At 72.9% G+C, this 54,225-nt stretch carries 52 protein-coding genes and 1 pseudogene; 22 read left to right on the top strand and 31 right to left on the bottom strand.

Annotated elements, in window-relative coordinates:
• Window positions 1-529, bottom strand: a 529-nt coding sequence (locus VR45_RS05200) for a sensor domain-containing protein (protein WP_199925903.1), incomplete at its 3' end; no start/stop codon positions are given.
• A 134-nt stretch (window positions 530-663) separates the two neighbouring features.
• Here VR45_RS05200 and VR45_RS05195 point away from each other — a divergent pair.
• Window positions 664-1,254: a hypothetical protein gene (locus VR45_RS05195; RefSeq protein WP_045938481.1), complete on the top strand. Its 591-nt coding sequence runs from the start codon at window positions 664-666 to the stop codon at window positions 1,252-1,254.
• A gap of 419 nt (window positions 1,255-1,673) precedes the next feature.
• Here the strand turns inward: VR45_RS05195 and VR45_RS05190 are convergent, their stop codons facing one another.
• Window positions 1,674-2,573: a helix-turn-helix transcriptional regulator gene (locus VR45_RS05190; protein WP_045938480.1), complete on the bottom strand. Its 900-nt coding sequence runs from the start codon at window positions 2,571-2,573 to the stop codon at window positions 1,674-1,676.
• A gap of 100 nt (window positions 2,574-2,673) precedes the next feature.
• Between VR45_RS05190 and VR45_RS05185 the strand changes: the two genes are divergently transcribed.
• Window positions 2,674-4,173 carry an MFS transporter gene (locus VR45_RS05185; protein ID WP_234325841.1) on the top strand — a complete coding sequence of 500 codons (1,500 nt, stop codon included), beginning with the start codon at window positions 2,674-2,676 and terminating at the stop codon, window positions 4,171-4,173.
• Window positions 4,174-4,233: 60 nt separating this feature from the next.
• On the opposite strand, the gene VR45_RS05180 is transcribed toward VR45_RS05185, so the two are convergent.
• The 3 genes and pseudogenes from VR45_RS05180 to VR45_RS05170 all read right to left on the bottom strand — a co-directional run.
• A complete protein-coding gene (locus tag VR45_RS05180) occupies window positions 4,234-4,467 on the bottom strand; it encodes a hypothetical protein (RefSeq protein ID WP_234325840.1) in 234 nt (77 codons plus the stop codon).
• Window positions 4,468-4,499: 32 nt separating this feature from the next.
• Window positions 4,500-5,039, bottom strand: a complete 540-nt coding sequence (locus VR45_RS05175) for a sigma-70 family RNA polymerase sigma factor (RefSeq protein WP_045938478.1) — start codon at window positions 5,037-5,039, stop codon at window positions 4,500-4,502.
• A gap of 289 nt (window positions 5,040-5,328) precedes the next feature.
• A pseudogene (locus tag VR45_RS05170) lies at window positions 5,329-5,742 on the bottom strand (VOC family protein); the annotation flags it as partial.
• 180 nt (window positions 5,743-5,922) lie between these two features.
• On the opposite strand from VR45_RS05170, the gene VR45_RS05165 reads away from it, so the two are divergent.
• Together VR45_RS05165 and VR45_RS05160 are read left to right on the top strand one after the other, a co-directional pair.
• Complete coding sequence (locus VR45_RS05165; protein WP_045938476.1) at window positions 5,923-6,513, top strand: NADAR family protein; 591 nt, start codon at window positions 5,923-5,925, stop codon at window positions 6,511-6,513.
• A gap of 190 nt (window positions 6,514-6,703) precedes the next feature.
• Entirely contained in the window at window positions 6,704-7,918 is a 1,215-nt protein-coding gene (locus tag VR45_RS05160) for a hypothetical protein (protein WP_159394115.1), read from the top strand.
• Window positions 7,919-7,988: 70 nt separating this feature from the next.
• Here VR45_RS05160 and VR45_RS05155 read toward each other — a convergent pair whose 3' ends face one another.
• Window positions 7,989-8,534: a hypothetical protein gene (locus VR45_RS05155; RefSeq protein WP_045938474.1), complete on the bottom strand. Its 546-nt coding sequence runs from the start codon at window positions 8,532-8,534 to the stop codon at window positions 7,989-7,991.
• A gap of 225 nt (window positions 8,535-8,759) precedes the next feature.
• The gene (locus VR45_RS05150; protein ID WP_030395794.1) at window positions 8,760-10,142 is read right to left on the bottom strand and encodes a glycine--tRNA ligase; all 1,383 of its coding nucleotides are present in this window, start codon (window positions 10,140-10,142) and stop codon (window positions 8,760-8,762) included.
• Window positions 10,143-10,333: 191 nt separating this feature from the next.
• Here VR45_RS05150 and VR45_RS05145 point away from each other — a divergent pair, with 191 nt between their 5' ends.
• Genes VR45_RS05145 through VR45_RS05130 form a run of 4 tightly spaced genes read left to right on the top strand, consistent with a single transcriptional unit; the run spans window position 10,334 to window position 13,572 of the window.
• A complete protein-coding gene (locus VR45_RS05145; RefSeq protein ID WP_045938473.1) occupies window positions 10,334-11,362 on the top strand; it encodes a metal ABC transporter substrate-binding protein in 1,029 nt (342 codons plus the stop codon).
• 13 nt (window positions 11,363-11,375) lie between these two features.
• Window positions 11,376-12,209, top strand: coding sequence for an ATP-binding cassette domain-containing protein (locus VR45_RS05140; RefSeq protein WP_045938472.1), 834 nt, complete (start codon window positions 11,376-11,378; stop codon window positions 12,207-12,209).
• Complete coding sequence (locus tag VR45_RS05135) at window positions 12,206-13,126, top strand: metal ABC transporter permease (protein WP_045938471.1); 921 nt, start codon at window positions 12,206-12,208, stop codon at window positions 13,124-13,126. Before VR45_RS05140 ends, VR45_RS05135 begins: the two co-directional genes overlap by 4 nt.
• A 35-nt stretch (window positions 13,127-13,161) precedes the next feature.
• Window positions 13,162-13,572, top strand: coding sequence for a Fur family transcriptional regulator (locus VR45_RS05130; protein WP_045938470.1), 411 nt, complete (start codon window positions 13,162-13,164; stop codon window positions 13,570-13,572).
• A gap of 135 nt (window positions 13,573-13,707) precedes the next feature.
• Here the strand turns inward: VR45_RS05130 and VR45_RS05125 are convergent, their stop codons facing one another.
• From VR45_RS05125 to leuA, 4 genes are all read right to left on the bottom strand, one after another.
• A complete protein-coding gene (locus VR45_RS05125) occupies window positions 13,708-14,553 on the bottom strand; it encodes an isoprenyl transferase (protein WP_045938469.1) in 846 nt (281 codons plus the stop codon).
• 4 nt (window positions 14,554-14,557) lie between these two features.
• Window positions 14,558-15,304, bottom strand: coding sequence for a DNA repair protein RecO (recO, locus tag VR45_RS05120; protein WP_045938468.1), 747 nt, complete (start codon window positions 15,302-15,304; stop codon window positions 14,558-14,560).
• 299 nt (window positions 15,305-15,603) lie between these two features.
• Window positions 15,604-16,113, bottom strand: a complete 510-nt coding sequence (locus tag VR45_RS05115) for a TerB family tellurite resistance protein (RefSeq protein WP_234325839.1) — start codon at window positions 16,111-16,113, stop codon at window positions 15,604-15,606.
• Between the two features lie 424 nt (window positions 16,114-16,537).
• Window positions 16,538-18,334: a 2-isopropylmalate synthase gene (gene leuA / locus VR45_RS05110; RefSeq protein ID WP_045938466.1), complete on the bottom strand. Its 1,797-nt coding sequence runs from the start codon at window positions 18,332-18,334 to the stop codon at window positions 16,538-16,540.
• Window positions 18,335-18,705: 371 nt separating this feature from the next.
• Between leuA and VR45_RS05105 the strand changes: the two genes are divergently transcribed.
• Together VR45_RS05105 and VR45_RS05100 are read left to right on the top strand one after the other, a co-directional pair.
• Window positions 18,706-19,731, top strand: coding sequence for a M4 family metallopeptidase (locus VR45_RS05105; protein ID WP_045938465.1), 1,026 nt, complete (start codon window positions 18,706-18,708; stop codon window positions 19,729-19,731).
• Between the two features lie 67 nt (window positions 19,732-19,798).
• Window positions 19,799-20,065, top strand: a complete 267-nt coding sequence (locus tag VR45_RS05100; protein WP_030395784.1) for a protealysin inhibitor emfourin — start codon at window positions 19,799-19,801, stop codon at window positions 20,063-20,065.
• Between the two features lie 43 nt (window positions 20,066-20,108).
• On the opposite strand, the gene VR45_RS05095 is transcribed toward VR45_RS05100, so the two are convergent.
• The 15 genes from VR45_RS05095 to hrcA all read right to left on the bottom strand — a co-directional run bounded on the left by VR45_RS05095 (window position 20,109) and on the right by hrcA (window position 34,476).
• Complete coding sequence (locus VR45_RS05095) at window positions 20,109-20,822, bottom strand: alpha/beta fold hydrolase (protein WP_045938464.1); 714 nt, start codon at window positions 20,820-20,822, stop codon at window positions 20,109-20,111.
• 85 nt (window positions 20,823-20,907) lie between these two features.
• Entirely contained in the window at window positions 20,908-21,837 is a 930-nt protein-coding gene (gene era, locus VR45_RS05090; protein ID WP_045938463.1) for a GTPase Era, read from the bottom strand.
• Between the two features lie 55 nt (window positions 21,838-21,892).
• Complete coding sequence (locus VR45_RS46685) at window positions 21,893-22,051, bottom strand: hypothetical protein (RefSeq protein ID WP_157855342.1); 159 nt, start codon at window positions 22,049-22,051, stop codon at window positions 21,893-21,895.
• Between the two features lie 126 nt (window positions 22,052-22,177).
• On the bottom strand, window positions 22,178-22,531 hold the full coding sequence (locus tag VR45_RS05085) for a cytidine deaminase (RefSeq protein WP_030395781.1): 354 nt from the start codon (window positions 22,529-22,531) through the stop codon (window positions 22,178-22,180).
• A 33-nt stretch (window positions 22,532-22,564) separates the two neighbouring features.
• The gene (locus VR45_RS05080; protein WP_045938462.1) at window positions 22,565-23,104 is read right to left on the bottom strand and encodes a DUF4383 domain-containing protein; all 540 of its coding nucleotides are present in this window, start codon (window positions 23,102-23,104) and stop codon (window positions 22,565-22,567) included.
• A 56-nt stretch (window positions 23,105-23,160) separates the two neighbouring features.
• Window positions 23,161-23,397, bottom strand: coding sequence for a hypothetical protein (locus VR45_RS05075; RefSeq protein WP_045938461.1), 237 nt, complete (start codon window positions 23,395-23,397; stop codon window positions 23,161-23,163).
• Between the two features lie 32 nt (window positions 23,398-23,429).
• Complete coding sequence (locus VR45_RS05070; RefSeq protein WP_045938460.1) at window positions 23,430-24,755, bottom strand: hemolysin family protein; 1,326 nt, start codon at window positions 24,753-24,755, stop codon at window positions 23,430-23,432.
• Window positions 24,756-24,774: 19 nt separating this feature from the next.
• Window positions 24,775-25,269 carry an rRNA maturation RNase YbeY gene (gene ybeY, locus VR45_RS05065; protein WP_030395777.1) on the bottom strand — a complete coding sequence of 165 codons (495 nt, stop codon included), beginning with the start codon at window positions 25,267-25,269 and terminating at the stop codon, window positions 24,775-24,777.
• Window positions 25,270-25,283: 14 nt separating this feature from the next.
• On the bottom strand, window positions 25,284-26,306 hold the full coding sequence (locus tag VR45_RS05060; protein WP_045938486.1) for a PhoH family protein: 1,023 nt from the start codon (window positions 26,304-26,306) through the stop codon (window positions 25,284-25,286).
• 295 nt (window positions 26,307-26,601) lie between these two features.
• On the bottom strand, window positions 26,602-27,522 hold the full coding sequence (locus VR45_RS05055; RefSeq protein ID WP_045938459.1) for a ribonuclease Z: 921 nt from the start codon (window positions 27,520-27,522) through the stop codon (window positions 26,602-26,604).
• Window positions 27,523-27,525: 3 nt separating this feature from the next.
• Window positions 27,526-27,879 carry a histidine triad nucleotide-binding protein gene (locus VR45_RS05050; protein ID WP_045938458.1) on the bottom strand — a complete coding sequence of 118 codons (354 nt, stop codon included), beginning with the start codon at window positions 27,877-27,879 and terminating at the stop codon, window positions 27,526-27,528.
• 196 nt (window positions 27,880-28,075) lie between these two features.
• Entirely contained in the window at window positions 28,076-31,318 is a 3,243-nt protein-coding gene (locus VR45_RS05045) for a S41 family peptidase (RefSeq protein WP_045938485.1), read from the bottom strand.
• Window positions 31,319-31,395: 77 nt separating this feature from the next.
• Complete coding sequence (locus VR45_RS05040) at window positions 31,396-32,145, bottom strand: 16S rRNA (uracil(1498)-N(3))-methyltransferase (protein WP_045938457.1); 750 nt, start codon at window positions 32,143-32,145, stop codon at window positions 31,396-31,398.
• Window positions 32,146-32,226: 81 nt separating this feature from the next.
• Window positions 32,227-33,366, bottom strand: a complete 1,140-nt coding sequence (dnaJ, locus tag VR45_RS05035) for a molecular chaperone DnaJ (RefSeq protein WP_045938456.1) — start codon at window positions 33,364-33,366, stop codon at window positions 32,227-32,229.
• Window positions 33,367-33,441: 75 nt separating this feature from the next.
• On the bottom strand, window positions 33,442-34,476 hold the full coding sequence (hrcA, locus tag VR45_RS05030; RefSeq protein WP_045938455.1) for a heat-inducible transcriptional repressor HrcA: 1,035 nt from the start codon (window positions 34,474-34,476) through the stop codon (window positions 33,442-33,444).
• Between the two features lie 273 nt (window positions 34,477-34,749).
• On the opposite strand from hrcA, the gene htpX reads away from it, so the two are divergent.
• From htpX to VR45_RS05010, 4 genes are all read left to right on the top strand, one after another.
• The gene (gene htpX, locus VR45_RS05025) at window positions 34,750-35,670 is read left to right on the top strand and encodes a zinc metalloprotease HtpX (protein WP_045938454.1); all 921 of its coding nucleotides are present in this window, start codon (window positions 34,750-34,752) and stop codon (window positions 35,668-35,670) included.
• 58 nt (window positions 35,671-35,728) lie between these two features.
• Window positions 35,729-36,316 carry a hypothetical protein gene (locus tag VR45_RS05020; RefSeq protein WP_045938453.1) on the top strand — a complete coding sequence of 196 codons (588 nt, stop codon included), beginning with the start codon at window positions 35,729-35,731 and terminating at the stop codon, window positions 36,314-36,316.
• A gap of 63 nt (window positions 36,317-36,379) precedes the next feature.
• Complete coding sequence (locus VR45_RS05015) at window positions 36,380-37,159, top strand: DUF2785 domain-containing protein (RefSeq protein WP_045938452.1); 780 nt, start codon at window positions 36,380-36,382, stop codon at window positions 37,157-37,159.
• A 20-nt stretch (window positions 37,160-37,179) separates the two neighbouring features.
• A complete protein-coding gene (locus tag VR45_RS05010) occupies window positions 37,180-38,013 on the top strand; it encodes a DUF3097 domain-containing protein (RefSeq protein WP_045938451.1) in 834 nt (277 codons plus the stop codon).
• Here VR45_RS05010 and VR45_RS05005 read toward each other — a convergent pair.
• The 3 genes from VR45_RS05005 to VR45_RS04995 form a co-directional block, all read right to left on the bottom strand.
• Window positions 38,004-38,537 carry a Uma2 family endonuclease gene (locus VR45_RS05005; RefSeq protein WP_045938450.1) on the bottom strand — a complete coding sequence of 178 codons (534 nt, stop codon included), beginning with the start codon at window positions 38,535-38,537 and terminating at the stop codon, window positions 38,004-38,006. The two genes, VR45_RS05010 and VR45_RS05005, sit on opposite strands and share 10 nt — an antisense overlap.
• Before the next feature lie 44 nt (window positions 38,538-38,581).
• Window positions 38,582-39,811 (bottom strand): radical SAM family heme chaperone HemW, encoded by a 1,230-nt coding sequence (gene hemW, locus VR45_RS05000; RefSeq protein WP_045938449.1) that lies wholly within the window; start codon window positions 39,809-39,811, stop codon window positions 38,582-38,584.
• 90 nt (window positions 39,812-39,901) lie between these two features.
• Entirely contained in the window at window positions 39,902-41,824 is a 1,923-nt protein-coding gene (locus VR45_RS04995) for a long-chain fatty acid--CoA ligase (protein WP_045938448.1), read from the bottom strand.
• 388 nt (window positions 41,825-42,212) lie between these two features.
• Here VR45_RS04995 and VR45_RS04990 point away from each other — a divergent pair, with 388 nt between their 5' ends.
• The 4 genes from VR45_RS04990 to VR45_RS04975 all read left to right on the top strand — a co-directional run bounded on the left by VR45_RS04990 (window position 42,213) and on the right by VR45_RS04975 (window position 48,348).
• Entirely contained in the window at window positions 42,213-43,946 is a 1,734-nt protein-coding gene (locus VR45_RS04990) for an ABC transporter ATP-binding protein (protein ID WP_045938447.1), read from the top strand.
• 197 nt (window positions 43,947-44,143) lie between these two features.
• Window positions 44,144-46,042, top strand: coding sequence for an ABC transporter ATP-binding protein (locus VR45_RS04985; RefSeq protein WP_045938484.1), 1,899 nt, complete (start codon window positions 44,144-44,146; stop codon window positions 46,040-46,042).
• Between the two features lie 135 nt (window positions 46,043-46,177).
• Window positions 46,178-47,152 carry an RNA polymerase sigma factor SigJ gene (gene sigJ / locus VR45_RS04980; RefSeq protein ID WP_078896243.1) on the top strand — a complete coding sequence of 325 codons (975 nt, stop codon included), beginning with the start codon at window positions 46,178-46,180 and terminating at the stop codon, window positions 47,150-47,152.
• Between the two features lie 128 nt (window positions 47,153-47,280).
• Window positions 47,281-48,348, top strand: a complete 1,068-nt coding sequence (locus VR45_RS04975; RefSeq protein ID WP_045938446.1) for an FAD-dependent oxidoreductase — start codon at window positions 47,281-47,283, stop codon at window positions 48,346-48,348.
• Window positions 48,349-48,442: 94 nt separating this feature from the next.
• Here the strand turns inward: VR45_RS04975 and lepA are convergent, their stop codons facing one another.
• Window positions 48,443-50,314, bottom strand: a complete 1,872-nt coding sequence (lepA, locus tag VR45_RS04970) for a translation elongation factor 4 (protein ID WP_045938445.1) — start codon at window positions 50,312-50,314, stop codon at window positions 48,443-48,445.
• Between the two features lie 268 nt (window positions 50,315-50,582).
• On the opposite strand from lepA, the gene VR45_RS04965 reads away from it, so the two are divergent.
• The 3 genes from VR45_RS04965 to VR45_RS04955 all read left to right on the top strand — a co-directional run bounded on the left by VR45_RS04965 (window position 50,583) and on the right by VR45_RS04955 (window position 52,637).
• Window positions 50,583-50,888 carry an antibiotic biosynthesis monooxygenase gene (locus tag VR45_RS04965; protein ID WP_045938444.1) on the top strand — a complete coding sequence of 102 codons (306 nt, stop codon included), beginning with the start codon at window positions 50,583-50,585 and terminating at the stop codon, window positions 50,886-50,888.
• Window positions 50,889-51,117: 229 nt separating this feature from the next.
• Window positions 51,118-51,387: a 30S ribosomal protein S20 gene (gene rpsT / locus VR45_RS04960; protein ID WP_045938443.1), complete on the top strand. Its 270-nt coding sequence runs from the start codon at window positions 51,118-51,120 to the stop codon at window positions 51,385-51,387.
• A 569-nt stretch (window positions 51,388-51,956) separates the two neighbouring features.
• On the top strand, window positions 51,957-52,637 hold the full coding sequence (locus VR45_RS04955; RefSeq protein WP_045938442.1) for a hypothetical protein: 681 nt from the start codon (window positions 51,957-51,959) through the stop codon (window positions 52,635-52,637).
• Window positions 52,638-52,649: 12 nt separating this feature from the next.
• Here the strand turns inward: VR45_RS04955 and holA are convergent, their stop codons facing one another.
• Window positions 52,650-53,651, bottom strand: coding sequence for a DNA polymerase III subunit delta (gene holA / locus VR45_RS04950; protein WP_045938441.1), 1,002 nt, complete (start codon window positions 53,649-53,651; stop codon window positions 52,650-52,652).
• A gap of 153 nt (window positions 53,652-53,804) precedes the next feature.
• Between holA and VR45_RS04945 the strand changes: the two genes are divergently transcribed.
• Window positions 53,805-54,074, top strand: coding sequence for a hypothetical protein (locus tag VR45_RS04945; RefSeq protein ID WP_045938482.1), 270 nt, complete (start codon window positions 53,805-53,807; stop codon window positions 54,072-54,074).
• Window positions 54,075-54,225 lie beyond the last annotated feature (151 nt).

The following is a 54,225-nucleotide window of genomic DNA, read 5'->3' as shown; positions in this document are numbered from 1 at the left end:
GCCGGACCGCCCACGGCAGGACCGCCAGCAGCGCCACGCCGCCGACGGTGAGCGGGACGTCCAGCTTGGCCCAGTGGTCCGCGACCGGCGAGGAGGACGGCATCATCCAGGCCCAGCCGAAGACCGTCGAGGCCACCACGGCCGCGCCCCACCCCCACAGCACGGCCAGCGCGCCGAGCGCGACCAGTGGACCGACCACCAGGTGGTAGCCGACCTGGCGCCAGCTCACGGCGGTGCGCAGCGTGGTCACCGCGCCGGCCGAGGTGCCGGCGGGCCGCAGCAGCGGCGGGACGTCCACCCCGCGCAGCGCCCGCAGTCGGGCGCGCTGCGCGGCGGAGAGCAGGCGGATCCCGAGCAGGATCACGCCCACGAGGAACAGCGACACCTTGGGGACGGTGACGGTCAGCCAGACGGGAAGGGAGAGCGGGATTCCGGCGGCGAGGAACCGGGCGTCCCGCCAGGACGCCGCAGGCCACGGGGGCCGGACGGCGCCCCCGATGAGCGCACGGCGCGGCTTCGTGGAGAGCATGGCGGACAGCCTAGAGTGCCGTGATCCACCGTCACCATGAAGGTCGGTGCCGAGAAATGGTGAAGCTGGGTACACCCCCGATTCGGATCGGTGCACTACCGACAACGCTGCTCGGGACGGCCAGTCTTGAGGGCATGACGAGCTACGCATCGCACTCCGCCGATCTGCCGCACGGGCGTCCGACCCTCGGCGCCACCGCCGCGGCCGCCACGGCCGACCCGGCAGAGGGGCGGCTTCCGGTCGGACCCGCCGGCCTGCGGGGCCCGGCCCACCCGGCCGCCGGTCCGTGGTCGGTGCGCAGCGTCCGGGCCGGCCGGTCCCGCGGCCGGGCGGCCCTGGAGGTCTACGAGCACGACGAGTTGGTGGACGTTCTGGTCGCGACCCGCCTCACCGGCGGTCTGCTGCGCGGGGCCCGCTCCTGGGCCGGGGCCGGGGCCGGAGCGGGCGGGCGCCGCCGTTCCCGGCACGGTCTCGCCTGGGGGCGGCTGCCGCGAGGCGGTGCGGTCCCGGTCGTCGGGTTCACCGGCGGACGGCTGCTCCGGCTGCCCGGCCGGCCCGCCCCGGTCGTCCGCGCGGCCGAGGTGGTCACCGTCGGCGGGGAGTTCTGGCTCGCCTGGGGCAAGGGCGTGTTCGACGGTGTGCTGGTCGAGGCGGGCGGTGCCGCCCCCGAGCGGTCACCGCTGGGCCGGGCCCGCGTCGGCGGCGCCGCCGGGGGTGGCCGATGAGCACCGCCGTCCTCGGCTTCACCCCCGCCTTCGCGCCGCGCGGCGCACGGGCCGGCCGTCCCGTGCTCGGCCCGCTCGCCGAGCGGGTGCCCGCGCTCGCCGCTTTCCTGCTGCTGCCCTGGACGGCCCTGCTCGTGGCCGCGGGCGACACCGCGTGGGCCGCCTTCGACCTGTGCGAACTGGCCGCCCTGCTCCGGCTCGACGCCGGGCTGCGCCGCCGCGGCGCGGCCGCCGCCGGACCGGCCGCCGCCGGACCGGCCGCGGTGGTGGCCCTGCTGCTCGCGGGCGACGCCCTGATCGACATCGCCACCGCGCTGCCGGGCCAGGAGACGCTCGCCGCGCTGATCATGGCGGGCTGTGTCGAGCTCCCGCTGGCCGCGCTCTGCCTGGCCCTCGGCCTGGCCCGCACCGGGCGACCGTCAGCCGAGCGGCACCCCCGCCCCCGCCACGGCCGACGGCAGCCGGGTGGGAAGCCTCGTCAGCAGCGCGGCGGTCTCCTCGTCCTTCGGGGTGTAGACGATCATCCGCGGCCCCTGGACCGGACCGAGCCAGAGGCTGGTGTAGTCGAGCCGCAGCAGCCCCACCTCCGGTACCAGGAAGCGCTTCAGGCCGTTGCCCGGCCGCAGGACGTCGTGCCGCTGCCAGGCCGCGTCGAACACCGGAGAGGCCTTGCGCAACCGGCAGAGCAGCGCCCGCCAGGCGGGCTCGGCCCCGTGGTCGCCCATCCCGGACCGGAACCGGGCGACCATGACGTCCCGCTCCTCCTCGTGGTCCACCAGCACCTCACGGAAGCGCGAGGGGGTGAAGGCCAGCCACATCAGATTGCGGTCCTCGGGCGGCAGCGCGGCCAGATCGCCGACGATCCCCGTGTACTGGGCGTTGTGGGCCAGCACGTCGTAGCGGGAGTTGATCACCGCGGCCGGGTAGGGGGCCATCCGGTCCAGCGTCATCCGGACCGCGGGCGTGACGGTCGGGCACTCCCGCACCGGCGCCGGATCCTCCGCGCCGGCCAGGGTGAACAGATGGGCCCGCTCACTGGGGTCGAGCAGCAGGGCGCGCGCCACCGCGTCCAGCACCTGCACGGACACCTGGATCTCTCGCCCCTGCTCCAGCCACGTGTACCAGGTGACCCCGACGGCGGCGATCTGCGCCACCTCCTCACGGCGCAGCCCCGGCGTCCGCCGCCGACCGGTCGGCGGCAACCCCACCTGCTCGGGGGTGATCCGCTCCCGGCGACTGCGCAGGAACGCCGCCAGCTGTTGCCGCCGAGGATCGGCGGGCACTTTCCCGGTGGTTGCCGTGACGGCGGTCAGACTCATTCCACCAGCATGCGGCACAGCTCATCCTGTTGCCAGGTACTTCTTATACCTGGATAAGCACACTCTGGTACCAGGGTGCGGCACAGCGGATCGTATGACCGTGACCCAGCAACTGACCGCCACCAGGCCCCTCGTCCCCACCGCCACCTCAGCCGCTTCACCCGGCAGCACCACCGCCCCGGCCTCCCCCCTCTCCCCTACTCCTTCCTCCCCCTCCTCTCCTTCCCTCGGTACAGCCGGACTGGTCACCGTCCTGCTCGGGGCGTTCCTCCCGATGCTTGACTTCTTCATAGTGAATGTCGCCCTGCCGACCATCGACCACGACCTCGCCGCCGGACCCGCCGTCCTGGAGCTGGTCGCCGCCGGGTACGGCATCGCCTTCGCCGTCCTCCTCGTCCTCGGCGGACGACTCGGCGACCTCTTCGGCCGGCGCCGCCTCTTCGTGGTCGGAGCGGCCGCCTTCGCCGTGACCTCGCTCGCCTGCGGACTCGCCCCCGGAGCATGGAGCCTGGTCGCCGCCCGGGCCGCCCAGGGCGCGTCGGCCGCCCTGCTGATCCCCCAGGTCCTCGGCACCATCACCGCCGCCACCCACGGCGCCCGGCGCGGGCGCGCCCTCTCGGTCTACGGCGCGGTCGGCGGCATCTCGGTGGTCATCGGGCAGGTCCTCGGCGGGATGCTGGTCGCCGCCGACCTCTTCGGCACCGGCTGGCGCTCGGTCTTCCTGCTGAACGTCCCCTTCGCCCTGCTCACCCTTGTCCTCGCCCTGCGCTTCGTCCCGGAGAGCCGCGCCCCGCAGGGCGCCAAGGTCGACGTCGCCGGGACGGTGCTGCTCACCGCCGCCCTGCTCGCCCTGCTGGTGCCGCTGATGGAGGGCCGCGCCGCCGGCTGGCCGCTGTGGTCCTGGCTGCTGCTCGCCCTGTTCCCCGTGTTCGCCACCGCCTTCGCCCTGGTCGAGCGCCGGGCCGAGCGCCTCGGCGGCGCCCCGCTGGTGCCGCCCACCCTGCTGCGCATCCCCGAGATGCGGCGCGGCCTCGGCATCGCCCTCCCCTACTTCGGCGGCTTCGGCGGCTTCATGTTCGTCATCGCGGTCGCGCTCCAGCAGGGCCTGCACCTCGGCCCGGTCGCGGCGGGCTGGGCACTGGTCCCGATGGCCGTCGGCTACTTCACCGCCTCGCTCTCCGGCCCGCGCCTCATGGGCCGCTTCGGCAGCCGGGTCCTGACCGCCGGCGCCGCCGTCCAGGCCCTCGGCCTCGTCACCCTCGCCGTCACCGTGCTCGCCGACTGGAACGGGTTCTCCCCGCTGCGGATGGCCCCCGGCGTCGCGCTCGCCGGCATCGGCCAGGGCCTGATCGGCACCCCGCTGTTCCGCGTCGTCCTCTCCAAGGTCCCCGCCGCACGGGCGGGTGTGGGCAGCGGTGTCCTCGCCACCAGTCAGCAGTCCAGCCTCGCCCTGGGCGTCGCCACCCTCGGCACCCTCTACCTGAGCCTCTCCCCCACGCTGGGCATGGACCGCGCGCTCGCCCTCTGCCTCGGCATCCAGCTCCTGGGGTCCTTCACTGTCCTCTACCTGACGACCCGCCTCCCCCGCTCCATCGGCTGACGGCCGGCCCTGGGTCCTCCTTCCGTCGTGGCCACCCGCTCCGGGTGGCCACGACGGGGCCTAATCCGCCCCGGCAGGACGCAGCTCGCACCGCCCGTCGACACACTCACGCCGCAGCCGCCCCCGCGACACCGTCTCCAGCAGCCCGACCACCCAGCAGGTCGGACACCCACGCAGGGCGACCATCCCGAGCGGCAACAGGAGCAGCGCCACCGGCCCGGCGAACGGCAGCAGCACGAACGCCCCCACCAGCGCGCCGAACCCGACCCCGCCCCGCACCAGATGCCCCGCCACCGTCCGGCTGGCATACCCCGAAGTTCCGCCCTTCACCACTCCCCTCCGACGGTGACCGCCCGGACCGCCGCCCGCGCCCGGTGCAACCGCGACTTCATGGCCGCGGTGCTCAGCCCCAGCGCATCGGCGACCATCCGCCCGCTGAGCCCCTGGACGTCCCGCATGACCAGCACCCGTCGCTGATCCTCCGGCAACGCCGCGATCGCCTCCGCCACCCGCCCGGCCTCCAGCCGCCCCAGCACCTCGTCCTCGGCCGACCGGTACGGCGCCGCCCCGACCACCGGACGCTCCCACAGCGCCGAACGCGCCCGCCGCAGGCACTCGTTCCGCACGATCCGGAACATCCACGAGGCGAGCGCCCCGGTCGCCCGCAGCATCCCGATCTTGCGGTAGAGGATGATCAGCGCCTCCTGTGCCGCGTCCTCGGCGTCCTCCGGCGTGGCGCAGAGCGACCGGGCGAACCGCCGCACATGCGGATGCGCCCCCGAGACCAGCGCGGCGATCGCCTCCACATCACCGTCCTGCGCCGCGGCCACCACCGAACTCCCCGGCCACTCCCGCACCTCAGCCACGCCGCCGCCCCCACTTCCGCAGCACCGTCACGCTGCACGCCCCGACCAGCAGCACACCGACCGCCACAGCCGCCCAGACCATCGTCACAACCTCCTCGTCCGCCCCGGTCCTCACCGAAGCCGTCCATAAGAGGCGCCGACCCCAGGAAAGGATTCACCCCACCACGACCGAGGGTCACTCCGTCGCCGGGTCGCCGACCACGCCACCTCCACCGGCCTGGCCGACCTCACCACCCTCGCCGACCTCACCGCCTTCACCGACCTCGCCGCCTTCGCCGACCTCACCGCCTTCGCCGAGTTCGGTGAAGAGGGTGAGCTGGAGGCCCCCGGGGGCTTCGAGGCGGGAGTTGAGGGAGTTCCAGGGGGTGCGGACGGGTTCGGCGATCACCTCGGCACCGGCGGCGGCGAGTTCGGCGGTGGTGACGGCGGAGTCGTCGACCTGGAAGGCGACCCGGAGATGGCCGGCGACGCGTCGGCCGACCTCGACCTCGTCGATGAAGTCGGCGTGGCCCGGATCGGCGATCTCCAGGGTCGCGCGACCGGCCTCCAGGATGGTGACCCGCCCGTCGGGCGAGGCGAAGGCGGCGCGTTCAGGAAGCCCGAGGACGTCGCGGTAGAAGTGCAGCGCCTGCTCGTAGTCGGCGGCCGTGACCACCAGGCGGAGCTCACGCACGGCGGGGGAGGCTTCGGACGGCTGGGACATCTCGGCTCCTCTGGAGGAAAGCGGAAGGCGCCCCACCGACAACCGCGCTGGGACCGCCTTCATTTCAGGCCCGCGACATCGGCACCGGTGGCGCGCCGCACGGCCCGACATCCGCGGAACCCTAGGACCCGACGGAAAACCCGCTCGCCGCACCGAACCCCTTTGTGTCAGCATGACGATATGAACGACGAACGCACGATCGATCCTGCCGACACCCGCGACCGCGCCGCCCTGACCGCGGCCGTGGCGGCCGGCGCCCGGGCCAAGTGGCTGCTGTTCTGGGGTCATCAGCCGCAGCGGGACGGGTCGTTCGGCCCCGGTGTGCTGAGCCAGTGGTGGCCCGACCACCCATTCGCCGTCGACGGTGTCGAGTACCGGACCGCCGAGCACTGGATGATGGCGGGCAAGGCCCGGATGTTCGACGACAGCAGGACGCTCGCCCTGATCCTGGCCGCACCGAGCGCGGCGGAGGCGAAGAAGCTGGGCCGTCAGGTCCGCGGTTTCGACGACGCCGTCTGGCGCGCGGGGCGCTTCGAACTGGTCGTCACGGGCAACGTCGCCAAGTTCGGCGGCCACGCCGGGCTTCGCGCCTACCTGTTGTCGACCGCCCGGCGGGTCCTGGTGGAGGCCAGCCCGCTCGACCGGATCTGGGGCATCGGCCTCGGCGCGGAGAACGAGCGCGCCGAGCGGCCCGCCGAGTGGCGCGGCGAGAACCTGCTCGGCTTCGCCCTCATGGAGGCCCGCGCCCGGCTCGCCGCGACCGAGCAGTGAGCCGGACCGGCGCCTCAGGCCGGGAGGCGCACGGACAGCAAGCGCGCGCCGGGTCGCTCGCGATCCGTGCGCCCCATGCGCCCCCGGACACCACTCGCAAGACTGTGGACGCACTGCCGTAACTCCAGCGCCGTATTTCAACGCCAGGATGACTGGCCGTCAGGGTCAAGTTGGACAGGTTGCGGTGATCATGCGTACACGGCACACGGAACAGCCCCTCGTCCCGGACGCGGGCATCGGTGCGAGCGAGCAGGACGCTCTCGAACTCAGAGCCCAGTTGGACGAATTACTGCGTGCCAGACAGTACGCGGTGCAACGCGAGCGGCGGCTCGCCGAAGCCGTCCGGTCACTGCCCGACCGGCAGCGGGTGGACGGCGAGTTGCTGCGGCAGCTGACCCAGGCGCGGACGCTGCGCGAAGGGCTGGGTGCACGCTGCCTGGAGCTGAGCGACCGGTTGAAGACCCTGGAGGAGCAGTTGCGGCAGCCGTCGCCACGGGTCGGGGGCGGGGAGCGGTCCGGGACCGGCGCGGGCACCCCGGACGGCATACCGGACGGCGGCCCCACCGACGCTCACCAGGACATTCACCCCACGCCCACCAGCCCCGAACCCTCACCCGGGCCCGCACCCGCACCCGCACCACCCGCACCACCGCGCCACCGCTCCCCCGGTGAGCTCGCCGCCCTCGCCGAGCGCATCACCGGCCTGTACCGGAAGGCCTCCCCGACCGAGGCCGCCGACATCCTCGGCCAGGCCGCCGAGCACCTCACCCCGGAGGACACCGCCGCACTGGCCTCCCGACTCGCCCACCGGGGACCGACCGGCGCCTCCCTCCACCTCGCCCGCAGCGCCGTCCACGGCAGTCCCCATCACGCCGCCGCCACCCTCGCCGAGCTGCGCCGGGCCGGACTGGCCGAGGAGGCCGGGGACCTGTTCAACGCGCTGCGCTCCTGCCCCGCCGCCGACCTGCCGGCCCTGCTCGACGGGTTGGAACGGGCCGGGCAGCACGCCGACGGCGCCACCCTGCTCTGGGAATGGGGCTCCGCCCCGACCGCCGAGCTGGCCGCCCTCGCCACCGTCCTCCACCGGGCGGACCGCGCCGCCGACGCCCGGACCCTGCTGCGTCAGGCCGCCGGCCGTCCCACCGGCGACCTCACCGCCCTGGCCACCACACTCCCCGCGCCGCTGCCCGCGCTGCTGCTGGGCGAGCTGGCGACGCTGCGCCCACCGGCCGAACTGGTCCGGCTCGCCGGCGCGCTGGCCGGTCGGACCGACCTCTACGAGGCGCTGCTCACACCTCTGCTCGCGGACCCCGCTCAGCACCGCACCACCCTCGCCGCACTCCGTACCGCCGGTCTCCCCACCACCCCGGCCAACCGCCCCCGCTCCCGCTGGGGCCGCCGCTGAGCCCGGGCCCACCCGGCCGGCGCCCGACCGGCGTCTGCCCCCCTCGGTCGGCGCCCGCCCCACCCACCCCTCACGAGGCGGGGGCGGACTCCCCCTGCGGAGGAAGGGTGACGGGGGACGGCGTCGGCATCACCCCGGCCGAACGCAGCGCCCCGGCGAGCGCCTCGAACTTGGCGGAGAGGCCCCGGTCGCGCAGCTCGTCGCCGTGCACCTCGGCCAGGGCCTCGATCAACCGGCGCCGGATCTCCGGCAGGTTCCGCTCCCAGCTCGCCACATGCATGGCGATGGCCTCGTCGAGGAAGCGCACGGGAGAGCTGCGGCGGACCCGGTCGAGCGGCGACCGGATCATGGACCGTCGGCCCTGGAGGACGCGCTCGAAGCACCACAGCATCGTGAAGTAGGCCGCGAGCACCTCCGGTCCGTAGGGCTGCTGTCCCCGGCGGAAGGCAACCAGGACGTAGCGGGCCAGCGCCACTTCACCGCTCGTCAGGTCGAGGTGGAGCGTCCGGGCGAGTTCGAAGTCCACCTGCCGGGTCTGTCCCCGGTAGACCGCCCAGGCCCCCGCGACCGAAGCCAGGGCGCCGACACCCGACGCGATCGCCCATGGATCTGCCATCCCAACCTCCCCGTAGCTGGGGCCGGTCCGGCGGCCCGGAGCGGAGATTAGCCGATCATCACAGCGACCGAACCCCGAAGCGGCAACTCCGGAAACAGCACCCACCGACGCGGCTTCCCCCGCAACAGCGCACCCCCCTTCAACGCGGAACCCCCGCCCGCCCCGGGGAAACCGGGGCGAACGGGGGTTCGCACGGAAGACCGCGGGCGCCGGGGCCCGCCGACGTCAGCAGCCGATGAGCCGCGCCGCCAGGTAGGACTTCACCTGGTCGAGCGAGACGCGCTCCTGCGTCATGGTGTCGCGCTCGCGCACGGTCACCGCGTTGTCCTCCAGGGTGTCGAAGTCGACCGTCACGCAGAACGGCGTGCCGATCTCGTCCTGGCGGCGGTAGCGCTTGCCGATGGCACCGGCGTCGTCGAACTCGACGTTCCAGGCGGTGCGCAGGTCGGCGGCCAGGCCGCGGGCCTTCGGCGAGAGGTCGGCGTTGCGCGACAGCGGCAGCACCGCGACCTTGACCGGGGCCAGCCGCGGGTCGAGCCGCATGCCGACGCGCTTCTCCATGACGCCCTTGGCGTTCGGCGCCTCGTCCTCGAAGTAGGCGTCGATCAGGAAGGCCAGCATGGCGCGGTTGAGACCGGCCGCCGGCTCGATGACGAACGGGAAGTACCGCTCGCCGGACTCCTGGTCGAAGTACTTGAGGTCCTGGCCGGAGGCCTCGCTGTGCACCGTCAGGTCGTAGTCGGTGCGGTTGGCGATGCCCTCCAGCTCGGAGAACTCGGTGCCGCCGAAGTTGAAGCGGTACTCGATGTCCACCGTGCGCTTGGCGTAGTGGGAGAGCTTCTCCTTCGGGTGCTCGAACAGGCGCATGTTGTCGGTGCGCAGGCCGAGGCCGACGTACCAGTCCCAGCGCTGCTGGAGCCAGTACTCGTGCCACTGCTCGTCCTCGCCCGGCTTGACGAAGAACTCCATCTCCATCTGCTCGAACTCACGGGTCCGGAAGATGAAGTTGCCGGGGGTGATCTCGTTGCGGAAGCTCTTGCCGACCTGGGCGATGCCGAACGGCGGCTTCTTGCGCGAGGTGGTCTGGACGGCCTTGAAATTGGTGAAGATGCCCTGGGCGGTCTCCGGGCGCAGGTAGGCCAGGCCGCTCGCCTCCTCGGTGACGCCGAGGTGGGTCTTCAGCATGCCCGAGAAGTCCTTGGGCTCGGTGAACTGGCCCTTGACACCGCAGTCCGGGCAGTTGACGTCCTGGAGGCCGTTCGGCGGCGGGAAGCCGTGCTTGGCCTCGTACTTCTCCTCCAGGTGGTCGGCCCGGTGGCGCTTGTGGCAGGAGAGGCACTCGGTCAGCGGGTCGTTGAAGGTCTTGACGTGGCCGGACGCCTCCCAGACCTCACGGGCCAGGATCACCGACGAGTCGAGTCCGACGACGTCCTCACGGGCCTGCACCATCGCGCGCCACCACTGACGCTTGATGTTCTCCTTGAGTTCGACGCCCAGCGGACCGTAGTCCCAGGCGGCACGCGTGCCGCCGTAGATCTCGCTGCAGGGGTAGACGAAGCCACGGCGCTTGCTCAGGCTGACGATCGTCTCGATCTTGTCGGCTGCCACAGTGCTCTCTTCAGTACGTACGGCACGGTCAGGGCACGGCTGGTTGCGCGTACCCGAATACCTCAGGTTACCGGCCATATGGGTACGGGGTTCAAATCGGTATCTCCGGCACCGGCCCACTCACCGTCACCACCCGTTCACCCGTCCGAGTGATTTGACAATCATTTCCATCTAATCTGAGAATGGTTGTCATGATGATCCGACGACGTACTCGCGGCGCCATAGCCCTGACCGCCACCGCCCTCACCGCCGGCCTGACCCTGACGGCCTGCGGCAGCAGCGGCGGCGCCCAGGGCGCGGAAGGCAAGCTGAACGTCGTCGCGTCCTTCTACCCGATGGAGTTCCTCGCCGACCGGATCGGCGGCGAGCACGTGAAGGTCACCGACCTCACCGCCGCCGGCGTCGAGCCGCACGACCTCGAACTCACCGCCAAGCAGGTCGGGGCGGTCAAGAAGGCCGACGCGATCGTCTACCTCAAGGGCCTGCAGCCCACCGTCGACAAGGCGGTCGCCGGCTCCGGCTCCAAGCACAAGATCGACGCCACCGCGGCCGCCCCGCTGGAGGACCACCACCTCGCCGAGGGCCACGCCGAGGGCGACGGGCACGACCACGGCAGCGACGGGCAGAGCGGCGATGGCCACGACGGCCACGACCACGACGGGGCCGCCGGCGATCCGCACATCTGGCTCGACCCGACCCGCTACGCGGCGGTGGCCAGGAGCGTCGGCGACGAGTTCGCCAAGGCCGACCCGGCCCACGCCGAGGACTACCGGAAGAACACCGACGAGCTGGTCGGCCGGCTCACCGCCCTTGACCAGGAGTTCAAGGACGGACTGAAGGACGTCCGGAACCGCACCTTCGTCACCAGCCACGCCGCCTTCGGCTACCTCGCCGGGGCCTACGGCCTCACCCAGGTCGCCATCAACGGCGTCGACCCCGAGTCCGAGCCCACCCCGGCCCGCCTCGCCGACGTCCAGAAGGCCGCCAAGGAGAACGGCGTCACCACGATCTTCTTCGAGACCCTGGTCAGCCCCAAGCTCGCCGACACCGTTGCCAAGGACCTCGGGCTCAGGACCGCCGTCCTCGACCCGCTGGAGGGCGTCAAGGACCCGGCCAAGGACGACTACCTCTCGGTCATGCGGCAGAACCTGGCCAACCTGCGGACCGCCCTCGGCACCGACGCGCCGGCCGCGCCCGCAACCGCCGCACCCACCAGCTGACGGGACCACCGATATGACCTCCCCGGCACCCCTGACCTCCCCGGCACCCCTGGCCTCCCCGGCACCCCTGGCATCCCCGGCGCCCCCGGCCGTCCGCCTCCACGACGCCGTCGCCTCGCGCGGCGGACGGCCGGTGCTGCGCGGCGTCGACCTCACCGTCCGCCCCGGCGAGGTGGTCGCCCTGCTCGGCGCCAACGGCTCCGGCAAGTCCACCACCGTCAAGGCCGTCACCGGGGCCGTCCCGCTGGAGCGCGGCACGCTCGAACTGTTCGGCACCCCGCTCGCCCGGTTCCGCGCCTGGCACCGGATCGGCTACGTGCCGCAGCGCACCACCGCCGCCTCCGGTGTCCCGGCCACCGTCCGGGAGGTCGTCTCCACCGGCCGGCTGCCCCTGCACCGGCTGCTGCCGTTCCGCCGCGCGGACCGCGCCGCCGTGGACCGCGCGCTGGCCGCCGTCGGCATGCTCGACCGGGCCAGGGACGGGGTCGCCGACCTCTCCGGCGGCCAGCAGCAGCGGGTGCTGATCGCCCGCGCCCTGGCCGGCGCCCCCGATCTGCTGATCATGGACGAGCCGATGGCCGGGGTGGACGCCGCCAGCCAGCAGGTGCTCGCCGACACCCTGCGCGCCGAGGTCGCGCGCGGCGCCGCCGTGCTGCTGGTGCTGCACGAACTCGGGCCGCTGGAGCCGTTGATCGACCGGGCCGTGGTGCTGCGCGACGGCTGCGTCGCGCACGACGGCCCACCCGTTCCCAACACCGGTCTGCACGCCCTGCCGGGGCACGACCACGTCCATCCGCACGCCGACCACGGCCACGAACACGACCGACCCCGGGGACTGCTGTCATGACCGAGATGCTCAGCTACGACTTCATGCAGCGGGCGCTGATCGCCGCCGTACTGGTCGGCATCACCGCCCCCGCCGTCGGCATCTACCTGGTGCAGCGGCGCCAGGCACTGATGGGCGACGGCATGGGCCATGTCGCGATGACCGGCGTCGGCCTCGGCTTCATCTTCCAGACCAGCCCGGTCTGGATGGCCGTGGCGGTCTGCGTGCTCGGCGCCGTCACCATGGAACTGGTCCGCGCGCGCGGCAACCAGCGCGGCGACATCGCCCTCGCGATGCTCTTCTACGGCGGCATGGCCTGCGGCAAGCTGCTGGTCTCCAAGTCCGCCCAGGCCGGCGCCGGTTCGCTGGAGAGCTACCTCTGGGGCTCCATCCTGACCGTCTCCCCCGCCGACCTGGCCACCATCGGCGCGCTCGGCGCCGTCGTCGTCGCCGTCACCCTGGGCCTGCGCCGCCAGCTGTTCGCGATCTGCCAGGACGAGGACTTCGCCCGGGTCACCGGCGTCCCGGTGCGCCTGCTCAACCTGCTGCTCGCGGTGATGGCCGCGGTCACCGTCACCGTCGCCATGCGGGTGGTCGGCCTGCTGCTGGTCAGCGCCCTGATGGTGGTTCCGGTCGCGGCCGCCCAGCAGCTCACCCGCTCCTTCGCCGCCACCCAGGCCGGCTCGATCGCGGTCGGCGTGCTCGTCGCGCTGGCCGGTGTCACCGGCTCCTACCAGCTGGACGTGCCCTCCGGCCCGGCCATCGTGCTGCTGGCCATCGTCGTGTTCGCGGTGTTCGGCGCGATCGCCGCCCCCCTCGCCCGCCGCCGCCACCGCGACACCCAGGAGAACGGACCGCAGGTCTGCGACGTCCGACTGCCCGGCCCGGAGCGGGTCGACACGACCACTCCGGCGCCCAGTGCGGGGCTGGCACAATGAGGTGCCAGTCGCCCACACCAGCAGGAGGACCCACGGTGACCACCGCAGGCCCGTCGCCGCGAGCCCGATCGACCCGGCAGCGCGCCGCCGTCTCGGCGGTCCTGGACGAGATCGAGGACTTCCGCAGTGCCCAGGAGCTCCACGACATGCTGAAGCACCGGGGGGACTCGGTCGGTCTGACCACCGTCTACCGGACGCTCCAGTCGCTCGCCGACGCCGGCGAGGTGGACGTCCTGCGCACCGCCGACGGTGAGGCCGTCTACCGCCGGTGCAGCAGCGGGCACCACCACCACCTGGTCTGCCGCCAGTGCGGCGCCACCGTCGAGGTCGAGGGTCCGGCCGTCGAGCGCTGGGCCAACTCGGTCGCCGCCGAGCACGGGTTCAGCGACATCGCGCACACCCTGGAGATCTTCGGCACCTGCGCGGAGTGCGCCGCCAAGGTCTGAGCACCGGAACGCAGAAGGGCCCGCGGGAGTCACCTCCCACGGGCCCTTCTCCACGCTCGGACCCAGCGCCGCACCGAACGCCGCACCGAACGCCGCTCCGGCTCGACCCGGGCACCGCCTCAGCCCCGCACCGCCTCAGCGCTGCGCCGGCACCTCGGTGACCAGCTCGGCCGGCGCCTCGTTCGGGATCGCCCCGCCGAACCGGCGGTCGCGCATCGCGTACTGCTCGCAGGCCCGCCACAGGTCCCGGCGGTCGAAGTCCGGCCAGAGCACGTCCTGGAACACGAACTCGGCGTAGGCCGACTGCCAGAGCAGGAAGTTCGACGTCCGCTGCTCGCCGCTGGGGCGCAGGAACAGGTCCACGTCCGGCATGTCCGGGTGGTACAGGTACTTGGTGAGGGTCTTCTCGTTGACCTTCTTCGGGTCCAGCCGGCCCGCCGCGACATCGGCCGCGATCGCCGCCGCGGCGTCCGCGATCTCGGCCCGGCCGCCGTAGTTGACGCACATGTACAGCGTGACGGCGTCGTTGTCCTTGGTCTGCTCCTCGGCGACCTGGAGCTCCTGGACGACGCTCTTCCACAGCTTCGGCATCCGGCCGGCCCAGCGCACCCGCACGCCCATCGCGTCCATCTCGTCGCGGCGGCGGTGGATGACGTCGCGGTTGAAGTTCATCAGGAACTTCACCTCGTCGGGTGAGCGCTTCCAGTTCTCGGTGGAGAACGCGTACAGCGAGATGTTCTTCACGCCGAGCTCGATCGCGCCCTTGAGCACGTCCAGCACGACGGACTCGCCGATCTTGTGGCCCTCGGTGCGGGGCAGCCCGCGCTCCTTGGCCCAGCGGCCGTTGCCGTCCATGACGATCGCGACATGGCCCGGGACCAGCTCGCCGGGGATCTTCGGGGGCCGGGCGCCGCTGGGGTGCGGGGTCGGGGGGAGGTACTCCCTCTGCTTGCCGCCGCCGAAGAGCCGTCGCGCTGCCATGTGCTCACTTCTCCACGTATCTCATCGAGCGGATACCCCGCTCCAGGTGCCACTGCAGATAGGCCGCGACCAGTCCGCTGCCTTCCCGCCAGTACCTCGGCTCGCAGGCGTCCGCCGTCTGCCAGTCCCCTGACAACAACGCGCCGAGCAGTACCAGTGTCTCAGGGGAGGGTACGGCACATCCGGGCACGCGGCAGTCCGGGCAGAGCACGCCACCGGCCTGGAGCGAGAAGAACCGGTTGGGTCCCTCCATGCCGCATTTGGCGCAGTCGTCGAAGGTCGCGCCGTACCCGTTGACCGCGAGCGAGCGCAGCAGGAAGGCGTCCAGCACCAGGTGCGACTCGTGCACCCCGGCGGCCAGCGTGCGCAGGCCGCCGACCAGCAGCAGGTACTGCTGGACGGCCGGCTGGCCCTCGTTCTCGGCGAACCGTTCCGCCGTCTCCAGCATGGCCGTCCCCGCGGTGTACCGGCCGTAGTCGGTGACGATCGAGCCGCCGTACGGGGCGATCGTCTCCACCTGGGTGCAGAGCGGCAGGCCGCGGCCGATCAGCTCGCTGTTCCGGCTGAAGAACTGCACGTCCACGTGCGAGAACGGCTCCAGGCGCGCGCCGAACTTCGACTTGGTCTTGCGCACCCCGCGCGCCACCGCGCGCACCTTGCCGTGGTGGCGGGTGAGGAGGGTGATGATCCGGTCCGCCTCACCGAGCTTCTGCGCCCGGAGCACCACGCCGTCGTCGCGGAAGAGACTCATGCGCCCGCCTCACCGCCGCGGCGGCCCTGGAACAGTGTGGACATCCCACCATTGTCCCCCAGCGGCGGACAGCCGTGTGCCCGCACCGGGGCCGTGGGGGCTCGCCGAGCGGTGCGGGTCACGGCGGGCCCCGGCCGTGGGGATGCCACCGGCCGGGGGCCGGGGGCGGAAGGGGCCCGGTTGTGGGGGTCGGTGGGGGTCGGGGGGAGGAGGTGCTGAAGGAGAGAGGAGGTGCCGCAGGAGAGGGGACCGAGGGGTCGCCGGGGACGGAGAAAGGACCAGGACCGAGGACCGGAGCGCTAGTACGGCGCCCGGGTCGCCGCCTCCAGCAGCGCCCCGACCCGCGCGTGCGGCAGGTCCAGACAGCGCCCGATCGCGGCCAACGCCTCCCGCTCCTGCGGCCGGTACCGACCGTCGGCCAGGGCGATCGCCGCCCCCTGCAGCAACAGCCGCTCCCGGCCCGGCCGGGCCAGGTGCGGGGCCAGCGGCTCCAGGACCGCGTGCAGTTCCACGGCCAGCCCGCCCGACATGCCGTGCGCGTCGTACAGTTCGCCGCCGAGTCCGGACAGCGCGGCCAGTGCGGCCAGCACCTGCGCCTCGCCGCAGTCCTCGAACCCGGCGTCCCGGACCGCCCCGCAGGCCGCCTCGCGGGCCGCGCGGTGGGCGGTGCCGCCGGCCGCCAGCATCGCCAGCGCGACGGTGTACTGCGCGTCGCGCAGCATCCCGCCCAGGCGCACGCAGGTGGGCTGCTCCAGGCTCTCCACCCCGAACCGGCCGTGGCAGCTGGTGCACTGCACGCTGCCGATCACCGGTCCGAGCGGAAGCACCGGGGTCCCCAGCAGCCGCAGCCACCGCCGGCCGTGTTGCCGGCGGTAGTTGCGGTCCCCGCCGCAGCCCGGGCAGAAGAAGTCACCGAGAACATCAGTCCGCCACCGCGGGCGAACACCCCACATCCCTGTCACGGCGCCACTCCCCAGACATGGCAGGCGGCCTGCACAACAATGGGCAGGTCACGCGACCGGCCACCGGGCCGTCCCACCGACCCGGCTTACCGGTGGGACGATGTTGCCACGGTTGCCGACACGTGTCAGTACCTCGAACGGCCCGATCCGACAAAAAATGTGGCGCAGGACACAGGCGGAGCGCCCCCGGCCGGACGACCGCCCCGCGACGTCCGGGAACGCCGCCGGGCCGCCCCGCAGGGGACGGCCCGACAACTTTTACCCGTACGAACTAACCGCGCTGCGCCCGGTTGACAGCGCTGATCATCGCCTTCAGCGAGGCCAGCACGGTGTTGCTGTCGATCCCGACGCCCCACAGCACCCGGCCGTCCACCGCGCACTCCACGTAGGCGGCGGCCTGGGCGTCGCCGCCCTCGCTCAGCGCGTGCTCCGCGTAGTCCAGCACCCGGACGTCCACGCCGATCTGCGCCAGCGCGTCCGCGAAGGCCGAGACCGGGCCGTTGCCGGTACCGGCCAGGCTGACCGTCGCCCCGTCCACCACCGCGTGGGCGGTCAGCGCGTCCCGGCCGTCCTCGGTGGTCAGGGTGCGCGAACCGGTCAGCGAGATCCGGCCCCACGGGTTGCCCGTGGTCGGCAGGTACTCGTCCTCGAAGACCCGCCAGATCTCGGCCGGGGTGACCTCGCCGCCCTCGGCGTCGGTCTTGGCCTGGATGATCCGGGAGAACTCGATCTGCATCCGGCGCGGCAGGTCCAGCTTGTGGTCGTTCTTCAGGACGTACGCCACACCGCCCTTGCCGGACTGGCTGTTGACCCGGATGACCGCCTCGTAGGTGCGGCCGACGTCCTTCGGGTCGATCGGCAGGTACGGCACGCCCCAGGTGTGCTGCTCGACCGGCACGCCCGCGGCGGCGGCGTCCGCCTCCAGGGCGTCGAAGCCCTTCTTGATGGCGTCCTGGTGGGAGCCGGAGAAGGAGGTGTACACCAGGTCGCCGGCGTACGGGTGGCGCGGGTGCACCTCCATCTGGTTGCAGTACTCGGCGGTGCGGCGGACCTCGTCGATGTCGGAGAAGTCGATCTGCGGGTCGATGCCCTGCGAGAACAGGTTCATGCCCAGGGTCACCAGGTCGACGTTGCCGGTCCGCTCGCCCTGCCCGAACAGACAGCCCTCGATCCGGTCGGCGCCGGCCATGTAGGCCAGTTCGGCGGAGGCCACCGCGGTGCCCCGGTCGTTGTGCGGGTGCACCGACAGGCAGACGAACTCGCGGCGCGACAGGTGGCGCGACATCCACTCGAACTGGTCGGCCTGGACGTTCGGGGTGGCCCGCTCGATGGTGGCCGGCAGGTTCAGGATGATCTCGCGGCCCTCGCCCGGCTGCCAGACGTCCATCACCGCCTCGCAGACCTCCAGCGCGAAGTCCAGCTCGGTGTCGACGAAGATCTCCGGCGAGTACTGGTAGCCGAAGGCGGTGTCGTCGCCCAGCAGCTTCTCCGCGTACTCCATCACCAGCCGGGTGCCGTCGACGGCGATCGCCTTCGTGGCCGCCCGGTCGTTGCGGAACACCACCCGGCGGAACAGCGGCGCGGTCGCGTTGTACAGGTGCACGGTCGCCCGCGGCGCCCCGACCAGCGACTCGACGGTCTTCTCGATCAGCTCCTCGCGCGCCTGGGTCAGCACCGAGATGGTGACGTCCTCCGGGATCGCCCCCTCCTCGATCAGCGAGCGCACGAAGGCGTGGTCGGTGGCCCCGGACGACGGGAAGCCGACCTCGATCTCCTTGTAGCCCATCGCCACCAGCAGGTCGAACATCTTGCGCTTGCGGGCCGGGGACATCGGGTCGATCAGCGCCTGGTTGCCGTCCCGCAGGTCGGTGGACAGCCAGCGCGGCGCCTTGGTGATCACCTGGTTCGGCCAGGTGCGGTCCGGCAGGTCGACGGCGCCGAACGGCAGGTAGCGGCCGTGCCGCATCCCGGACGGCTGCTGGCGTACCGAGGCGGCGGTGATCGGGGTCGGACGGTCGACGAAGGCGCGAGCGGCAGGGATGGGCGCGGCGGAACTCTGCTCGGTCATGGAGGTGAGTCTCGGCTTCCTGTGATGCGTGGTGCGGGCGGGTCGGGGTGAGGTGTCACCCGACTCGGCCGGCCTGCTGCCGCTCACGACCCGCTCTCGGATCGCCCGAAATCAGCGCGCAGCACAGTCCCCGCGGCGAGGGAAGCCGGCCCCTGATGGACTACAGGCCCTCGACGCGGCAGCTAAGAAGAAGCAGCCCGATGCGCATGATGCGAACCAGCCTAACCCAGCGCCGCACGACCCCGAAGCGGCCCGGGCGGTCTTCCCACCCCTTGAGACGGCTCCCCCGGCGGCGCGCGGCCCGGCCCGAGCGGCGCGCAATCCTGTCCGCGCCGGTGACAACACGTCATCAATGCCTCACCCTGGGCCACATGACAGCCGAACCGACGCTCTGCGCGATCGTTCCGCCGTACGTCCTGGACCGCCTCGCCGAGGACGGTCACGAGCCCGCCGCCCGCTCCCTCGCCCTCGACGCCGCGCACCGGGCCGCGCGGCTCACCGCCGCCCTGCCGGACCGGGCCGCCGCCGCCGACCGGCTGGAGCGGGTGATCTCCGACGCCGCGCACCGCGAGCGCCTGCCCGGCCGCACCGTCCGCCGGGAGGGCGAGGGCGCCGTCCCGGACCAGTCCGTCAACCACGCCTACGACGGCCTCGGCGCGACCTGGACCCTGTTCTCCACCGTCTACGGCCGGCGCTCCATCGACGACCGGGGGCTGCGCCTGGACGCCACCGTCCACTACGGCCAGGACTACGACAACGCCTTCTGGGACGGCCGGCGGATGGTCTTCGGCGACGGCGACGGCGAGGTGTTCGGCGACTTCACCGCCTGCATCGACGTCATCGGCCACGAGCTCGCCCACGGCGTCACCCAGTTCACCGCGGGCCTGGAGTACCGGGACCAGCCGGGCGCGCTCAACGAGTCGGTCTCCGACGTCTTCGGCTCCCTGGTCAAGCAGTACGCGCTGCTCCAGGACGCCGCCGACGCGGACTGGCTGATCGGCGCCGGACTGCTCGCCCCCGGGGTGCAGGGCGTGGCGCTGCGCTCGATGAAGGAGCCCGGCACCGCGTACGACGACCCCCGGCTCGGCAAGGACCCCCAGCCCGCGCACATGCGCGACTATGTGCGCACCGGCCAGGACAACGGCGGCGTGCACATCAACTCGGGCATCCCCAACCACGCGTTCTACCTGCTCGCCACCGCGCTCGGCGGCCGGTCCTGGGAGCGCGCGGGCCAGATCTGGTACGACGCGCTGACCGGTCGGCGGCTGCCCGCCGACGCCGACTTCACGGCCTTCGCCCGGGCCACCGTGGCGGCCGCGAAGGCCCGCTACCCGGAGCCGGAGGTCGCGGACACGGTGACCGCGTCCTGGGCGAAGGTCGGCATCAGCCCGACCTGAGTGGCGATTGGGTCAAGGTCCGGAAAAACACCGGCAAACGCCATCCCTGGGTAGCACCATGGACACCATGCGTATCCAGGTGACCCGGACCGGCGGCCTCGCGGGACACGTCCGCCGCGCTGAGCTCGACACCACCGAGCGGGTGGACGCCCCGCACGTGCACGCGCTCGCCCGCGAGGCCGTCGCGGGCGGGTTGCGCGCGCCCTCCTACGGGGTGCCGGACGGCTACCACTACGCGATCACCGTCGACGGGCGCACGGTGCACTGCGCGGACCCCAAGCTCACCGAGTCCCAGCGGGAGCTGGTCTCGCTGGTCCTGCGCGAGGGTGCCTGACCGGCCCCTCCCAGCTGCCACGGCCGGGCGTCACAGCCGGGCGTCACAACCAGCCGTCGAGCGAGGCCAGGAAGCCCGGGAGGTCGTCCCGGTGGATGGTGTGCCCGGCGCCGGGCACCGTACGGACCTCGTAGCCCAGGCCGCGCAGCGTCGCGGCGTCCTCGGGCCCGATCAGCCAGCTGTTGTCGGCCAGCTGCACCAGGGACGGCACCACCGGGGCGCCGGGCAGCGCGGCCCGGTCCGCGAGGGCGGAGAGGGCGAGCGCGGTGTCCGGGTCCCAGGCGGCGAGGGTGGCCAGCTCGACCTCGACGTCCGCCGCGGCCCAGCGCGGGCTGAGCACGCCGATCTGCTCCCGGGTGGCCGCCTTGAACTGGGTGAACACGGCCGGGTCGAAGAGGCCGGGCCGGGCGAACCGCCAGGCCGGGTCGGAGTAGACGGCCCGGGCCGGCCGGAGCCGGTCCACCGCGTGCAGCAGGGTCAGGGCGCCGAGGGAGTGGCCGATCGCGAGGTCCGCGCCCGCCGGCAGGGTGTCCACCAGGTCCTGGGCGTAGTGCTCGGGCCCGTAGCGGTCCACCGGGGCGGCGCCCTCCCCGCGCGGGCTGGCGCCGTGGCCGCGCAGGTCGACCGCGATCACCCGGTAGCCGCGCCCGGCCAGCGCCGGGCCGACCGACCGCCAGCTGCGGTGGTCGGACATGATCCCGTGGACCAGCAGGGCCACCCGGTCGCCGGTGCCCCACTCACGCGTGTTCAGCTTCATCCCCGCCCCCTCGCCGCCCCGCCCCCGCCGTCGGCCGGAGCCCTCCGTCGATCGGAGCCTTCCGTCGGTCGGAGCCCGCCGCCGATCAGAACCCGAGCTTGCGCAGCTGCTTCGGGTCCCGCTGCCAGTCCTTGGCCACCTTGACGTGCAGGTCCAGGTAGACCGGGGTGCCGAGCAGCGCCTCGATGTGCTTGCGGGCGGTGGTGCCGACGTGCTTGAGCCGGGCGCCCTTGGCGCCGATGACGATCGCCTTCTGGCTCTGCCGCTCGATGTACACATTGGCGTGGATGTCGAGCAGCGGCCGGTCGGCCGGGCGGCCCTCGCGCGGCAGCATCTCCTCGACCACGACGGCCAGCGAGTGCGGCAGCTCGTCGCGGACGCCCTCCAGGGCGGCCTCGCGGATCAGCTCGGCCACCATGATCTGCTCGGGCTCGTCGGTGAGGTCGCCGTCCGGGTAGAGCGGCATGCCCTCCGGGAGCAGCTTGGTGATCAGCTCGGCGACCAGGTCCACCTGCTTCTCGCCGACCGCCGAGACCGGGATGATCTCGGCCCACTCGATGCCCAGCTCGGCGCCGAGCTGGTGGACGGCGATCAGCTGCTCGGCGAGCCGCTTGGAGTCGACCAGGTCGGTCTTGGTGACGATGGCGACCTTGGGGGTCTTCTTGATCTCGGCGAGTTCCTTGACGATGAACTTGTCGCCGGGGCCGAGCTTCTGGTCGGCGGGCAGGCAGAAGCCGATCACGTCGACCTCGGCCCAGGTGCTGCGGACCAGGTCGTTGAGGCGCTCGCCGAGCAGGGTGCGCGGCTTGTGCAGGCCGGGGGTGTCGACCAGCACAAGCTGGGCGTCCGGGCGGTGCACGATGCCGCGGACGGTGTGCCGGGTGGTCTGCGGGCGGTCGGAGGTGATCGCGACCTTCGTCCCCACCAGAGCGTTGGTCAGGGTCGACTTGCCCGCGTTGGGCCGGCCGACGAAACACGCGAAGCCGGAGCGGTACGAGGAGGAAGGGGCACTCATGGACCCCATTCTCCCTGATCACCCGCGAGGGGACCGCCACCGGCGTCCGGGCCGGTCATTTCTTCCCGCCGAACAGCGAGCCCAGCCCCCAGCCGAGGACGATCAGCAGGAAGGAGACCGAGCCCCAGAGCCAGAACGGCGAGCCGGTCTCCTGCCACTTGCCCATGCCCATCACGCCCAGCAGCAGTCCCGCGAAGAACGCGTACGGCCCCATCGCCCAGCCCCCTCACCGTGCGGATTCCCCGCCCGTCCCCGGTGAGATTATCCGCCCGGTCCTGGGGTGCCCGAACGCACGGGTGCCCGGGGCGCGAACCCCGGGCACCGGCCGCGCCGCGAGCGCTCAGCGGGCCTCGACCGAGACCCGCAGCACCCCGTCCGGCCCGGCCAGCAGCAGCGGGGTGCCCGCGCCGCCGAGGTCCCGCACCGCCGCCAGATCGGCCTCGGCGGGCTGCTCCGCCTCGGACACCACGGCCGCCGCCTCCAGCGACTTCGCACCGCTGGCCACCGCCATCGCCACCGCCGTCTGCACCGCGCTCAGCCGCAGCGACTCCAGCGCGACCGTCCCGGCCACGTACGTCCGGCCGGTCTCGTCACGCACCGCGGCCCCCTCCGGGACGCCGTTGCGGGCGCGGGCGGAGCGGGCCAGGGTGATGATCTTCTTGTCTTCGGGGTCCAGCTCGACGATGTCACTCATGCCCAGGAGCATAGGCCCCGCCGACCGGGGCCCTCAGTGGCCGACCGGGTTGGGCGGACCGGGCCGGATCACCTTCACGAAGGTCTTGGGACCGTTGGGCATCGGCACCTCGTCCGCCGCCCGCTTGCGCCAGTACGGGTTGTCGTGCGGCAGGTGGCTGCTGACCCGTCCGTACATCCCGAAGGTGGTGATCACCACGCCGAAGGCGAAGGCGAAGACCACGTTGCGGATCCCGAAGTTCAGGATGTTGGCGTCCGAGCGGCCGAGCACGGTCAGCCCGTAGAACCCGGACAGCACGAACAGCACGCCGACCGCCATGTTCACATTGGCGGCGACATTGCCGCCGATGACCGCGGCGACCACCAGCACCCCGCCCATCACGATGGACAGGACGCTCAGCGCGCCGTTGGTGGACATACCGGCGATCTCGTTGCCCTCGGTGGACAGGAATCCCGGGTGGTCGGCCAGCCCCAGGCAGCCGAACACGATCAGGAACACCCCGCCGAGCCCCGCCCCGATCCGCCACACCAGCACCAGTCTGTGGTCGACGGGCAATTCGTCCTGCAGCTTCATGGCGACCTCCGACTCGGTCGTAGCGCCTGGCTGTTGGTTGTCGGGCCCGGGCCCGCCTAGCTGTAGGGATGGCTCCCCTGCATGTGCGGCACCTCGTGCATGTACAGCGAACCGCACTGCTGACAGCACCGGAGCCCGGTCCCCCACTCCTGCTCCGGCCGGGTCTCCGCCTCGACGGGCATGGTCCGGCCGCACAGCGCCACGGCCGGATCCCCCTCCCGCACGACGTGCCAGACCTTCACCCCGCCCGCCGCCCCCTGCGGGCCGTACTCCGCGCGAAGTTGGTGACTCATGCCCCCATCGTCGCCCCGGACGTACCCGAACGCTACTCGTCGGCCCCGGGGGCCGGATCCTCCGCCGCCCGCACCGGGGCGGCGACGACGGAGCCGATGCGGTTGCGGCGGCCGGCGGAGCTCTCGGCGGTCAGGCGGATGGCGGTCAGGCCGCCCGGGACCTCCTCGGGGAGCGGGATCGCGCAGGAGGAGCCGGGGATCGGCACCCGGCCCAGGTGCTTGGCCAGCAGGCCGCCCACCGTCTCGACGTCCTCGTCCTCCAGCTCGATCCCGAACAGCTCGCCCAGGTCCTCGACCAACAGCCGGGCGGTGATCCGGTAGGAGCCGTCCCCGAGGTCCTCCACCGGGGCGATCTCCCGGTCGTACTCGTCGGTGATCTCACCGACGATCTCCTCCAGGATGTCCTCGATGGTGACCAGGCCGGCCGTGCCGCCGTACTCGTCGATCACGATCGCCACGTGCGAGCGCATCTGCTGCATCTCGCGCAGCAGGTCGGTGGCGGGCTTGGAGTCCGGGACGAACACCGCCGGGCGCATCACGGCGCCGACCTCGTCCGACTCGGAGTCCCGGTTGATGTGGGTGCGGCGCACCAGGTCCTTGAGGTAGACGATGCCGACCACGTCGTCCTCGTTGTCGCCGACCACCGGGATCCGCGAGAAGCCCGAGCGCAGCGCCAGGGTCAGCGCCTGGCGGACGGTCTTGTGCCGCTCGATCATCACCAGGTCGGTGCGCGGCACCATCACCTCGCGGACGATGGTGTCGCCCAGCTCGAAGACGGAGTGCACCATCCGGCGCTCCTCGTCCTCGATGACGTCGTTCTTCTCGGCCAGGTCGACCAGGGCCCGCAGCTCCGCCTCGGAGGCGAACGGGCCCTCGCGGTAGCCCTTGCCGGGCGTGAGGGCGTTGCCGAGCAGGATCAGCAGCCTCGGGATCGGGCCGAGGATCCGGGCCAGCGGCAGCAGCACGAAGGAGGCCGCGGTGGCGGTGGTGAGGGGGTGCTGGCGGCCGATCGTGCGCGGGGAGACCCCCACCGCCACGAAGGACACCAGCACCATCACGCCGAACGCCAGCAGCACGGCCTGCCAGGTCGTGTCGATGTTGCGCACGCACACCACGGTGACCAGCACCGCCGCCGCCATCTCGCTGGCCACCCGGATCAGGGTGGCCAGGTTGAGGTAGCGGATCGGGTCGGAGGCCAGCGCCAGCAGCCGGGCCGAGCCCCTGCGCCCGGACCGGACCGCTTCCTCGGCCCGGAACCGGGACACCCGGGAGATGCCCGCCTCGGCGCACGCGGCCAGCCAGCCGAGCACGACCAGCGCGACCGCGCCGAGGATGAAACTCGTACTTTCACCACTCACAGGGGTTCGGGCTCCGCGCTCAGTGGGTGGTGGGGGCCGGGGAGATGCCGCCGAGGCCCCGCTCGGCCCGCCAGCCGTCGAGGATCGCCTTCTGGAGGCCGAACATCTCCTCCTCCTCGTCCGGCTCCTCGTGGTCGTAGCCGAGCACGTGCAGCACACCGTGCACGGTGAGCAGCTGCAGCTCCTCGTCCATCGAGTGCTTGGACGGGGCCGCCTTGCCCTGCTGCTCGGCGACCTCGGGGCAGAGCACGATGTCGCCGAGCAGCCCCTGCGGCAGCTCCTCGCCCTCCTTGCCGGGGCGCAGCTCGTCCATGGGGAAGGACATCACGTCCGTGGGGCCCGGGAGGTCCATCCACTGGATGTGCAGCTCCTCCATCGCCGCCCCGTCCACGAGGATCACGGACAGTTCGGACTGCGGGTGGATCCGCATCTTGTCCAGGGCGTAGCGGGCGACGGCGAGGACGGACTCCTCGTCGACGTCCCAGCCGGACTCATTGGCGATGTCGATCGACATGACGGGCTGGTTACTCAGCTTTCGGTGCGATGGGACTGTCGGGGTGCGCGTGAGCCGCGCCGCTGGGCGGGCTTGACCGGGGGGCGGCGCTCCTCGGTCTCCTGGGCCTCCTGGCGGGCGTCCCAGCGCTCGTACGCGTCCACGATCCGGCCGACCAGCTTGTGGCGGACCACATCGGTGCTGGTGAGGACGGAGAAGTGGATGTCGGGCACGTCGACCAGGATCTCCTGGACGACCTTGAGGCCGCTGCGGGTGCCGCCCGGGAGGTCGATCTGGCTGGTGTCGCCGGTGACGACCACCCGGGAGTTGAACCCGAGGCGGGTGAGGAACATCTTCATCTGCTCGGGCGAGGTGTTCTGGGCCTCGTCGAGGATGATGAAGGCGTCGTTGAGGGTGCGGCCGCGCATGTAGGCGAGCGGCGCGACCTCGATGGTCCCGGCGGCCATCAGCCGCGGGATGGAGTCGGGGTCCATCATGTCGTGCAGCGCGTCGTACAGCGGCCGCAGGTACGGGTCGATCTTCTCGTAGAGGGTGCCGGGCAGGAAGCCGAGCCGCTCGCCCGCCTCGACGGCCGGACGGGTCAGGATGATCCGGTTGACCTCCTTGGCCTGGAGGGCCTGGACGGCCTTGGCCATCGCGAGGTAGGTCTTGCCGGTGCCGGCCGGGCCGAGGCCGAAGACGATCGTGTGCTTGTCGATGGCGTCGACGTAGCGCTGCTGGTTGAGGGTCTTCGGACGGATGGTCCGGCCCCGGTTGGACAGGATGTTCGCGGTGAACACCTTCGACGGCGCCGGGCTGTCCGGGTCGTCGACGGCACTGCGGATCATGGCGATGGAACGCTCCACGGAGTCCTCCGTGAGGGGTTGGCCGGTGCGCAGCACCAGCATCATCTCGCTGAACAGCTGCTTGACGAGGGCGACCTCGGCGCGCTCGCCGGTCGCGGTCACCTCGTTGCCCCGGACGTGGATGTCGGCGGCGGGGAAGCCCTGCTCGATCACTCGCAGCAGCGAGTCGGCGGCGCCGAGCAGGGTGACCATCGGATGCTTCTCGGGGATGACGATCCGGGCGCTGACGCGGCCGTCCTCGGCCGGTTCGTGGCGCGGCTGTCCGTTGGAACGGGTCTGCGATGTGTCACTCATAGGTCGGCGCTGGGGCCTGCCTCATCCCATCCGTGTCTCGTGTGCCGCTCGGTCCTTCCGGGGCACCAGGGTACGCCGCGCACGTGATCGCTGCGGCGGGCGGCGGGGCCGCACCCGACGATGCTGCGGCAGAACGCCGGGCGGCGCGAGCGGTTTTCCACGCTGTTCACCGCGGCCCTGACGGGTGGGCGCCTCACTTGTGCCGGGGCGGTACTGGTACCCGGGCGAGGTCCTCGGCAAGCACGATCGGGCCGTCGAAATGCTTGCGGGCGTCGGCGAGGTGCTGGCCGAGGTCGGGGTAGCGCTGCGAGAAGTGGGTCAGCACCAGGGTGCGGACGCCCGCCTCGGCGGCGACCTTGGCGGCCTGGCCGGCGGTGAGGTGGCCGTGGTCCTCGGCGAGCCCGGCGTCGGCGTCGGAGAAGGTGGCCTCGACGACCAGCAGGTCGGCGCGCTCGGCGAGCTCGTACACGCCCTCGCAGAGCCGGGTGTCCATGACGAAGGCGAACCGCTGCCCGGGCCGGGGCTCGCTGACCTCCTCCAGGGTGACCCGCCGGCCGTCCACCTCGATCGCGCCCTGGTGCTGGAGCCGGCCGGTGTCGGGGCCGGCGATGCCCAGGGCGGCCAGCCGTTCGGGCACCAGCCGGCGGCCGTCCGGCTCGCTCAGCCGGTAGCCGAAGGACTCGACCGGGTGCGAGAGCCGGACCGCCTCCAGCGCGAAGCGGGCGCCGGGCGCGGGCAGCGGGCCCGGCTCCTCGATCGGGCGGGGCCGCAGCACGGCCGTCTCGTGGAAGGCGGTGGCGTGCCGCAGCCGCTCGAAGTACACCTCGCCGGAGGCCGGGAAGTAGACGTCCACCGGGTGCGGGACCCGGTCCAGGTTGATCCGCTGGATCACCCCGGCCAGGCCCAGGCTGTGGTCGCCGTGGAAGTGCGTGACGGCGATCCGGGTGAGCTGGGTGGCCGAGACCCCGGCGCGCAGCATCTGCCGCTGGGTCCCCTCGCCGGGGTCGAACAGCAGGCCCTCGCCGTCCCAGCGCAGCAGGTAGCCGTTGTGGTTGCGGTGCCGGGTCGGGACCTGGCTGGCGGTCCCGAGGACGACGAGTTCGCGCTGGGACACCCCTCAGACCATGCGCTCGGTCATCGACGTGCCGCCGAGCACGTGGACGTGCGCGTGGAAGACGGTCTGGCCCGCGCCGGCGCCGGTGTTGAAGATCAGCCGGTAGTCCTCGACGCCCTCGTCCGCGGCGACCCGGCCCGCCTCGGCGAGCAGTTCGCCGGCGACCTCGGGCTCCGCCTCGGCCAGCGCGGCCGCGTTCGGGTAGTGGGCGTGCGGGACCACCAGGACGTGCACCGGGGCCTTCGGGGCGATGTCGCGGAAGGCGAGGGTCCGGTCGGTCTTGCGGACCACGGTGGCCGGGATCTCGCCCGCCACGATCTTGCAGAACAGGCAGTCGGGCTGCGGCTCGCCGGCCATCGGGATCTCCTCGCGGGATGCTGGTGCTGGTCTGGTGGGAGCGTACGGCGGCATGCTAGCCGAGCCCCGCCGCCGCCCGCCGGTACTCACCCGGGTGCTGCCGCCGCAGCACGCGCACAGCGACGGCGTCCCCGGAGCGGGAGGCCGGACCCGGGGCCCGGCCTCCCACCGCCGTCGGACCGCCGTCGGACCGCCGCTAACGCTCCCAGGGCAGCGCCGGCGGGGTCTTGGCCGGCCGCTCCGCGAGCGCCGCCAGGGCGATCCGCACCCCCTCGGCGAGCTGCGGGTCCTCCCCCGCCGCCCAGGCGTGCGGCGGGAACGGCACCTCCACGTCCGGGTCCACCCCGTGGTTCTCCAGGCCCCAGCCGAGCCGCTCCGACCAGAACGCGTACTTCGGCTGGGTCACCAGGGTCCCGTCCACCAGCGAGTAGCGGCTGTCGATGCCGATCACCCCGCCCCAGGTGCGGGTGCCGACCACCGGGCCGATCCCCAGCGCCTGGATCGCCGCGTTGACGATGTCGCCGTCCGAGCCCGAGTACTCGTCCGCCAGCGCGACGACCGGACCGCGCGGCGCGTCCTCCGGGTACGGCGCGGGATTGGCGACGTCCCTGCCCACGCCCCAGCCGATGATCCGCCGCGCCAGCTTCTCGACCACCAGCTGCGAGGTGTGCCCGCCCCGGTTGCCCCGGATGTCGACGACCACGCCCTCCCTGGCCATCTCCGCCCGCAGGTCGCGGTGGATCTGCGCCCAGCCGGTGGTCTGCATGTCGGGGATGTGCAGATAGCCGAGCCTGCCGTCGGACAGCTCCCGGACGGCGGCCCGCCGCCCGGCCACCCAGTCGTGGTAGCGCAGCGCCTCGTCGTCGGCGAGCGGGACGACCACCGGGTGCCGCTGGTCGGTGCCGTCCTTGCCGGCCACCGTCAGCTCGACCGGCTGCCCGGCGGTGCCGGCCAGCAGCGGCGCCGGGCCGGTCACCGGGTCCACCGGGCGGCCGTTGACCGCCAGCACCGCGTCCCCGGGGCGGACGGCCGCGCCCGGGGCGGCCAGCGGCGAGTGCGCCCGGGGGTCGGAGGACTCCCCCGGCAGGATCCGCGCGACCCGCCACACCTCGCCGTCCCTGACCAGGTCCGCGCCCAGCAGGCCCTGCCGGCGGGCCGGTTCGGTGTGCACCCCGTGCGCCACCACGTACGCGTGCGAGGTGCCCAGCTCGCCGTGCACCTCCCAGAGCAGGTCCACCAGGTCGTCGTGCGAACCGAGCCGCTCCACCAGCGGCCGGTAGCGGGCCAGCACCCCGGCCCAGTCCACCCCGTCGAGGTCGGGACGCCAGAAGTTGTCCCGCATCAGCCGGCCGTTCTCGTCGTACATCTGCCGCCACTCGGCCGCCGGGTCGACCGTGACCCGCAGCCGGTCCAGGTCGACGTCGATCTCGTCGTCCTCGCCGGACGCCTTGTGGTCGGCGGGCACGATCCGCAGCTCGCCCTCGTCCAGCACGGCGAGCCGGGTACCGTCCCCACTCACCGCGAACGCGTCCAGGCCGTCCACCAGCTGCTCCGCCCGGCGCTTGCGGAAGTCGAAGCGCTCCAGGGTGGGCCGCGGGCGCTCGTCCTCCAGCGAGGCGGCCTCGTCGCCCAGCTCGCCGACCAGCGGGAGCCTGGTCCACAGCACGCCGTCCTTGGCGGCCCGCAGGACGCCGAACCGGCCGCCCTCCACCGGGAACGGCACGATCCGGTCGGCGATGCCGTCCAGGTCGACCCGGGTCGCCGGCGGCGCGTCGGCCGCGCCCTCCTCGCCGTCCGCCCGGCGGCCCTTCGGCTCCTCGTCCTCCCCGCCGGCCGGCCGACCGGCCCGGCGCGGCCCGAACGGCGACGGCGTGTCGGCGGCCAGCGTGATCAGGTACGGGCGGCAGCCGTTGGGGAACGACAGGTCGAAGACGTGCGAGTCGTACACCGGGTCGAAGCTGCGCACCGAGAGGAACGCCAGGTGCCGGCCGTCGGCGGTGAACGCCGGGGAGGTGTCGACGAAGCGCTGCGGGGTCGCCTCGGAGACCGTCCGGGTGGCCAGGTTGGCCAGCACGATCTGGCGCAGCGACCACGCCCCGAGGGTCGGCTGCGACCAGGCCAGCCAGGCCGAGTCCGGGCTGAACGCCAGCCCGCTGACCTCGCCGTCGGTGCTGTGCGCCAGCTCGTGCACGGCGCCGTCGGCCAGACCGACCAGCAGCACCCGGCCGTCGTGCGCGCCGACCGCCAGCTGCTTGCCGTCCGGGGAGACCAGCAGCGAGCGGACCCGGCCCAGCTGCCCGGCGGCCAGTCGGCGGCGCTCGGTGCCGAGCACCGCGGGCGCGTACTCGATCGCGTCCTCGCCCTCGGCGTCGGTCACCCAGACCACGCCCTGGGCGGCGTCCTCGCCGGCCGGGCCCGGCACCACCCGGGCCAGCCGGCCGCGCACGCCCGGCGTCTCGTCCAGCACCCGGGCCGGGCCCTCCCGGTGGGTCAGCCAGTGCACGGAGCCGCGCACCACCACGGCCCCGGCCCGCCCGGTGCGGTCCGGGGCGACGCCCTCCAGCCAGTGCGCGGCGGACACCGGGCGGGGGCGGCGGCCGGTGCGCGGACCGGCCGGACGGACGTCCAGGCGGCGCGGCTCGGCGCCGTCCAGGTCCGCCAGCAGCCACAGGTCGCCGGCGCTGTGCCAGACCACCCGGCTCCCGTCGGTGGTGGCGGTGCGGGCGTAGAAGCCCTCCGGCGAGATGCCGTGCCGGCGCAGGTCGGAGCCGTCCGGGAGGCTGGAGTACAGCGCGCCGACGCCCTCGTGGTCGGAGAGGAAGGCGATCCGCCCGCCCACCCACAGCGGCGACTCGATGTGCCCGGCCAGCTCCTCGTGGACGCGCTCGAAGCGGTCGACGCCGATCCACAGCCGGCCGGTCCGCCCGCCCCGGTAGCGCTTCCACCAGGCCGGCTCGGTGGCGTAGGCGGAGACCAGCAGCACCCGGTCGCCGCCGGGCTCGAACGCCAGCCCGCCGACCGGGCCGTACGGCAGCCGGGCCGCCTCGCCGCCGTCCAGCGGCACCGCCCGCGCCCAGGTGCGGCGCAGCGAGGCCTGCCCGGCGGCGGTGGTGGCGATCGGCCGGCCGTCGGCCGTCCAGCCGCGCAGCTGGGTCTGCGCGTCGCCCCAGTGGGTCAGCCGCCGGGACGGTCCGCCGTCCACCGGGACCACGTGCACCTCGGGGGCGCCGTCGCGGGTGGAGGTGAAGGCGACGTGGCGGCCGTCCGGGGAGAACATCGGTCTGCGGACCGGACGGTGGTCGGCGGTCAGCCGCCAGGCCCGGCCGCCTTCCAGCGGGGCGAGCCACACGTCGTTCTCGGCCACGAAGGTGATCAGGTCGCCGTGCAGGTGCGGGTGGCGCAGGTAGGCGCCCTCGGGGGTGCTCTCGGGTTCGCTCACGGTCGCCACCCTAGGCAAGCGGGGGCGCGGCGCGCCCGCAGTTCGCGGTCCGCGAACCCCCACGGGGGATGCCGGTGTCAGGCCCAGCGGCCGGTGCGGCCCAGCAGCAGCGCGCCGGCCGCCACACCGGCCGTGGAGGTGCGCAGCACCGAGGGGCCGAGCCGGTACGGCTTCGCGCCGGCCTCGGCGAAGGCGGCCAGCTCCTCCGGGGAGACGCCGCCCTCCGGGCCGACCACCAGCACCAGGTCCCCGCCCGCGGGCAGCGCGGCGGAGGCCAGCGGTTCGGCGCCCTCCTCGTGCAGCACGGCGGCGAACGCGGCGCCGGCCAGTACCGGGGCCAGCTGCCGGGTGGTCATCGCCTCGCGGACCTCGGGGAAGCGCAGCCGCCGGGACTGCTTGCCGGCCTCCCGGGCGGTGGCCCGCCACTTGGCGAGCGCCTTGGCGCCGCGCTCGCCCTTCCACTGGGTGATGCAGCGCGACGCCGCCCAGGGGATCACCACGTCCACGCCGACCTCGGTCATGGTCTCCACCGCCAGCTCGCCCCGGTCGCCCTTGGGCAGCGCCTGGACGACGACGATCCGCGGCGACGGCTCCGGCTCGCGGCGCACGGCCGTCACCGTCACCTCGATCGCGTCCTTGCCGTGCACCGCCGCGACGGTGCCGTCCACGCCGAGGCCCCGGCCGTCGGCCAGGGTGACCGCCTCGCCCGGTTCCAGCCGCTTCACCGCGGCGGCGTGCCGGCCCTCCGGCCCGTCCAGCCGGACGGACGCGCCCGGCGCGGCGGCGGCGATCCGCTCGGTGTCGACGACGAACACGGGCGCGGTCATGCGGGGAACCTCCGGGGTGGGAACGGGAACGGGAACGCGAAAGGGGTGCCGAGGAAGCCTCGGCACCCCCGCGCGGGACGGCTACCGGCCGTTGAAGGCGTCCTTCAGCCGGGAGAACAGCCCCTGCTGCCCGGGCGCGAACTGGCCGGACGGCCGCTCCTCGCCCCGCAGCACCGCCAGGCGGCGCAGCAGCTCCTCCTGCTCGGCGTCGAGCTTGGTGGGCGTCTGCACCTCGACATGCACTATCAGGTCGCCCCGGCCGCCGCCGCGCAGGTGGGTGATGCCCCGGCCGTGCAGCGGGATCGACTGGCCGGACTGGGTGCCGGGCCGGATGTCGACCTCCTCGATCCCGTCCAGGGTCTGCAGCGGCACCTGGGTGCCGAGCGAGGCCGCCGTCATCGGGATGGTGACCGTGCAGTGCAGGTCGTCGCCGCGCCGCTGGAAGGTCGGGTGGCTGGTCTCGGCGATCTCGACGTAGAGGTCGCCGGCCGGGCCGCCGCCGGGGCCGACCTCGCCCTCGCCGGCCAGCTGGATCCTGGTGCCGTTGTCGACCCCGGCCGGGATCTTGACGGTCAGGGTGCGGCGGGCGCGGACCCGGCCGTCGCCGGCGCACTCCGGGCACGGGGTCGGCACGACGGTGCCGAAGCCCTGGCACTGCGGGCAGGGGCGGGAGGTCATGACCTGGCCCAGGAAGGACCGGGTGACCTGGGAGACCTCGCCCTTGCCGCGGCACATGTCGCAGGTCTGCGCGGAGGTGCCGGGCGCGGCGCCCTCGCCGCTGCAGGTGGTGCAGGTGACGGCGGTGTCGACCTGGAGTTCCTTGGTGGTGCCGAACGCGGCCTCCTCCAGGGTGATCTCCAGCCGGATCATGGCGTCCTGGCCGCGCCTGGTCCGGGAGCGCGGTCCGCGCTGGCCGGAGGCGGCGCCGAAGAAGGCGTCCATGATGTCGGAGAAGCCGAAGCCCGCCGCGCCCGCGCCGAAGCCCGCACCGGCTCCGCCGTTCGGCGAGAGCGGGTCGCCGCCGAGGTCGTAGACCTGGCGCTTCTGCGGGTCGGAGAGCACCTCGTAGGCGGCGTTGATCTCCTTGAACCGCTCCTGCGTCTTCGGGTCCGGGTTGACGTCCGGGTGCAGTTCGCGTGCCAGGCGCCGGAACGCCTTCTTGATCTCGTCCTGCCCCGCATCCCGTCGGACGCCGAGTACCGCGTAGTAGTCCGTGGCCACCAAATGCTCCGCTTTTTCCGCCTGTGTGAGTGCTTGCGACTTCGGGCGCCGTCAGCTGTCCGACGACGACCGTTCCTACGACTCGGCCAGAATCTGACCCACGTACCGTGCCACCGCTCGCACCGCCCCCATTGTGCCCGGGTAGTCCATCCGGGTCGGACCGATCACCCCCAGTTTGGCCACGCTCTCGTCGCCCGAACCGTAACCGACCGAGACGACCGAGGTGGAATTCAGCCCTTCGTAGGCGTTCTCCCGCCCGATCCGGACCGTCATCCCGGCGTCCGCGGTCTCACCCAGGAGGCGGAGCAGGACGACCTGCTCCTCCAGCGCCTCCAGCACCGGCTGGATGGTCAGCGGGAAGTCGTGGCCGAAGCGGGTCAGGTTGGCCGTACCGGCCAGCATGATCCGCTCCTCGCGCTGCTCGGCGAGGGTCTCGAAGAGCGTCGCCAGCACCGTGGACACGGTCGGCCGGTCGGCCACCTCGAACTGCGCGGGCAGCTCCTCCAGCAGCCCCGGGACGTCCGGGAGCCGCTGACCGGCGGCCCGGGCGTTGATCCGGCCCCGGAGGTCCGCCAGCACGGTCTCGCCGACGGTGCCCGGGCAGTCCACCAGCCGCTGCTCGACCCGGCCGGTGTTCATGATCAGCACCAGCATCACCTTGGCCGGGGCCAGCGCGACCAGCTCGATGTGCCGCACCGTGGAGCGGCTCAGCGAGGGGTACTGCACCACCGCGACCTGGCGGGTCAGCTGGGCGAGCAGCCGCACCGTGCGGGCGACCACGTCGTCGAGGTCCACCGCGCCGTCGAGGAAGTGCCGGATCGCCCGCCGCTCGGGCGCGCTCATCGGCTTGACCTCGGCCAGCTTGTCGACGAACAGCCGGTAGCCCTTGTCGGTGGGGATCCGCCCGGCGCTGGTGTGCGGCTGGTGGATGTACCCCTCCTCCTCCAGCGCGGCCATGTCGTTGCGGACGGTGGCCGGGGAGACCCCGAGGTTGTGCCGTTCGACCAGGGCCTTGGAGCCGACCGGCTCCTCCGTCCCCACGTAGTCCTGGACGATCGCGCGAAGCACCGCGAGTTTGCGGTCGTCGAGCTGGCGGACCTCACCGGCCATGGGCACGCACCTCCGTCTTCACGCGTTGTCCGTTGTGACACACCGTCGTGGCATGTGTCCGTGTTCGAGCTGTCCGATCCGACCCCGCGGGGCCCGGCCTTGGCACTCTGAACGCACGAGTGCCAGAACCGTACCTGCCAGTGTAAGGCCCGGGTCCGACGGCAGGAACGGCCCGGCCGGGGTGATCCTGCCCGCAGTCCGCGGCGCGCGGGTGATGCCGCGGGGCCCGCCCGGTGGCAGCATCGGAAGCGGACGGCGAACGGAGGAGCAGCGATGTCGAGCTCGGGCCAGCACACCCGCTTCGCCCCCGACCGCGGCCTGACCGGCCGCATGGTGGGGACGATGTTCCTGATCGGGCTGCTGTACGTGGGATTCACCGGTCTGCTGATCGTGCTGCTGCGCGGCGCCTGGCCGATCATCGTGCTGATCTCGGGCGGCCTGTTCGTCGCCCAGTTCTGGTTCAGCGACCGGATCACCGAACGGGCGATGGGCGCCCACCGGGTCACCCCGGAGCAGTACCCGCAGCTGCACGGCGCCGTCGACCGGCTCTGCGCGCTCGCCGACATGCCCAAACCCCGGGTGGCGGTCGCCGAGAACGACATGCCGAACGCCTTCGCCACCGGCCGCAACCCGCAGAACGCGGTGGTCTGCGTCACCACCGGCCTGCTGCGCCGGCTGGAACCCGAGGAACTGGAGGGCGTGCTCGCCCACGAGCTGTCGCACGTCGCCCACCGGGACGTCGCCGTGATGACGGTGGCCGGCTTCCTCGGCGTCCTGGCCGGCGCGATGACCCGGATCGCCATGTACGGCGGCTTCATGGGCGGCGGGCGCAACAACAACGACTCCAACGCCGCGATCGCCGCCCTGGTGATCCCGCTGGTGTCGATCGCCGTCTACGCGATCAGCTTCCTGCTGACCCGGCTGCTCTCCCGCTACCGGGAGCTGGCCGCCGACCGGGCCGCCGCCCAGCTCACCGGGCGGCCCAGCGCGCTGGCCTCGGCACTCACCAAGGTGACCGGCCAGATCGCCGCCATCCCGACCCGGGACCTGCGCCAGTCCCAGCCCTACAACGCGTTCTACTTCGCGCCGGCGCTCAGCGCCCGGGAGGCCGCCACCCAGCTGTTCTCCACCCACCCGTCGCTGGAGCAGCGGCTGGCCCAGCTGGCGAAGATCTCCTCCGAGCTCGGCCGCTGAACCGCCCGTACCCGCACTGCTCCCGCCCCGCCCCCGCCCTCTGACCGGAAGGACCGCCGTGGGCATCCTGGACACGCTGTTCGGCCGCACCAAGCCCGTCAGACCCGACCTCGACCAGCTGTTCGGCGTGCCCTCCGCCGCCCTCACCCTGGAGGCGGCGGCCGGCTTCCGCCCCACCGGACTCGGCTCGGTCTGCTTCGCCTCCGTCGAGGGCGGCGCCTTCGACGAGGTCGAACGGCAGGTCCGGGCCCTGCTCGACGCCGACACCGAACGCGGCGGCGTCCCCGTCGAGGCGTCCAAGGACTCCTACGGCTACTCCTGGCTGCTCGCCCGGCACGCGCCCGGCGAACTGCCCGAACTGGTCAACGACCTGCACGCGGTCAACAGCGAACTCGAGGCGCACGGCTTCGGCCCCCAACTGCTGTGCTCCCTGGTCGGCTTCCGCGACGCCGAGGGACAGCGGCCGCTGGCCCTGGTCTACCTGTACAAACGCGGCACCTTCTACCCCTTCGCGCCACTGCCCGGCGGCGGGGAGAAGCGCGACAACCCGCTGGAGCTGGAGGTCAACGCGATGCTCGGCAACGACCTGCGGCTGGAGAAGGACCTCACCCGCTGGTTCCCGGTCTGGGGCGCGCCGGGGCTGTGAACCGGCGGCCGCCGGGCCGGTAATTCGGTGGCCCCCGGCCGCCCCGGCCCCTAGGGTCCGCCCGTGATCAACTGGACCGCACTCGAATCCGCCGCCCCCACCCCCGACACCCTCGCCGCCGTCAGCGCGGCGCTGCGCTCGCCCGACCCGCACGTCCGCGACAGCCTCGCGCTGGAGCAGTTGTGCCGCTGGGTACCGCTGCTCACGCCCGAGCAGCGCCTCGCGCTCGGCGACGAGATGGCCGAACGCCTCACCGACCCCGAGATCCAGGCCCGCACCTTCGCCCCGCTGGTCCTCGCCGACCTCGCCGACCACGGCGCCCACCGCCCGGCCTGGCTGGAGGCCTTCGCCCGCTGGTACATCGACGAGACCGATCTGCGCGGCTTCGACCCCCGGCTCGGCTGGCTGCACGCGGTCGCCCACGGCGCCGACCTGCTGGCCGCCCTCGGCCGCGGCCCGCTGCTCGCCGACCCCACCCCGCTGCTGGACCTGGTCACCGCCCGGCTGCTCGCCCCCACCGACCACGTGCTGGACGCCATGGAGGACGACCGGCTCGGCCGCGCGGTCGCCCAGATCCTCACCCGCCCGGAGCTGACCGAGCGCCAGGCCCTCGGCTGGCTCGACCCGATCGGCGCGCAGCCGCCGCGCCGCCCCTCCGCGACCGCGGGCGCCGTGCCCGCCGTCGTCTCCAACACCCTGCGCACCCTGCGGGCCGTCTACGTGCTCGCCGACCGGGGCGTCCGGATGGAACGCGGCGGCGCACCGGTGCCGCTGCCGCACTCCGCCGCCCTGCGCGCGCGGATCGCCGAGCTGCTGGTGGTGAACTCGCCGTTCACCGGCTGACGCCCCATAGACTCCGGGGAATGCGCAGCCGCCAGTACGGACCCGACCTGACCCCGCCGTGGAAGAAGCAGGTGCCCGCCCCGGAGGTGCCCGCCGAGCGGGACCTGGTGGTCGAGGAGGTGTCGACCGGCTTCTGCGGGGCGGTGGTGCGCTGCGAGAGGACCGCCGAGGGGCACACCGTCACCCTGGAGGACCGGTTCGGCAAGCACCGGGTGTTCCCGCTGGTCCCGCGCGGCTTCCTGCTGGAGGGCCGGACGGTCACCCTGGTCCGGCCCTCGGGCCCCGCCCCGGCCCGCACCCCCGCCCGCACCGCCTCCGGCTCGGTCGCCGTCCCCGGCGCCCGGGCCCGGGTGGCCCGCGAGTCGCGGATCTACGTCGAGGGCCGGCACGACGCCGAGCTGGTGGAGCGGGTCTGGGGCGACGACCTGCGGATCGAGGGCGTGGTCGTCGAGTACCTGGAGGGCGTCGACGACCTGCCCGCGATCGTCGCCGGGTTCGCCCCCGGCCCGGAGCGCCGCCTCGGCGTCCTGGTCGACCACCTGCTCCCGGGCACCAAGGAGCACCGCATCGCCGCCCGGGTCACCGGCCCGCACGTCCTGGTCGTCGGCCACCCCTACATCGACGTCTGGCAGGCCGTGAAACCGTCCTCCGTGGGCATCCCGGCCTGGCCCGCCGTCCCCAGGGGCGAGGACTGGAAGACCGGCACCTGCCGCCGCCTGAACTGGCCCGAGGACACCCCGGCGGCGTGGAAGCGCATCCTGTCGAAGGTGAACTCCTACCGGGACCTGGAGCCCGAACTGCTGGGCAAGGTCGAGGAGCTGATCGACTTCGTGACCCTGCCGGGTCAGGAGTAGGGCCGGAACTCCGAGGTGTCGAGCGTGATGCCCAGCAGGTCCACCGGAACCGGCTCGCCGAACTTGGTGGTCCGCTCGGTCACGTAGTCGGGCAGCCCCGAGGCCGCCGCCCGGGCCGGCTCGGTGAGCAGGACACAGAGGCCCTTGATCGGATCGACGATCAGGTACACGGGGATCGCGCCCTCGGCGTACAGCTCCCGCTTGGTCCGGTAGTCGCGCAGCACGCTGGTCTTCGACACGACCTCGACCACCAGCGTCACGGCCGGCGCGGGAACCAGACGCCCCGGACCGTCGGCTGCGCCGCGTTCGAACACGACCAGGTCCGGCTGGGGCTCACTGAGCGCACCGACGAAGGCCACGTCCTGTGTGGTCAAACCGTGCCAGCGATGATGCGGAATCTGGTCCCGCACAGATGCGGTGATGAGGTTGGCGGTCAGGTCCGAGCTCATGCTCAGCACAATCTCGCCACGGATGAGTTCCGCCCTCCACCCCTCCGGGACTTCCAGCTCTTCGAAGAGCGCCATCACCCTGTGTCCATTGGTCGTCACAGGAGAAAGCTAGCGCCAAGTCAGTCCACCAGGTCACGCACCACCGCGTCCGCCAGGAGGCGGCCCCGGAGGGTGAGGGCGGCGCGGCCGTCGGCCCAGGGCTGCGGGGCGAGGAGGCCATCGGCCAGGTGCTGGCGCGCGGCCTTCAGGCCGGTCTCCGTCAGCAGGTCCAGCGGGATGCCCTCGGCCAGGCGCAGCTCCAGCAGGATCCGCTCGACCCGGCGGTCCTCGGCGGCGAGGCGCTCGCGGCCCTGGGCGGGGGTGCGGCCCTCGGCGAGGGCGCGGGCGTAGGCGGCGGGGTGCTTGGCGTTCCACCAGCGGACGCCGCCGACGTGGCTGTGCGCGCCCGGGCCGGCACCCCACCAGTCGCCGCCGGTCCAGTACAGCTCGTTGTGGCGGCAGCGGCCCTCGGGGGTGGTGGACCAGTTGGAGACCTCGTACCAGGAGTAGCCGGCCGCGGCCAGCGCCTCCTCGGCGATCAGGTAGCGGTCGGCGTGCACGTCGTCGTCGATCATCGGCAGTTCGCCGCGCCCGACCCGGGCGGCCAGCCGGGTGCCCTCCTCGACGATCAGCGAGTAGGCGGAGACGTGGTCCGGGCCGGCGCCGATCGCGGCGTCCAGGGAGGCCCGCCAGTCGTCGTCGGACTCGCCCGGGGTGCCGTAGATGAGGTCGAGGTTGACGTGCTCGAAGCCCGCCGCGCGCGCCTCGGCGACGCAGGCCTCGGGCCGGCCGGGGGTGTGGTGGCGGTCGAGCAGCTTCAGCACGTGCGGGCGGGCCGACTGCATGCCGAAGGAGATCCGGTTGAAGCCGCCCTCGCGCAGCTCCGCCAGGTACGCCGGGTCCACGGACTCCGGGTTGGCCTCGGTGGTGACCTCGGCCCCCTCGGCGAGCCCGAACTCCTCGCGGATCGCGGCCAGCATCGCCACCAGGTCGCGGGCGGGCAGCAGGGTCGGGGTGCCGCCGCCCAGGAAGACGGTGCGCACCGGCGGGGCGGCGTCGCCGAGCACCCGGCGGGCCATCCTGACCTCGGCGACCACGTTGTCCGCGTAGGTCTCCTGGGAGGCGACCGTGCCGGAGGAGCGCAGCTCGGTGGCGGTGTAGGTGTTGAAGTCGCAGTAGCCGCAGCGGCTGGCGCAGTACGGCACGTGCAGGTAGAAGCCGAACGGCCGCGAGCCGAGCCCGTCGAGGGCGTGCGCGGGCAGGGAACCGTCGGACGGCACCGGTTCACCGTCGGGGAGTGCGGAGGGCATGACCCCATTGTCCCGTACGGCCGGAGTGATCCCCCCGGGCCGTACGGGACGGAGTGCTATGGAGTGCTACGGAGTGCTACGGGGCCGGGATCAGGCCTCGTTGGCGCCCGAGTACATCGCGGTGACCTCGTCCGCGTAGGTCCGCTCCACCACCGGGCGCTTGATCTTCAGGCTCGGGGTGAGCTCGCCGTGCTCGACGTCCAGGTCGCGCGGCAGCAGGTGGAACCTCTTGATCGTCTGCCAGCGCTGCAGCGAGCCGTTCAGCCGCCGTACGAAGCCCTCGATCAGCTCGTGGGTCCGCGGGTCGGCCGTCACCTCGGCGTAGGAGCTGCCGGCCATCCCGTGCTCGGCGGCCCACGGCATGATCACGGCCTCGTCCAGGCCGATCAGCGCGGTGCAGAAGTTGCGGCCGTTGCCGATCACCAGGATGTTGCTGACGAACGGGCAGACCGCCTTGAACTTGCCCTCCACCTCGCTCGGCGCGACGTACTTGCCGCCGGAGGTCTTGAACAGGTCCTTCTTGCGGTCGGTGATCCGCAGGAAGCCGTCCGGGGACAGCTCGCCGATGTCCTCGGTGTGGAACCAGCCGTCCGACTCCAGCACCTCGGCGGTCTTCTCCGGCAGGTTGTGGTAGCCGCGCATCACGCCGGGGCCGCGCAGCAGGATCTCGCCGTCCTCGGCGATCCGCACCTCGGTGCCCGGCAGCGGACGGCCCACCGTGCCCACCCGGATGTCCTCGGCCCGGTTGACGCAGGAGCCGGCGCTGGTCTCGGACAGGCCGTAGCCCTCCAGGATCGGCACGCCCGCGCCGACGAAGAAGTAGCCGATCTCGGGCGCCAGCGCGGCACTGCCGGACACCGCCCCGCGCAGCCGGCCGCCGAACGCGGCCCGGATCTTCGAGTACACCAGCCGGTCGGCGATCGCGTGCTTCAGCCGCAGCCCCAGCGGGGCGGTGCCCACCCCGGTCGCCACCCGGCTCTCCTGCACCGCGCGGGCGTGGTCGCGGGCGGTGCGCGCCGCCCACAGGAAGATCTTGTACTTGGCGCCGCCCTCGGCCCTGGCCTTGCCGGCGATGCCGTTGTAGACCTTCTCGAAGATCCGCGGCGCCGAGGCCATCACGGTCGGCCGGATCACCGGGAGGTTGTGGATGATCCGGTCCACCCGGCCGTCCAGCGCCATCACGTGCCCGGTGGCGATCTGCCCCGAGATCAGGGTCTTGCCGAACACGTGCGACAGCGGCAGCCACATGAACTGCACGTCGTCGGCGGCCAGCAGCCCGCTGGCCTCCTGGGCCCGCCCCTCGTACGCCCAGCAGTCGTGCACCAGCCGCACGCCCTTGGGGCGGCCGGTGGTGCCGGAGGTGTAGATCAGGGTCGCCAGCTGCTCCTTGTCGAGCGCGGCGATCGCCTTCTCGACCGCGTCCGGGTGCGCGGCCAGGTGCTCGGCGCCGAGCTGCTCCAGCTCGGTGAAGGAGAGCACCTTCAGCCGGCCGGCCTCCGGCGGCCCGTCGGGCGCGTCGAAGAGCACCACCGTCTCCAGCGCGGGCAGCCGGTCCAGCTCCGCGACCACCTTGTCCAGCTGGGCGGTGTTCTCGGCGAACATGGCCCGGGAGCCGGAGTCGGAGAGGATGAACGCGGTCTCGTCGGCGTTGGTGCTCGGGTAGACGGCCGTGGTGGCCGCGCCCGCGCACATGTTGCCGAGGTCGGCCAGGACCCACTCCAGCCGGGTGGAGGAGGCCAGCGCGACCCGGTCCTCGGCCTCGATGCCCAGCGACAGCAGCCCCGCCGCCACCGCGTACACCCGGGTCGCGGCCTGCGCCCAGGTCAGCGACCGCCACTGCTCGGCGCCGGGGGTGCTGTCCGCCGCGTGCTCGTCCACCGGCACCGGGTAGCGGTAGGCCTCACCGCCGGGGGTCAGCGCGACCCGCTCCTGGAACAGGTGGGCGACGGAGGTGGGGCGCCCGGCGACGAGGTCGGGACGGCCGGAGTCGATCAGGGACTGCGCGGAACTCAACGAGGACCTCCGGGGGCGGGTGGCCGTCCGATGGACGTGGAGGGACGGGTCTGCGGCTGGGACCGGCACTGCGGCTGGGACCGGCACCGCGGACGGGACGCGCGGCGGCCGTGGGGGCGGTCGCCGGCCCGCCTGACGAAACCGGGCCGGTACCAGTGAGTAACAAGAGGGCTTTCAGCAGCCTAGGGGGAAACCGGTCATTCCGTAAGAGGGCGGACCGAGCTGGCACCCTCCCGAACCATCGGTGCACGGCACCACCCGGCCGCCCGGAACGTTCGGCAAAGAGCCGGACAAAGATCCGGCTCGCTTGCCCGGAATCGGCTGTACGAGCCCTCCGAACAACGAGAATTGGGATGCCAAAGCCGCCGCCGACGACAAGAGTGAGCCAGTGCTGATCAGACTGCTAAGGGCGTACCTCCGCCCCTATTCCCGACCGATCACCCTGCTGGTGCTGCTCCAGCTGGTGTCCACCCTCGGGCTGCTCTACCTGCCCACACTCAACGCCGACATCATCGACAGCGGCGTGATCAAGGGGGACACCGGCTACATCCTGCAGGTGGGCGCCGTGATGATCGGCGTCACCGTCCTCCAGACCCTCTGTTCGATCTGCGCCGTCTACTACGGGGCGCGCACCGCCATGGCCGTCGGCCGCGACATCCGCGCCGCCGTCTTCGACCGCGTCCAGGGCTTCTCCGCCCGCGAGGTCGGCCAGTTCGGCGCCCCGTCCCTCATCACCCGCACCACCAACGACGTTCAGCAGGTCCAGATGCTGGTCCTGATGTCGTTCACGATGATGGTCGCGGCGCCGATCATGTGCGTCGGCGGCATCATCATGGCCCTCAACCAGGACGTACCGCTCTCCGGCCTGCTGCTGGCGGTCGTCCCCGCCCTCGCCATCGTGGTCGCCGTGCTCGTCCGCCAGCTCCGCCCGCGCTTCCGCAGCATGCAGGACAAGATCGACACCGTGAACCGGGTGCTGCGCGAGCAGATCACCGGCATCCGGGTCATCCGCGCCTTCGTCAAGGACGACCACGAGCAGAACCGGTTCGCCGACGCCAACGAGGACCTCACCGGCGTCTCGCTGCAGGTCGGCAAGCTGATGGCCTACCTGTTCCCGAGCGTGATGCTGGTCGTCAACATCTCCAGCGTCGCCGTGCTGTGGTTCGGCGCCCACCGGATCAACAGCGGCGACATGGAGATCGGCGCGCTCACCGCGTTCCTCTCCTACCTGCTGCAGATCCTGATGAGCGTCATGATGGCCACCTTCATGTTCATGATGGTGCCGCGCGCCGAGGTCTGCGCCGAGCGCATCCAGGAGGTGCTCGGCACCGACTCCAGCGTCGTACCGCCCGCCGACCCCGTCACCGAGGTGCTGCGCCGCGGCCACCTCGAACTGCGCGAGGTCGACTTCCGCTACCCCGGGGCCGAGGCCTCCGTCCTGCGCGGCATCGACATCACCGCCCGCCCCGGCGAGACCACCGCCGTCATCGGCTCCACCGGCAGCGGCAAGTCCACCCTGCTCGGCCTCGTCCCCCGGCTCTTCGACGTCAGCTCCGGCCAGGTCCTGCTCGGCGGCGTCGACGTCCGGGAACTCGACCCCGGCGCCGTCTCGGACAGCGTCGGACTCGTCCCGCAGAAGCCCTACCTGTTCTCCGGCACCGTCGCCAGCAACCTCCGCTACGGCCGGCCCGACGCCACCGACGAGGAGCTCTGGCACGCGCTGGAGATCGCCCAGGCCAAGGAGTTCGTCGAGAAGTTCCCCGAGGGCCTGGACGCGCCCATCGCCCAGGGCGGCGGGAACGTCTCCGGCGGCCAGCGCCAGCGCCTGGCCATCGCCCGGACCCTGGTGCGCCGGCCCGACATCTACCTCTTCGACGACTCCTTCTCAGCGCTCGACTACGCCACCGACGCCAAGCTGCGCAAGGCCCTCGCCCGCGAGACCACCGAAGCGACCGTCGTGATCGTCGCCCAGCGCGTCTCCACCATCCGCGACGCCGACCGGATCATCGTCCTCGACGAGGGCGCCGTGGTCGGCACCGGCACCCACGGCGAGCTCATGGCCGGCAACCCGACGTACCGGGAGATCGTGCTCTCCCAGCTCACCGAGCAGGAGGCGGCGTGACCAGCCCCGACAGGCCCGCACCCGGGTCCGACAAAGCACCCGGCGGACGGCCGGACTTCGCCAAGGCGCCGGGCGGACGCCCGGGAGGACCCGGCGGACCGGGCGGACGGCCGGGAGGACCGGGCGGCCCCGACGCGCCGGCCGGTGACTCCCAGTCCGCCGCCGCCCGCCGCGGCCCCGCCGGCCCCGGCCGCTTCATGGGCGGTCAGGGCGCCGAGAAGTCCATGGACTTCAAGACCTCCGGCAAGCGGCTGCTCAAACTGCTCCGCCCCGAACGCGCCCTGATCGCCGGCGTCCTCGGCCTCGGCGTCCTCAGCATCGGCGCCGCCATCGTCGGCCCCAAGATCCTCGGCCACGCCACCGACCTCATCTTCGCCGGCGTCGTCAGCACCCGCTTCCCGGCCGGCTCCTCGAAGCAGCAGATCGTCGACGCCATGCGCGCCCGCGGCGACGGCGACCTCGCCAATCTGATCTCCTCGGTCGACTTCACCCCCGGCCAGGGCATGGACTTCGACGCCATCGGCAGCATCCTGCTCTGGGTCCTCGCCATCTACGTCGCCTCCGCCGTCTTCGGCGTCGTCCAGGGCCGCCTCGCCGCCCGCGCCATCCAGCGCGTCGGCTACCGGCTGCGCCAGGACACCGAGGCCAAGCTCGCCCGGCTGCCGCTCAGCTACTTCGACAAGCAGCCCCGCGGCGAGGTCCTCAGCCGGGTCACCAACGACATCGACAACATCAGCCAGACCATGCAGCAGACCACCGGCCAGGTGATCAACTCCCTGCTCACCGTCATCGGCGTACTCGCCATGATGTTCTGGATCTCCTGGCTGCTCGCCCTGATCGCGCTGATCGCCGTCCCGCTGTCCGTCGTCGTCGCCACCCGGGTCGGCAAGCGCGCCCAGCCCCAGTTCGTCCAGCAGTGGCGCTCCACCGGGCAGCTCAACGCGCACATCGAGGAGATGTACACCGGCCACACCCTGGTCAAGGTCTTCGGCCGCCAGCAGGAGTCCGCCGCCACCTTCCGCGAGCACAACGAGGCCCTCTACGCCTCCAGCTTCAAGGCCCAGTTCATCTCCGGCATCATCCAGCCCGCGATGATGCTCATCGGCAACCTCCAGTACGTGCTCATCGCCGTCGTCGGCGGCCTGCGGGTGGCCAGCGGCGCGCTGTCCATCGGCGACGTCCAGGCCTTCATCCAGTACTCCCGGCAGTTCAGCCAGCCGCTCACCCAGGTCGCCAGCATGGCCAACCTGGTGCAGTCCGGCGTCGCCTCCGCCGAGCGCGTCTTCGAGCTCCTCGACTCGGCCGAGCAGACCCCCGAACCGGCCATGCCGGAACGCCCCGACACCCTGCGCGGCCGGGTGGTCTTCCAGGACGTCGCGTTCCGCTACGACCCCGGCACGCCGCTCATCGAGGACCTCTCGCTCAAGGTCGAACCCGGCCAGACCGTCGCCATCGTCGGCCCCACCGGCGCCGGCAAGACCACCATGGTCAACCTGCTGATGCGGTTCTACGAGGTCAGCTCCGGGCGGATCACCCTCGACGGCGTCGACATCGCCGCCATGTCCCGCGAGGACCTGCGCTCCGGGATCGGCATGGTCCTCCAGGACACCTGGCTGTTCGGCGGCACCATCGCCGACAACATCGCCTACGGGGCCGAGGGAGCCACCCGCGACCAGGTGGTCGAGGCCGCCCGGGCCGCCCACGTCGACCGCTTCGTCCGCACCCTGCCGGACGGCTACGACACGGTCATCGACGACGAGGGCACCGGCGTCAGCGCCGGCGAGAAGCAGCTCATCACCATCGCCCGCGCCTTCCTCGCCCAGCCCTCGATCCTGGTCCTCGACGAGGCCACCAGCTCCGTCGACACCCGCACCGAGGTGCTCATCCAGCGGGCCATGGCCCGGCTGCGCACCGGCCGCACCAGCTTCGTCATCGCCCACCGGCTCTCCACCATCCGGGACGCCGACGTGATCCTGGTGATGGAGAACGGCTCCATCGTCGAGCAGGGCGGCCACGACGAGCTGATCGCCGCCGACGGGGCCTACGCCCGGCTCTACCAGGCGCAGTTCGCCGAGGCGGTCGCCGAGGTCGAGTAGCCCGCGGGGGATCCTCCCGGCGAACCTCTCCGCGAACCCGGGGCGGCCGGCCCGACGGCCGACCGCCCCGGGTTCCCGCACGTCCGGGGCCGTCCCGCCCGGCCGCGCCCGGGGGCGGGACGCTACCGTAGGGCCGTGAGTGACGACCCGTCGGCGACGACCGCCGCGCCCAGCCCCGGCAGCACCGGCAGCACCGACGCGGCCACGACCGGCCGCACCGTCCCGGACGCCTTCGAGGCCAACCGGCGCTACCTCGGCTCCGTCGCCTACCGGATGCTCGGCTCCTTCACCGACGCCGAGGACGTCCTCCAGGAGGCCTGGCTGCGCTGGCGCGCCGCCGACCGCGCCGGCGTCGCCGACCCCCGCGCCTTCCTCACCACCGTCGTCACCCGCCTCTGCTACGACCAGCTCGGCTCGGCCCGGGCCCGCCGCGAGTCCTACTTCGGCGAATGGCTGCCCGAACCGTCCGTCTCCTACCAGAGCGGCCCCGCCTCCCCCGCCGAGCTCGCCGAACTCGGCGAATCCGTCTCGCTGGCCCTGCTCGCCGTCCTCGAACAGCTCACCCCCGCCGAACGCGCCGCCTTCGTCCTGCACGACGTCTTCGCCGTCGGCTTCGACGAGATCGCCGCCTCCCTCGACCGCAGCCCCGACGCCGCCCGCCAGCTCGCCTCGCGCGCCCGCCGCCGGGTCAAGGACGGCGGCCGCCGGGCCACCGCCGACCCGGCCGAGCACCGGCAGGCCGTCGAGGCCTTCGCCGCCGCCACCGCCCGCGGCGACATCGAGGGCCTGCTCGCCGTCCTCGACCCCGAGGTGGTCTGGCACTCCGACGGCGGCGGCCTCGTCACCGCCGGCGCCCGCCCGGTGTTCGGCGCGGACAAGGTCTCCCGGCTCGTCGCCGGCATGGTCGCCAAGTGGGGCACACCCGACACCGTCATCGAGTTCGCCCTGGTCAACGGCGAACCCGGCCTGGTCTGGTACCAGCAGCCGGGCCTGGTCGGCGGCGTGGTCGGCTTCACGGTCGCCGACGGCCGGATCACCTCGGCGTACATCGTGGTCAACCCCGAGAAGCTCACCCACCTCAACCCCGCCGCCACCCCTCCGGCAGTGTGACGCAGACCACCGTCACACTCCGACGGGCTCCGTCGTCCCCCTTCCGAACACGCGGAGAGCGCTCCCCGGCCACCCCGGGGGCGCCGCGACCGGACGCCGCCGACGGCGCCACGAAGGAGCGGGACGACATGACCGAGAAGCAGATCGTCGTACTGGGTGCCGGCTACGCGGGCCTCGCCGCCGCCACCCGCGCCGGGAAGCGCGGACAGGTCACCCTGATCGCCCCCGAGCAGCGGATCCTGCACCGCGTCCGGCAGCACGAGACGGCCGCCGGGCACCCCGAGCACCGGCCCGCCGTCGCCGAGGTGCTGCGCGGACGCGCCGTCCGCCACATCGCGGCCCGCGCCACCGGGATCGACCTCGCCGGCCGCAAGATCGTCCTCGACAACGGCGAGGTCGTCGCCTACGACACCCTCGTCCACGCCCTCGGCAGCCGCACCGCCTGGCACGACGTCCCCGGCGCCGCCGAGCACGCCTACGCCGCCGAACGCGCCGCCGCGATCGCCGAACGGCTGCGCACCGCCGACCGCCCCGGCACCGTCGCCGTGGTCGGCGGCGGCGCCACCGGCATCGAGCTGGCCGCCGAACTCGCCGAGGCCCACCCCAGCTGGACGGTGCGGATCGTCGCCGCCGACCAGGTCGGCGGCTGGTTCTCGGCCAAGGGCCGCGGCCACGTCCACCGGGTGCTGCGCGGGCTCGGCGTCGCGATCCACGAGCACACCGCCGTCACCGCCGTCGACCCCGAGGGCCTCACCACCGCCGACGGCCGGATCCCCGCCGACCTGGTCGTCTGGGCCGCCTCGATGGAACCGCACCCGCTCGCCGCCGAGGCCGGCCTCGCCGTCACCCCGGCCGGCCGGGCGATCGTCGACGACCACCTGCGGTCGGTCTCGCACCCCGAGGTGTACGTGATCGGCGACGCCGCCGAGGTCACCGTCCCCGGCACCGGCACCCTGCGGATGGGCTGCGCCACCGCCCTGCCGCAGGGCCAGTACCTCGGCAAGGTACTCGCCGGGCGCACCGACAAGCCGTTCGCCTTCCGCTACCTCGTGCAGTGCCTGAGCCTCGGCCGGCGCGACGGGCTGGTCCAGCTGATCCACGGCGACGACTCGATGCGGCCCGCCGTACTCACCGGCCGGACCGGGCGGCTGGTCAAGGCCGCGATCCTCAAGAGCGTAGTGATGTCGCTGCGCTGAGGCACGCGTGAGGGGCCCGGGACGCGCACTGCGTCCCGGGCCCCTCACGGTGGAGAGCAGACGGCCGGGTCCTCGCCGGCCGCCTGCCCCTCGGTTACTTCTTCTCGCCCTTGGGGGTCTCGGCGTCGGTGGACAGCGCGGCGATGAAGGCCTCCTGCGGGACCTCCACCCGGCCGACCATCTTCATCCGCTTCTTGCCCTCCTTCTGCTTCTCCAGCAGCTTCCGCTTACGGGAGATGTCACCGCCGTAGCACTTGGCGAGGACGTCCTTGCGGATGGCGCGGACCGTCTCACGGGCGATCACCCGGGAGCCGATCGCGGCCTGGATCGGCACCTCGAACTGCTGGCGCGGGATCAGCTTCTGCAGCTTGCCGGCCATCATCACGCCGTAGCCGTAGGCCTTGTCCTTGTGCACGATCGCGGAGAACGCGTCCACGGCGTCGCCGTGCAGCAGGATGTCGACCTTGACCAGGTCGGCGGTCTGCTCGCCGATGGGCTCGTAGTCGAGCGAGGCGTAACCGCGGGTCTTGGACTTCAGCTGGTCGAAGAAGTCGAAGACGATCTCCGCGAGCGGGAGGGTGTAGCGCAGCTCGACCCGGTCCTCGGACAGGTAGTCCATGCCCTGGAGGTTGCCGCGGCGGGACTGGCACAGCTCCATGATCGCGCCGACGAACTCGTTCGGCGCCAGGATGGTGCCGCGCACGACCGGCTCGTACACCTCGGCGATCTTGCCGACCGGGAACTCGCTCGGGTTGGTGACGGTGTGCTCGCTGCCGTCCTCCATGATCACCCGGTAGACCACGTTCGGGGCGGTGGAGATGAGGTCGAGGTTGAACTCGCGCTCCAGGCGCTCCCGGATGATCTCCAGGTGCAGCAGGCCGAGGAAGCCGCAGCGGTAGCCGAAGCCGAGCGCGACCGAGGTCTCCGGCTCGTACACCAGCGCCGCGTCGTTCAGCCGCAGCTTGTCCAGGGCGTCGCGCAGCAGCGGGTAGTCCGAGCCGTCCAGCGGGTACAGGCCGGAGAACACCATCGGACGCGGGTCCTTGTAGCCGCCGAGCGGCACGGTGGCGCCCTTGTGCATCGACGTGATGGTGTCACCGACCTTGGACTGCCGAACGTCCTTCACACCGGTGATGATGTAGCCCACCTCACCGACGCCCAGGCCGTCGGCGACCTTCGGCTCCGGCGAGATGACGCCGATCTCCAGCAGCTCGTGGGTGGCGCCGGTGGACATCATCGCGATGCGCTCGCGCTTGGTCAGCTGGCCGTCCACGACACGGACGTAGGTGACCACGCCGCGGTAGGAGTCGTACACCGAGTCGAAGATCATCGCGCGGGCCGGGGCGTCCTTGACGCCGACCGGGGCCGGGACGGTGTTGACGATGTGGTCCAGCAGGTCCTCGACACCGAGACCGGTCTTGGCGCTGACCTGGAGCACGTCGGACGGGTCGCAGCCGATGATGTGGGCGATCTCCGCGGCGTACTTCTCCGGCTGCGCGGCCGGCAGGTCGATCTTGTTCAGCACCGGGACGATCGTGAGGTCGTTCTCCAGCGCCAGGTACAGGTTGGCGAGGGTCTGCGCCTCGATGCCCTGGGCCGCGTCGACGACCAGGACGGTGCCCTCGCAGGCCGCGAGGGAACGCGACACCTCGTACGTGAAGTCCACGTGGCCCGGGGTGTCGATCATGTTGAGGATGTGCGTGTTCCCGGCGTGGGGACCGGTCCTCGGCGCCCACGGGAGACGGACGGCCTGCGACTTGATCGTGATGCCGCGCTCGCGCTCGATGTCCATGCGGTCGAGGTACTGGGCGCGCATCTGCCGCGGGTCGACCACACCGGTGATCTGCAGCATCCGGTCGGCGAGGGTCGACTTGCCGTGGTCGATGTGGGCGATGATGCAGAAGTTGCGGATCAGCGCCGGGTCGGTACGGCTGGGCTCTGGCACATTGCTGGGGGTCGCGGGCACCTTGGTCCGATTCTCCGTTGGTCCGGGGGCCGGGGGTGTCCGGATCATCGCTGACCGGCTTCCCGGGCGACCGGACGGTCGTCCGATCGAGATAGTTCCTCCCATCTTCCCACCTCCCGCGGGCGGACCGCGCGCCACCCGTCCGCTTCGGGCCGCCCGGGGGGCCTGCGGGGGGCTGTCCCGCGGGGTCCCCCGGGGCCTGCGGGGCGTACTGGGCCTGCCGGGCGGTGGAGTGGGGAGTCGGGGCGGCAGGGCAGGATGGCCGGCCATGATCCTCGAAAGCGCCCTGCTCGACGTCCTGCCCAGCCGGGAGGAGGAATTCCTCGCCGCCTTCACCGAGGCCCGCCCCCTGATCGCCGGCCGGCCCGGCTTCCGCTCCCTGGCGCTGCGCCGCTGCCTGGACGAGGGGCGCGGCTCCCGGTTCCTGCTCCAGGTGGAGTGGGAGAACCTCACCGACCACACCGAGGGATTCCGCCGCTCCCCCGAGTACCAGCAGTGGCGTGCGCTGCTGCACCACTTCTACCGGCCGTTCCCCGAGGTCGAGCACTACGGCGAGCCGCTGCTGCGGGCCTGACCGGCACCCGGCGCCCGTCGCACCTCGACCGGGCGTCCAGCGCGCGCCCCCACCGCGTGCCCGCGCCGTGCCCGCCCGGTTTGGGCCGGGCCCGCCGACCCTGGTAGCGTTGGCCGCTGCACCTGGCCCCGGCATGCCCTCTCAGCTGCTCCAAGGGTCGCTGGTGCAAACCTCCCCAGCCTCCGGCCGGGGAACCCCCAGAACCGATTTCACAGACTGAGGCACTTTCGTGGCGAACATCAAGTCCCAGATCAAGCGCAACAAGACCAACGAGAAGGCGCGCCTGCGCAACAAGGCCGTCAAGTCCTCGCTGAAGACCGCTCTGCGCAAGGCCCGCGAGGCCGCTGCCGCCGGCGAGACCGAGAAGGCCGCTGTGCTGGCCCGCGCCGCCTCCAAGGCGCTGGACAAGGCCGTGAGCAAGGGCGTCATCCACGCCAACCAGGCCGCCAACAAGAAGTCGGCCATCACCAAGCGCGTCAACACCGCCGTCCAGGCCTGACGCCCCCGGGGCCGCACGACGGCCCCACCCCTCGGGACGCCCGGCCCTCTACCCGGAACCCCCGAGGCGCACAACAGACTTCGCACCGCACGCGGCCTGCGTTCGCCACGCGGGTGCGGTGCACAGGGATTGACCGGAAGTACCTGCCCGCAGGACTTCCCCGCCACTGCCCGCCCGGTACACACCGGGCGGGCAGTCGGCGTTTCCGGGCGCCCGTCCGACGACCGTCCAACGGCCGGGCGGGGGCCGTCCAACGGCCGGGCGGGGGCGGGAACCGGGACGGCCCGGCCACCGTCGCTTTCCTCGAACGGTCGCCCGGCCCGGCCGATAGGGTCGGGTCTCCGGCACCCACGTCGCAGGCCCGAGGGGGGCACACTTTGGGGACACCGCCGCCGTCATCACCTTCACCGGCACCGTCACCGTCATCGCAGAACGGACCCGGCTTCGCCGGCTTCCCGCAGCAGTCGCAGCCACCGGCGCCGAACAGCCCGCCCGGCTTCGGGCCGCCGCCCGGCCTCCCCAGCGCTCCCGGCGCACCGGGCGCACCCACGGTGCCCGGCTCGGCGGCAGTGGCCGGCGCCCCGGCCCCGGACGGTCGCCGGGGCGGCGGCCTGCGGCGCAACGCGACCTGGGCGTTCGTCGGCGCGATCCTCGCCTCGGCGGTCTGGACCGGCACCGTGCTCGTGGTGCCCGGCCTCGTCGACGACGGGTCCGCGGCGAAGAGCCTCCGCGGCTACCACGCGGTCGACCGGATCTGCGACGCCGGCAAGCTCACCGCGTTCCGCGGCAAGTACAAGATGGTGGACAACTACCCGCTGGAACACGTCGGCCGCACCGACGCCATGGACGTCATGCGCTGCTACGCGCTGATGAAGCGCACCCCGACCGACAGCGAGACCACCGACTACGCCACCCTCGACATCCGGGCCGAACTGCACCGGGCCGTCGACTCCGCCCCGGAGTTCGCCGCCCTGCGGCAGTACTTCGAGCAGCAGAAGTACGAGATCACCCCGGTTCCGGGCCTCGGCGAGGAGGCCTACCTCGCCTACGGTGACGAACCGACCAGCTCGGACAAGACCTTCCACGACATCAACTACTACCTGCAGGTCCGGGACGGCGGCATGACGTACTCGCTGTACTGGACGGACAACTACCAGGTCGGCAAGAACCACACCCTGGACCGGGAGACCGTGCGCAAGGCGATGCTCGACGACACCCGGGACATGCTCAAGGCGATCGGCGGCCCGTAGGCGGGGGCGGGCTCAGTACGAGGGCTGCCGGGAACCGGCCCTGGCGGCCCTCGCCACGGCGACCACGGCACGCTCCAGGGCGTAGGCCGGGTCGTCGGAGCCGCCCTTGACGGCGGCGTCCGCCTGCGCGATCGCCGTCAGCGCCACGGCCACGCCGTCGCCCGTCCAGCCGCGCATCTGCTGGCGGACCCGCTCCACCTTCCACGGCGGCATGCCCAGCTCACGGGCCAGGTCCCCCGGGCGCATGTTCCGCCCGGCCGTCGCCAGCCGCCCGATGCTCCGCACGCCGGACGCCAGCGCGTAGGTGATGCCGGTCGGCGGCTGGCCGACCGCCAGGGCCCAGCGCAGGCGCTCCAGCGCCTCGGCGGCCCGGCCGGTGACCGCCAGGTCCGCCACCTCGAAGCCGGTGGCCTCGGCCCGGCCGCTGTAGTAGCGGGCCACCACGGTCTCGTCGATGGTGCCCTCGACGTCGGAGGTCAGCTGGCTGCACGCGGCCGCCAGCTCGCGCAGATCGCTGCCGAGCGCGTCCAGCAGGGCCTGGCTGGCCTCCGGCGTCGCCGAGCGGCCGAGGGTGCGGAACTCGCCCTTCACGAAGGCCAGCCGCTCGCTCGCCTTGGCGAGCTTCGCGCAGGCCACCTCGCGGCCGCCGGCCTTGCGGCCCGCGTCCAGCAGGCCCTTGCCCTTGGCGCCGCCCGCGTGCACCAGGACCATGATCACTTCTTCGGCGGGAGCCTCGATGTACGCCTTGACCTCCTTCACGGAGTCGGCGGAGAGGTCCTGCGCGGCCCTGACCACGATGACCTTGCGCTCGGCGAAGAGCGAAGGGGTGGTGAGCTCGGCCAGGCTGCCGGGCTGCAGGCCCCCGGGCGGGAGGTCCCGCACATCGGTGTCCGGGTCGGCGGCCTTCGCCGCGGCCACCACCTGGGCCACCGCGCGGTCCAGCAGCAGCTCCTCCTGGCCGACCGCGAGGGTCAGCGGGGCGAGCAGGTCGTCGGGTGCACTCTTCCTGGCCATCGCCTACCAGCATCCCACGGGGCACGGACAGCTCCGGCCGCCCTGGAGAATGGGCGGGTGACCGAAGACCCCACCACTGACCCCACCACCGGGCCCACCACCGAGTCCGTCGCCGAGCCCGTCGCCGAGCCCGTCGCCGCCGACGCAGCCGACCTGCCGGACGACTTCGACCCGCACGCCCGGCAACTGCTCGTCCTGCCCGACCGCGACGCCGCCGAGGAGGCCGCCGAGGAGCTCGGCGCGGACCACCCCGACCTCGGCGAGCCGGAGATCGTCCGGGACGCCCTCGCCGGCGAGGACGACGCCGAGGACGCCCAGTGGCTGGTGGTCGTGGAACCCCCCGAGCACGGCTGGACCCCGGCCCTCCTCGACGCCCTCGACACCGTCGCCGCCTCCCACGACGGCTGGCGCGAGCAACACTGACCCTCCCCCTCGCGGAGGATCGCGTGGGAAGTCGGCCGGGCCGACTTCCCACGCGAGGTGCTGGGTGGTCCCGGTTCGTCGGGCCCGGTCCAGTTCATCGCTCCCCTTGCGCTCCGGGCCCCACCCGGAGCGCACCGGCATGCCCTTCCCC

This window comes from Streptomyces sp. NRRL S-495, from assembly GCF_000966955.1.
Classification (GTDB): domain Bacteria; phylum Actinomycetota; class Actinomycetes; order Streptomycetales; family Streptomycetaceae; genus Kitasatospora; species Kitasatospora purpeofusca.
Note: the sequence above shows the minus strand (reverse complement) of the source record. Positions and strands in the feature narration are given on the sequence as shown.

Bases quoted from the DNA above. Each gene is read 5' to 3' on its own strand.
- VR45_RS04975 (WP_045938446.1), top strand. From the start codon at position 47,281: ATGACCGAGAAGCAGATCGTCGTACTGGGTGCCGGCTACGCGGGCCTC.
- leuA (WP_045938466.1), bottom strand. From the start codon at position 18,334: ATGACCGAGCAGAGTTCCGCCGCGCCCATCCCTGCCGCTCGCGCCTTC.
- VR45_RS05005 (WP_045938450.1), bottom strand. From the start codon at position 38,537: ATGGCGCTCTTCGAAGAGCTGGAAGTCCCGGAGGGGTGGAGGGCGGAA.
- VR45_RS05195 (WP_045938481.1), top strand. From the start codon at position 664: ATGACGAGCTACGCATCGCACTCCGCCGATCTGCCGCACGGGCGTCCG.
- VR45_RS05050 (WP_045938458.1), bottom strand. From the start codon at position 27,879: ATGGCCGGCGAGCCGCAGCCCGACTGCCTGTTCTGCAAGATCGTGGCG.
- VR45_RS46685 (WP_157855342.1), bottom strand. From the start codon at position 22,051: ATGGGGCCGTACGCGTTCTTCGCGGGACTGCTGCTGGGCGTGATGGGC.
- VR45_RS05190 (WP_045938480.1), bottom strand. From the start codon at position 2,573: ATGAGTCTGACCGCCGTCACGGCAACCACCGGGAAAGTGCCCGCCGAT.
- VR45_RS05100 (WP_030395784.1), top strand. From the start codon at position 19,799: ATGCGTATCCAGGTGACCCGGACCGGCGGCCTCGCGGGACACGTCCGC.
- VR45_RS05160 (WP_159394115.1), top strand. From the start codon at position 6,704: ATGCGTACACGGCACACGGAACAGCCCCTCGTCCCGGACGCGGGCATC.
- VR45_RS05080 (WP_045938462.1), bottom strand. From the start codon at position 23,104: ATGAAGCTGCAGGACGAATTGCCCGTCGACCACAGACTGGTGCTGGTG.
- VR45_RS05075 (WP_045938461.1), bottom strand. From the start codon at position 23,397: ATGAGTCACCAACTTCGCGCGGAGTACGGCCCGCAGGGGGCGGCGGGC.
- VR45_RS05010 (WP_045938451.1), top strand. From the start codon at position 37,180: ATGCGCAGCCGCCAGTACGGACCCGACCTGACCCCGCCGTGGAAGAAG.
- VR45_RS04985 (WP_045938484.1), top strand. From the start codon at position 44,144: ATGGGCGGTCAGGGCGCCGAGAAGTCCATGGACTTCAAGACCTCCGGC.
- hrcA (WP_045938455.1), bottom strand. From the start codon at position 34,476: ATGGCCGGTGAGGTCCGCCAGCTCGACGACCGCAAACTCGCGGTGCTT.
- holA (WP_045938441.1), bottom strand. From the start codon at position 53,651: ATGGCCAGGAAGAGTGCACCCGACGACCTGCTCGCCCCGCTGACCCTC.
- VR45_RS05140 (WP_045938472.1), top strand. From the start codon at position 11,376: ATGACCTCCCCGGCACCCCTGACCTCCCCGGCACCCCTGGCCTCCCCG.
- VR45_RS05095 (WP_045938464.1), bottom strand. From the start codon at position 20,822: ATGAAGCTGAACACGCGTGAGTGGGGCACCGGCGACCGGGTGGCCCTG.
- VR45_RS05125 (WP_045938469.1), bottom strand. From the start codon at position 14,553: ATGGCAGCGCGACGGCTCTTCGGCGGCGGCAAGCAGAGGGAGTACCTC.
- VR45_RS05040 (WP_045938457.1), bottom strand. From the start codon at position 32,145: ATGACCGCGCCCGTGTTCGTCGTCGACACCGAGCGGATCGCCGCCGCC.
- ybeY (WP_030395777.1), bottom strand. From the start codon at position 25,269: ATGTCGATCGACATCGCCAATGAGTCCGGCTGGGACGTCGACGAGGAG.
- VR45_RS05145 (WP_045938473.1), top strand. From the start codon at position 10,334: ATGATGATCCGACGACGTACTCGCGGCGCCATAGCCCTGACCGCCACC.
- VR45_RS05155 (WP_045938474.1), bottom strand. From the start codon at position 8,534: ATGGCAGATCCATGGGCGATCGCGTCGGGTGTCGGCGCCCTGGCTTCG.
- recO (WP_045938468.1), bottom strand. From the start codon at position 15,304: ATGAGTCTCTTCCGCGACGACGGCGTGGTGCTCCGGGCGCAGAAGCTC.
- htpX (WP_045938454.1), top strand. From the start codon at position 34,750: ATGTCGAGCTCGGGCCAGCACACCCGCTTCGCCCCCGACCGCGGCCTG.
- VR45_RS05105 (WP_045938465.1), top strand. From the start codon at position 18,706: ATGACAGCCGAACCGACGCTCTGCGCGATCGTTCCGCCGTACGTCCTG.
- hemW (WP_045938449.1), bottom strand. From the start codon at position 39,811: ATGCCCTCCGCACTCCCCGACGGTGAACCGGTGCCGTCCGACGGTTCC.
- VR45_RS05085 (WP_030395781.1), bottom strand. From the start codon at position 22,531: ATGAGTGACATCGTCGAGCTGGACCCCGAAGACAAGAAGATCATCACC.
- era (WP_045938463.1), bottom strand. From the start codon at position 21,837: ATGAGTGCCCCTTCCTCCTCGTACCGCTCCGGCTTCGCGTGTTTCGTC.
- VR45_RS05135 (WP_045938471.1), top strand. From the start codon at position 12,206: ATGACCGAGATGCTCAGCTACGACTTCATGCAGCGGGCGCTGATCGCC.
- VR45_RS04965 (WP_045938444.1), top strand. From the start codon at position 50,583: ATGATCCTCGAAAGCGCCCTGCTCGACGTCCTGCCCAGCCGGGAGGAG.
- VR45_RS05060 (WP_045938486.1), bottom strand. From the start codon at position 26,306: ATGGTCACCCTGCTCGGCGCCGCCGACTCGCTGCTGCGAGTGATCGAG.
- VR45_RS05165 (WP_045938476.1), top strand. From the start codon at position 5,923: ATGAACGACGAACGCACGATCGATCCTGCCGACACCCGCGACCGCGCC.